A 56,608-nucleotide genomic window follows, 5' to 3' on the forward strand; every position below is an offset into this window, starting at 1 on the left:
CGGTGCTGCCGCACGTTAGTGCGCAAAGGTAAAACCTTTTACTTTTTCTCAAGTAGATTCCTGCCATCAGTCTCACAAGACTGGAGTAGTTTCTATGTCTATACACTACCACAGTCTTGTGGGAAAGTCAATACACGACTCTGGTAGTTTGAGTAAAAAATAGACTTTTGTAAAATCCACACAAAAATCCAAAGAAAACCTTGACAACTGAAAAAGGGGTGCTATAATGGGTGAAGATATGTGTCAAGACACCTATCAATCAAAAGAGTAACTTGTGTCAATTAAGGGAGGATTTTTTATGAGAAGCAGAACAAACACCTATCAGCTGGCATTGACCGGAATGTTGATTGCCATTGGAATTGTAATTCCGATGTTTTCTCCAATTAAGGTTGTAATCGAGCCAGCTTCCTTTACGCTTGCAAGCCATGTTGCGGTATTTATCGCAATGTTCATTTCTCCATCCATGGCGGTAGCAGTATCGCTTGGAACTACACTGGGCTTTTTCCTGGGTGGTTTCCCGCTGACTGTTGTACTGCGCGCACTGACCCACGTCGTCTTTGCACTGGTGGGAGCGCTTTACCTGCAAAAGAGAGATTATGCACCGATTGCTTCGGTCAAATCCTCCCTGCTGTTTTCGCTGTGTATCGGTATCCTGCACGCAGTATGTGAGGTGCTGATTGTGCTTCCATTCTATGTAAATGGTTCGATGCCGCAGGCAAACTATGACAAAGGATTTTTTGTGTCGATCTTCCTGCTGGTAGGTGTTGGCTCAGTCATCCACAGCATGGTGGATCTGTCCATTTCGATCTGGCTGTATAAGCCGATTCAGGCAATTTATGGCAGATTGGGAGCAGCACAGCACGCATAAAATGAGATACGGGATTTTATAAAAACAGGAGCGTTCGTCTTTGACGAACGCTCCTGTTTATTTTGTGATATAGAATTAGTCTGCTGTAATACACTGGCTGTGCGCCAAACCATATCCAGTTTCCAGCTGGCACTATAAGGTGTTCAAAACCTCCAGTGTCTTGGAGAATAGACTTGTTACACGCTGGGCAGCGGGAGAGTTTGGATAATCGACGATTGGTCGATTATGGTTGACTGCACGGATGACCAGCGGATCAAACGGAATTTCTTCCAGTACCATCAGCTCATGCTCGGCACAGTAACGATAAATGTCCTGTGTAAATTGAGGAGCGGTGTCCGAGCGGTTGATGCAGGCAACAGCGGGAACACGCAGCTGACGGACTGTTTTCAGGATGCGGGTAAGGTCGCTCAGCCCTGACAGGGAAGGCTCCAGGACCAAAAGCACCAGATCCACGCCGGCAACCGAAGAGATGATGGGGCAGCCAATACCGGGAGAGCCATCGATGACTGCAATTTCAGCATTTTCTCCGTAGGTGGAAAGATTCTGCTTAACCATATTGATGGTTTTTCCGGTTGCACCGGCACCTGGCTTTAAGGAAGCGGTGGAGAAGATTCCATATTCGGTGGCAGAAACACTGTAACTTCCTGTGCTGGTTTCTGCCAGATGAACCGCCTTTTCCGAGCCGGAACCAATCGGACAGACCAGTTCGCAAACACCGCAGCCTTCGCACAGATAAGGGTTGACTACACCGTTTTTCATCGCACCAAAGCGGCAGTGCTGTTCGCACAGCCCGCAATGGGTACACAGACTCTGGTTAATGACAGCACGTTTGCCAAAGCAGGTCTTTTGCGAAAGCATGGTTTGTCCTTCGGAAAAAATCAGATGCAGGTTTGGCACATCGACATCACAGTCGGCAAAACAGGCCTTTTGCTGTCCTTTAAGCAGGGAAATAAAGGAGGAGGCAATGGTGGTTTTACCGGTTCCGCCCTTGCCGCTTAAAATCAAAAGCTGTTTCATTAAAATACCTCCCTGTCCTGAACAGAATCTGGATGAGACTCCAAGCGGGGACCGAGCAGAGCCTGCGCATTTTTGAGGATTTTTTTGAAGATCCTGCTGTATTCTGCATCCTTTGCAGCGAGCTGACCGCTGGCATTAATGCGAGCAAGCTCGGGGGAAAGGGGAATCTCTGCCAGAACTTTGATGTTATGTTCTCGGCAGAAGGTTTTGATATAGTTGCGGGTATCCAGTGATTTGTTGATGACGATGCCGAAAGGCTTGTTATATGTATTGAGAAGGTCAATACAGATTCGCATATCATTGACACCGAATACAGTCGGTTCGGCAACCAGAATACACAAATCTGCCTCCACAATTCCCTGAACGACATGACAGGAATTGCCGGGAGAGCAGTCCATGACCAGGTTAGGCAGATGGCGGGTCTGGTCGATCATCCGGCGGATGATGGCACTGCCCTGCATCTGACCGGGATTGAGACTGCCCGAATAAACACGGACATGCTCAAAATTTCCGGAAGAGATGGAACCGATGTTGTAGGGAACCTCCTGAATGGCCTTGTTTGGACAAACCAGAGCACAGCCGCCGCAGTTGTGGCACAGATGGTCAAACAAAAGGACCTGTTTTCCGGTAAAGCTCAACGCATGAAAGGCGCAGAAGTTCATGCAGGCGCGGCATCTGGAGCATTTTTCATGCAGGATGGATGGAATAGGCATATCCACCGGCTCTACCACTGGATTTTCAATGGGAAGATAGAGGTGGCCGTTTGGGACCTCTACATCGCAGTCCAAATAGACTGCGTCTTGCTGAATATAGGAAAGGTTAACGCTGACAAAGGTTTTTCCGGTGCCGCCTTTGCCGCTGAGGATGGCTATTTTCATGTTTGGATGATTCCTTTTACAAATATTGTAATTTTTCACATGATACTGATTGGATAGATTTATTCTATCGACTGCTGAATAAAAAAGGCCTGCCGCTTGAGAAAACGGCAGGCCTTTTAAATGTTCTGCTGAAAATGCAGCAAATAGAAATCTAGAGCAGTGACAGTTTACCTGCAAAAAACAGCTCCAGATTTTCTGCCGCGCCGGATGCAGCAGCATGATAGACTGTGATGTTGCCGGCGGACAGCAGACGCATGGCGTTTTCACCGCATCGATTGCTGATCAAAACATCAACACCATGGTCAATCATCAGTTGGGCAGCCTGAATGCCTGCACTCTGCCCAAAAAGAAAGGTAGATTCCAAAAAAGAACCTTGATTGGTTTCAGAATCAAAAAGGTAAAAAAAGGGAGATCTTCCAAAGATGGAAGAAATGGGAGAATCGACGCGTGCCTGTTCGACAGGGATGACAACTTTCATCAGAAGACTCCACAGAAGAAAATTACTCTTCGAATTTGCGGTTTGGCAGTGCGATCAGCTGATCAGCAGCCTCGCTTAAATATTCTGTCGGCATCTGGTCGATCTTACCTTCATCGCACAGAGCAGCAAGGTTTGGATCGATCGGCATACGGCCCAGAATTGGCAGACCGGTTTCAGCAGCAACCTCTTCGAGTTTGCTCTTGCCGAAGATTTCGATCTTTTTGCCACAGTCCGGACATACCAGATAGCTCATGTTTTCCACGATACCAACGATCGGTACGTTCATCAGTTTTGCCATCTTGCAGGCTTTTTTCACGATCATCGATACCAGATCCTGAGGGGAGGTAACGATAACGATGCCATCTACCGGAATGGACTGGAATACAGTCAGCGGAACATCGCCTGTGCCTGGCGGCATATCGATGAACATATAGTCTACTTCGCCCCAGACAACATCGGTCCAGAACTGTTTTACAGTACCTGCGATAACAGGACCTCTCCATACAACTGGATCATCAGTATGTTCCAGAAGCAGGTTTACCGACATAACTTCCATGCCGTTGTTGGTGAGTCTTGGGTCGATACCAAGCTCGGTACCGCTTGCGCGGCCGGTAATGCCGAACATTTTTGGAATGGAAGGACCGGTGATATCCGCATCCAGAATAGCGGTGGCAAATCCACGGCGCTGCATCATAACTGCCAGGGAAGCGGTGACCATCGATTTGCCAACGCCGCCTTTACCGCTGACAACACCGATTACCTTTTTAATATGGCTGAGGTGGTTTTCCGGTTCGAGCAGGCTCTGAGGTTTGGAACAGGAGCCCTTGCTGTGACAGGAAGCACAGTTGCCGGAGCAGCCGGTTGATTCACTCATTTGATTCATCTCCTAAAAAAAATTACGGTACATAATAAAAACCGTTCATAAAGATGCAATATTGCCCTCAAAAAGAGCATATCCATACCTTTTTATTATAACCTTTTTTACAGCATTGTGCAAGGGAAAAGGTGGAGACTAAAACCCCATTCCCTGTAAAATTTCCTGTGCTTTGCAAAAATCCTGCCGCGGCACATAGATTTCCTCGCCCTCGCTTGAGTTTCCTCGCAGGAGATTTAACATCCCGGCGTTTCCAAGGTCACGCTTATGAACCGGAATATTATTTTCTTTCATGGCAGCAACGATTATCTCTGCCTGAAAATTATCCGGTACAGTACACAAGAGAACAAGATCCATTTAATACACTCCTTTTTGCCCAAAAGTAAAAAAAAGGCTGTCTAGTGACTTTATTCTAACAGAAAGTAATTGCCCGGGACAACCACTCTGCGTACAAAATTTTTCTTAAAAACAGGACTTGCCGGGACTAAGAAAATTGCCTATAATGAAACTAACAGAGAATCTTTTTGAAAAAGATAAAATTGGAAGGGAAGAAACGTTATGAAACACATTCTGCTTATTGCGACCGGTGGAACGATCGCGTCTGAAGACACCGAAAATGGTCTTGCTCCACAGATTTCCTCGGAAAAACTGTTGGACTATGTACCAGCAGCGCGCGAATTTTGTACCATCGACGCAGTTCAGATTCTCAACATTGACTCGACCAACATCCAGCCGGAGCACTGGCTTTTGATGGCCCGCACCGTTAAGGATAACTATGAAAAATATGATGGCTTTGTCATCTGCCACGGAACCGATACCATGGCATACACCTCTTCGGCACTGTCTTACCTGATTCAGAACTCGCCGAAGCCGATTATCATCACCGGTGCCCAGAAACCGATTTCCATGGAAATAACCGATGCAAAAACAAACCTGCTCGATTCACTGCGCTTTGCAGCCTGCCCGGATGCACATGGAGTATGCATCGTATTTAATGGCAAAGTAATTGCCGGAACCCGTGCAAAGAAACTGCAGTCCAAGAGCTTTAATGCATTTGACAGCATTAATTTCCCAGTACTTGCAACCATCCGCAACAACAAGATTGTCCACTATGTAAAAGAAAGCTGCCCATGCTCCTATCCAGCATTTTACATCGACATCAATCCAAGAGTCTTTCTGCTGAAACTGATTCCAGGTATGGACCCGGAATTTCTGTCCTGGATCGGTGAGCACTATGATGCAGTGATCATCGAAAGCTACGGCGTGGGCGGACTGCCAAGTGTTGAGCACAAGGATTTCCTCAAGGCAGTGGACAAGCTGATCGCAGACGGAAAGATCGTTGTCATGAGCACACAGGTTATGTACGAGGGAAGCGATATGGAGGTCTATGAGGTCGGACATGTTGCAAAAGAGCGTTATGGCCTGATCGAAGCGTACGATATGACACTGGAAGCAACTGTTACCAAGCTGATGTGGATTATGGCACAGACCAAAGATCCGCAGAAGATCAAAGCAATGTTCTATACTACCATCAATCACGACATTTTGTTCCAGTAATCAGGAGCAGAGGATCTGAACAAACCAGTTTGTTCAGATCAGTCAGTCCAGACAAAGGAGGGGAAAGCGATGACAATTCAGGGGCAGAGCCTGAAATCACAGAAGGAAGAAAAACGAATCAGGATGATACAGGCGGCATACGAACTGTTCTCGGAAAAAGGGGTATATAAGACAAGCATCGACGATATTGCAAAATCTGCCGGTGTTGCCAAAGGAACCTTTTATCTCTACTTTGCGGACAAGACCGAAATCTGGGAAGCGGTTGTGGTGGATATCAGCAACCGGATTCTCGCTCAGGCAAAAAAGGAACTGGAAAGGAAAAGTCTGCCTGACATGATCGAGCGCATCTTGTTTGTAGCGGATTTTATCATCGAGCATTTTAAGAAAAATCTGGATGATCTGAAAATTGTTCAGCGCAATTTTTCCTGGCCGCTGGTACTGCGCAAGATGAATGAGGCACAGGATAATACGCTGCTGCAGATGTTGGAACAGTGCTTTTGCAGCCCGTATCTTAGCCGCTATACCATCGAGGAAGCATATCGGATGATGTTTTTGATCGTGGAGATGGTCGGCTCCATCTGTTACACCTCGATCTTGCTGGAGCAGCCGGCACCCATCGATCAGATGAAGCCGGTGCTGTTTCATACGATACGGAAAATATTGATTTAACACAAGAAAGGTTCGGGTTAGATTCCCGAACCTTTCTTTTCAGAAGGGAGAAGAACATGGAACAATCACAGCATCTTTGCCGCCTTTGTCCCAGAAACTGCGGGGTGGACCGCAGCAGACAGACCGGATTTTGCAAGGCAGGCGACAAGGTAAAACTTGCGCGTGCGGCGCTGCACTTTTGGGAGGAGCCCTGCATCAGCGGGGAGGAAGGCTCGGGAACGGTATTCTTTTCGGGCTGTCCGCTGCAATGCGTGTTCTGCCAGAACCACCAGATCAGCGCTGAATGCTATGGAAAAGAAATCAGCATCAAGCGCCTTGCCGAGATTTTTCTGGAACTGCAGAATCAGGGAGCAAATAACATTAACCTTGTGACAGGCGGGCACTTTGTACCGCAGATTATTCAGGCATTGGATATGGTACGAAGAGATTTAAAGATCCCTGTCGTTTATAACAGCAGCGGCTATGAAACGGTGGAAACGCTGTGGATGCTCAAAGGTTATGTAGATATTTATCTTCCGGATATCAAATATTTTTCCCCGGAGCGCAGCAAACGCTATTCCCATGCACTGGATTATTTTGAGGTAGCCTCCAAAGCAGTGCAGGAGATGTTCTCGCAGGTGGGAGCGGTGGAATTTGACGAGAGAGGAATGCTCACAAAGGGCGTTATCGTGCGTCACATGGTCATGCCAAATGGTGTAGAGGACAGTATGGATATCCTTACTTGGATTGCGGAAAACCTGCCGCTGGATGACATTTTAGTCAGCGTTATGAGCCAATATACCCCATTTTATAAAAGCGCCGAGTTTCCGGAAATCAACCGCCGGCTGACACAGGAGGAGTATGACAGAGTGCTCGACTGGATGGAGTGTATGGGAATAGAGGATGGATTTGTGCAGGAATTAAGTTCGGCAAAAGAGGAATATACACCGGACTTTTCCCTTCAGGGAGTGTAGAGCACGTAGAGATTATCACGGTATAAAAGTTTGGTATTTTATTTGTGGGAAAGAAGGATTTGATATGATAACACAGGTGAAAAAATGGGTGACAGAGCATCCAATCTGGTTTGCCATTCTATTTTTTATCTTTTACTTTACCGGATTTTTTACATTAGAGCATCTTGTCACCGAGCCGGTATATCTGCTACATTGCGGCTTGGATGATTTGATTCCATTTAATGAGTGGTTTATTTTTCCGTATGCGTCCTGGTTTGGGCTGATCCCGTGGGCGCTGATCACCTTGCTTTTGTTTGACCGGAAAAACTATTTTTATCTGTGCGGCGTGATGTTTTCGGGAATGGCACTGTGTCTGCTGCTCTATCTGATTTTCCCAAATGGGGTGGATCTGCGTCCGCAGAGCATCGAATCGAGCAATATTGCAGCGACATTTGTGCGAATGATCTGGTCAGCGGACACCTCGACCAATGTCTGCCCATCCATTCATGTTGCCAGCACCTTCGCAATTTTTCTGGCGGTGCAGCGCAGCAGAATCTGGAAACACAGAAAGCTTGTAGTTGGAATCTGCGGTGTGCTCACCGTTATGATCTGCTTGTCCACCCTGTTCTTGAAACAGCATTCGGTGATTGATGTTGTGTGTGGAATTGCGCTGAGTACAGCGCTGCATTTTGTTTTTCGGCGCACAGGAGAAAGAGAACAGGCTGTTTTGTGCAGATTGGGCGAGAACGAAGGGTAACTGGAAAATAGAGATGGTGCATATCCTGATAAGAGAGGATTACAGCAAACTGTGATACAGAAAGGAGTCACCATCTTTATGAATTTTTGTTGTTGTAATAACTGCGGATGTTTTCCGGTGTATCCCTGTCCGGTGCCCGGCCCGACCGGAGCAAGAGGTCCTGCCGGTCAGGCTGCAACCATAACGGTTGGCACAGTGACGACGGGAGAACCGGGCACCGATGCCACTGTCGTAAATTCCGGAACACCGCAAAATGCCGTACTTAACTTTACTATTCCGCAGGGAAGCTCCGCGTCGCAAAACTTGGAGCGTTTTCTCACCACCGATACCCCAGCCCAGCCAATCAACTCCGGAGAGGCACTGACCTTCTTTAACAATCCTTTGTCATTGGGAGACTCTGTGACACATACTCCGGCGAGCAGCGATGTTGTGATTGAAAAACCGGGAATCTATCTGGTGTCCTTCCATGGGACAGTAGGACTTCCGAGCACTTCATCTGGACCGGTTCCAAGTTTAATCTATCTGACGCAGGACGGAAAAAACGTGGACGGCGCTTCGGTGCAGACCAGCTTGAATCAGGGAGGAAGCTACACAGCAGTGGCATTCAGCATCCCGATTGAAGTTACCAGTGTGCCATCTGTTTTACGGATTGTATCGGAACAGGGAGGATTGCTGTTTAGCAACATCTCATTTTCAGTGGTTCAGCTGGGAGATAATCCGGCATCCAATTAAAACAGAAGAGTCTGGATAAAACAAAAAGGAGTTCACAGCTTTATGCTGTGAACTCCTTTTTATTTGTTATGTAAAAGCCTATGAAATCCCACAGCTTTTTGGTCGGAGTAGCGGGACTTGATTCTCGCCGCGCTACGCGGCTCGGTCATTCGCGGCTTTCGACTACCGTTTTCAAGTCCCTAGACTTCAAAAGTATAAAAAAAGAAACCACAGTTTTTACTGTGGTTTCTTTTTTGGTCGGAGTAGCGGGACTTGAACCCACGGCCTCTTGGTCCCGAACCAAGCACGCTACCAAACTGCGCTATACCCCGAGATAGTACAAATCCCAATCTATAAAGATTGGGATTTGATGGCTGCCCGACTAGGATTTGAACCCAGACAAACAGAGTCAGAGTCTGTCGTGCTACCCTTACACAATCGGGCAATGTATTGTGTGTTATTAAGCTGTGTTGTCGTTGACAACGTATATTATTATACTCGCTTCTTTGAAAATGTCAATAGCCTTTTTGCAATTTTTTCAAATTTTTTCTCAAAAAATATTTTTCCTGTTTTCAAGCGATTTTTCCTGGAATATTTCTTAAAGAAATTGTAAAAATATTGGTAGAACCCCTTGTAATAATACCAAAATAGTGTATAATAAGGGCGTGAGGAGAATTAATCCGAAACAAAAATGTATAATCACCTTTTTAAGGAGGAAATGATATGGCAGTATTACATCTTAATCCAGAAAATTTTGAACAGACAGTATCCAATGGTAAGGTCATGGTAGATTTTTGGGCACCATGGTGTATGCCATGCCAGTCCCTTCTTCCGACCATTGATGCGCTGGGTGAGGAACTGGAAGGCAATGTAACCGTTGCAAAGGTCAACGTTGATGAAAATAAAGCTCTCGCAGTAAAATTCCGCGTTATGAGCATCCCAACTGTAATCTTCTTTGTGGATGGTGTGGAAAAAGAACGTCTGGTTGGAGCTTATCCAAAAGAAAAATATCTGGAGATCATCAATAATCTCTAATCAAAGAAATCAGTTATCCCCGCCTTTTTAGGCGGGGGTATTTTTTTCCAGAAAGCGGACAGAATAAAGATAAAAACAAAATCTCTTTGTAAAACGAGGTGAAGGTTTGATACCGATTATTCTGTTGGGGGAAAAGGATGACAGTGCTGTTTGTGATGCATTGTATCTTCAGTTAAACCAAAACTGCGCAAAGGTAAGCGAAAAGGATTTTTGCTGGAACCAGCATGCGGATTTTTTGCTGGTGGATTCCGTACAGACCAATTTTCTGGATGCAGGCGGCGGACTCGTTATATTAAAAGAAAGCTTTTGCAGACATCATGCACCCAGACATCTGCTGCACGCAACCTGTATCTTCTTGAGTCAATGCAGCCAGGCCGCTGAATTTGCTTTGGAGTGCGGACTTGCTTGTCTTGCCTGCGGCGGAAGTTTTGATGCGCTGAGCTTTTCGAGCATGAAGGAACAAATGGTGCTCAGTGTACAAAAGGAGATCCGGCGGCTGGATGGAACGCAGGCTGCAGCGGGAGACTTTCCGCTATCCTTAAAGGCAGGTCAAGAACAGGACAGCAATTCCCTGCTTCTCTGCGCAACAGCATTGCTGATGATTCACCGATTATAAAAGAGAAAAATTACCAGAAAAAACAACACATAATCATTTTGCTGGATGCCATACTATTACTGCAAACGCAAACAGCGGTTTTGAAAACAGGCAAAACCGCACAATGAAGAAAAAGAAAAATTTAAGGAGTGTATTTTCAAATGGCAAGTTACAACAAAAATTCCAGCAATAGATTGGTAGTTCCAGAGGCTCAGGAAGCAATGAACAAGTTCAAGATGGAAGCTGCAAACGAAGTTGGCGTTAACCTCAAGGAAGGTTACAACGGTCATCTGACCTCCCGTGAAGCTGGTTCCGTCGGCGGCCAGATGGTTAAAAAGATGATCGAAGCTTACGAAAACTCCATCAAATAAGCTCATAAACAGATCAATGCAGATAAAAAAGAGGAAGGCAACAGCCTTCCTCTTTTTGCTTAGTGGATATTTAATACCTTGTTGTAGTAGGTTTCTTTATATTGATTATAAAGATCGGAATAATATTCGCTCAGCCCCTGATGTAGGATTCGGCGATATTCGTGGCGGTCGATATTGTGGTTTTTAGCAGCCTCATTGATCAGGCACATACCGATATTGGCACAATGATCGGCGATTCGTTCATAGTTAGAAAGGGATTCGATGTAAGGGAAGGCAGCATCGACAGTGCATTTACCTTCTTTGAGGCGTTCGATGTGGCGTTCCTTGAGAGTCTCTTCCACGATGTCGACAACCTCTTCCAGCGGTTCGATGCTGTTGGCAATCGAAATGTCTTGTTCGGTAAAGGCATGGATTGCCTTGGTGATACATTCGCTGACCGCATCACTTAAGGTTTTGATTTCTTCCAAAGCGGAAGCAGAGAAGCTGCTGCCGGAACTGTAAAGTCGTTCTGCACATTCCTGAATGTTAATAGCATAGTCGCCCATACGTTCAAATTCGCTCTGAATCTGGAGCAGCATGGAAACCTGGCGGCTTTCCGTGTCGCTGAGCTGACCTTCGGAAAGGCGGATCAGATAGGTGCTGACACGATCTTCCAGATGGTCAATGGTGTTTTCCTTTTCGCGGATTTTTTCCACCAGTTTGGTGTCATAATCGGCAAAGAGAGAGGTGACACGCCAGAGATTGCGGGAAGCAAGCTCGCCCATCTTGACAACACAGCGGGATGCATGGTCGATAGCAAGACCAGGAGAGCGAAGAAAACGTTCATCCAAAGTTGCAGAGGACATATCCTGATCATCTGCGTCGGTTTCCTTGTCACCATGGATAAAGGTCAGAGCCAGTTTTTCCAGCAGTTCTGCAAATGGAATCAGCAGGATGGTAACGGTAATATTAAAGATGGAGTGGAAGTTTGCGATGTCGTTGCTGGTGATTGGATTGTTCCAGAAGGAGAATCCGATGGTGTACTGGAAGGCATAGACACCAAACAAAAACAGAAGTGTACCAATAATATTGAAGCTCAGGTGCACAAATGCGGAACGTTTTGCATTTTTAGAAGCGCCGATCGCTGCCATGATTGGGGTGATACAGGTGCCGATATTCTGACCCAGAATAATCGGAATCGCAGAAGCAAAGGTGATTTGTCCGGTAGAGGTAAGTGCCTGAAGGATACCGATGGATGCGGCAGAACTCTGGATAATAGCGGTGACGCCGGCACCGGCCAGAACACCGAGAACAGGATTGGAGAAGTTTTGAAACAGTGCGATAAATTCAGGAACTTCTTCCAGTGGAGCAACAGCGTCGCTCATCTGGAACATACCGAAGAACAGGATGCCAAATCCCAGCAGAATCTGTCCCAGATCTTTTTGGGAGGCTTTCTTTCCTGCCATAAAGAGGATGATACCGATGATCGAGACGATCGGTGCCCAGGAGGTTGGTTTTAAAAGGTTGATGATGAAGTTGTCGCTTTGAATGTCCATCATACTCAAGATGTGGGCGGTGATGGTGGTTCCGATGTTGGCACCCATGATGACACCAATTGCCTGTTTGAGCTTGATGATGTTTGCATTAACAAGACCGACGACGATGACGGTGGTGGCGGAAGAGCTCTGTACCGCTGCGGTGACCAGTGCACCAAAAAGCACCGCTTTGAAAATGTTGCTGCTCATTTTTTCCAGTGTACGTTCCAAACGACCGCCCGAAGCCTTTTCAAGACCGGTACCTAATAGGTGCATTCCATAGAGGAAGAATGCAAGGCCGCCTAAAACGGAAACGATGATACTGAAATAATCCGTACTGTACATGATTTGACCTACCTTTTTGTTTTTGTCAGGAAAGAGTTTTACGCATCCTTTACGCTTTATTTACTTAGATTTTACATTAAGGCGACAAAACCACCCAAAAGCAGAGTTGCAGCCCATACTTTTTTATTATACCATCAGGTCAGGAAGAATGTACAGTAGAAAAGCATCTATCAAAACGGAGATTTATCGAAGTGTGATGGAGAGAATTTTGTCAAAAGTTATCATTTTATGACGTGTTCCTGTAATTTTAATATCAAAAACAAAACAGGCAGAAAAAAGCGGGGAGAGGCAGAATGGGGAATTTGAGTGAAGATAGAGATTTTGTTGTCTATTTTGCCGAAAAATAATCGAATAAATTTTGAAGGTTGTCTCGAAAATATTTTGTTTTTGTTTAAGATATACAAAAAATGGTGAGGGTAAGCGTAGGAGAAGGCGGAGGAAGAGGAATCGAATCGCGGAGAAGAAAGCAGGAGAATCACAGCTGCACGATTCTTTGCAGTATAACAATATGGGGTGGGAAGGAGAAGGAAAAGGGGGTGTTTTGCCTCAAAAAAGCAAGCAAAAAAGCAGTATAAATGGCTTAAATAAAGGAAAAATGAATGAAAGCATGAGAGAAAGACTAACGCGGCGGCAATGTTTTTGGATTTTGTTGATTTTATTTTTGATAAACAGGCAGAACAGAGAGGGCATTGTGCAGGTTGCTGTTATTTTTTTATCATTTTGATAAAATGCACAAAAAAGGCTTTTTTAAAAATTTTGACAATTCATGAATTAAATATTAACATGGATGGGTAAGATAACATCCTGTTGCGGATGTTATAAAATGTTATATTTATGTTATAAAAGAAGGGAATGGAAACACATGGATTTAACAATCCTGGCTCCTATTGGAGCAGTGCTGGCTTTACTGTTTGCTATTTTCCAGGCAAAGAAAGTCATGAGTGAGGACGAGGGTACTGACCTGATGAAGTCCCTGTCCCAGAAAATCCGCACCGGTGCTGATGCTTACCTGAAAAGACAGTACAAGAGCGTAGCTATTGTATTCGTTGTTCTGGTAATCATCTTCGCTATCCTGGCTGCATTTGGTCAGGTAAACACTTTTGTTCCGGTTGCATTCGTAACAGGCGGTGTATTCTCCGCTCTGTCCGGCTACTGCGGCATGAAGATTGCTACTGCTGCTAACGCAAGAACTGCTAACGCAGCTCACCACAGCCTGAATAAAGGTCTGAAGGTAGCATTCTCCGCTGGTTCCGTAATGGGCTTTACCGTAGTTGGTCTGGGCCTGCTGGATACTTCCATCTGGTTCTACATTCTGAAAATGGTTTACGGTGACAACGCACAGGCAATTGCTTCCGCTCTGGTTACCTTTGGTATGGGTGCTTCCACCATGGCTCTGTTTGCTCGTGTAGGCGGCGGTATCTTCACCAAAGCTGCTGACGTTGGTGCTGACCTGGTTGGTAAAGTTGAAGCTGGTATCCCAGAAGACGACCCGAGAAACCCTGCAGTTATCGCTGACAACGTAGGCGACAACGTAGGTGACGTTGCTGGTATGGGTGCTGACCTGTATGAATCCTATGCAGGTGCAAGACTTTCCTCCATGGCTCTGGGCGTTTCCGCTGGCCTTGGCTTCCAGGGTATGATGATCCCAATGGCTCTGTGTGCTCTGGGTATCTTCGCTTCCATTATCGGTTCCTTCTTTGTTAAGACAGAAGAAGGCGCAGATCAGAAGAAACTGCTTGGTTCTCTGAGAAAAGGTACATATATCAGCTCTGTTCTGGTAATCATTGCTGCCTTTGCTCTGATTAAAGTTTCCGGTCTTAGCATCGGTCTCTTCTTCGCTATCATTTCCGGTTTGCTGGCAGGCGTACTGATCGGTTACTTCACCGAATACTACACCTCCGACTCTTACAAACCAACTCAGCATCTGGCTGAAACTTCCGAAACAGGTTCTGCTACCCTGATCATCGGTGGTCTGGGTCTTGGTATGAAATCCACTGCAATCCCAGCTGTTATTGTTGGTGTAGCAGTTCTGATCAGCTACTTTGTATCCGGTGGTGCAGAAAGCTTCAACATGGGTCTGTACGGAATCTCTCTGGCAGCTGTTGGTATGCTGTCCACTCTGGGTATCACTCTGGCTACCGACGCTTACGGCCCTGTTGCTGATAACGCTGGTGGTATCGCTGAAATGGCTGGTCTGGGCGAAGAAGTTCGTAACAGAACCGACGCTCTGGACTCCCTGGGTAACACAACCGCTGCTACCGGTAAAGGTTTTGCAATTGGTTCCGCAGCTCTGACCGCTCTGGCTCTGGTTGCTTCCTACATCGATCAGGTAAAACTGATTGCTCCAGATTATAACTTCGACCTGTCCGTTATGAACCCACCTGTACTGATCGGTCTTCTGATCGGTGCTATGCTCCCATTCGTATTCGCAGCTCTGACAATGGAATCCGTTGGCCGTGCTGCACAGAGCATCGTTGTTGAAGTTCGTAGACAGTTCAAATCCATCCCAGGTCTGATGGAAGGTACTGCTGAACCAGACTACAGAAGCTGTGTTGACCTGTGTACTAAATCCGCTCTGCACGAGATGGTTCTGCCAGCAGTTCTGGCTATCGTTGTTCCAGTTATCGTTGGTCTGATCATGGGCGTTGTTGGTGTAACTGGTATGCTGGCTGGTGCTACTGTTTCCGGTTTCGTTCTGGCAGTTATGATGTCCAACTCCGGTGGTGCTTGGGATAACGCTAAGAAATACATCGAAGCTGGCCACCACGGCGGCAAAGGTTCTGACAACCACAAAGCAGCTGTTGTTGGCGATACCGTTGGTGACCCATTCAAGGATACATCCGGTCCAGCTATCAACATTCTGATCAAACTGCTCTCCATGGTTTCCATCGTATTTGCAGCAGTTGTTGCTAACTTCTCTTTGATCAAATAAGTATCTTTTGATACTCCAAAAAACGGCATCCGTTTGGATGCCGTTTTTGTATATCAGGGAAAGGAGCAAATAAGATGATTTATCTGTTTTGTGCAATCGCTTCGAGTGCGGCAGTGTCAGCAGTGCTTCGGATTGGAGACAGAAAGTGCACAGGAAAATATTCCCGTTTTGCGATGAACTACCTTTCAGCGGCAGTGTTTGCGTTTTTGACTATGCAGTCCTGTGAGTTTGTACTGGATGGGTCCGGTATGTTTGCACTGGGACTGGGCGCAGTTCAGGGAATTTTATATCTGCTGAGTCTGGTAAGTCTGCAAAGCAGCATCCGGAAAAACGGCGTCATCCTTTCGGGAACTTTTGCGCGCTTAGGACTGATTATCCCGATGATTTTTGCAATTGTTGCCTTTGGGGAACTGCCGGGAGTATTGCAGACGATTGGTTTTCTGATTGCCTGCGCTGCAATCTGGATGATGCAGGTCAAAGAAGAAAAGAACAGCGATAAGAACTATTCGGGGCTGATTCTGCTTTTGGTAATCAGCGGCTTGACCGACAGCATGGCAAAAATCTTTGAGGAACTGGGTGACCGAAAGCTTGATTCCTGGTTTTTGCTCATCACCTTTATTGTAGCGTTTTTCCTCAGTGTCGGCATGATGATTTATCACAAGGAAAAGCTGGGAGTTTCGGAGATTGTGTACGGCTGTCTGGTCGGTATCCCGAACTATGGCTCGGTGTTTTTCCTGCTCAAGGCACTGACCTCTTTGCCAGCGGTTCTGGTCTATCCGACCTATAGTGCAGGAACGATTCTTGCCATCAGCCTGATTGGCGTTGCAGCATTTGGGGAACGTCCAAGAAAACGGCAGTGGGCTGCACTGGGAATGATTCTGGTGGCTCTTGTGCTCTTAAATTTATAAAAAAAGGTCTGCATTTTGCAGACCTTTTTTAGCTTCTTGATTTTATCAGATACAGGGAATATACTGATAAAAGAGGTGGTATTCCTTGAAACGATGTATTGTAATATCTGGAATAGTAGAGGACAAAAAATCATAGCAGGAGGATTTTTCATGACTATTCCAGAGAAAAAAATTTATCCGCGTACCCAAGATACGCAGACCGTTTACCTCAAAAACGTTATTACGAACCCCAATATTATAGTGGGAGAATACACCATGTACAATGACTTTGTACATGACCCACGAATGTTTGAACAAAACAACGTGCTTTACCACTATCCGATTAACCATGACAAGCTTATAATTGGCAAGTTCTGTTCGATTGCCTGCGGAGCAAAATTTCTTTTTAACAGTGCAAATCATACGCTTTCTTCGCTATCGACCTATCCGTTTCCTCTGTTTTTTGAGGAATGGGGGTTGGAAAAAAAGAATGTCGCAGACAGTTGGGACAACAAGGGAGATATTGTTGTTGGCAATGACGTGTGGATTGGGTATGAAGCGGTTATCCTTTCAGGTGTTACAATTGGAGATGGTGCAGTGATTGGAGCCCGTGCCGTTGTAACAAAGGATGTTCCTCCTTATACCATTGTGGGTGGAGTTCCTGCAAAACCAATCAAAAAGCGTTTTTCTGACGAGAGCATCAAGAAACTTCAGTCTATTCGTTGGTGGGATTGGTCGAAGGAAAAAATTGCCGAGAACATAACGGCAATTCAGTCCGGAAATATAGAGCAATTAAAATGATAAAAAGATGCTGCCATTATGGCAGCATCTTTTTTCTTCATTGAAGGGAAATTTATTTTTAACTCTATCACAGGACAAAATAGAAAAATCAGATACAGGTTAAGCTAATCCAAAGCGTGCGATATGCAGCGAATTTGAGCTGTTCAGAGATTCCTCGATGCGCAGGAGCTGATTGTATTTTGCGGTGCGTTCGCCGCGGCAGGGAGCACCGGTTTTAATCTGTCCGGCACCGCAGGCAACTGCAATGTCTGCAATACAGCAGTCCTCGGTCTCACCGGAACGGTGGGAGAGGATGGTTTTCCATCCTGCCCTCTGGGCGATCTGCACCGCTTCCAGTGTCTGGCTGAGCGTTCCGATCTGGTTTGGTTTAATCAAAACAGCGTTTGCTGCCTTCATGCCGATTCCCTCGCGAATCCGCTCTGGGTTGGTGACAAACAGGTCATCCCCCACAATCTGGATGCGGCTTCTCAGTCGATGGGTGATCTGGACAAAGGACTGCCAGTCGTTTTCTCCCAGCGGGTCCTCGATGGAGCGGATGGGATACTTGGCACACAGACCTTCCCAATGGGCAATCAGTTCCTCGGCAGTGTAGGAAAGGTTGGATTTTGGCAGGGTATAGGGTTTGTCCGGCATGGATTCGTCGGGAGACTGGGGAATTGGATTTGCCCACTCGGAAGCGGCAGCGTCAATTCCCAACACAAAATCCTCCTCCGGCATAAATCCTGCGCGGTCGATTGCCTGCATCAGCAGTCCAAATGCCTCATCTTCCGAACCGAGGTTTGGAGCAAATCCACCTTCATCGCCCACCGCGGTGCAAAGACCCTTTTCTTTTAGAATCTCCTTTAAACGATGGTAGACACGGCAGCACTGTTCCAGTGCCTGGGAAAAACTTTCTGCCTTGTGGGGAATGATCATCAGCTCCTGAATGTCCAGATTGTTGGAAGCATGCGCTCCGCCGTTGAGGATATTCATCATTGGAACGGGAAGAATATTGGCGTTGCTTCCTCCAAGATAGCGATAGAGCGGGAGACGATAGGAAATGGCGGCAGCTTTTGCACAGGCAAGCGATACTCCAAGCATCGCGTTGGAGCCGAGTTTTCTTCCCTGATCGTCAGCAAGTGCTGTCAAAATCTGATCGATTTCCTGCTGGGCAGAAATATTTTTCCCCTTGAGAGCAGGTAAAATGGTTTGTGTTACCTGTCCCACAGCCTGAGTCACACCTTTTCCAAGATAGAGTGAAGGGTCGTTGTCACGCAGTTCGGCAAGTTCATGTTCCCCGGTGGAAGCACCGGATGGGACAGCTGCTCTTCCAATGCTGCCATCGTTTAACACAACTACCGCTTCCAGTGTCGGATTGCCGCGGGAATCCAGAATCTGACGGGCTTTTATCGATTCAATCTGTCGTTTGTTCATAATGGGTCTCATCCTTTCGGAAAAATCTGAATTTTTTATCAAAAATAGTCTGCCCAAAGGATTGCTTTTTATGACAACAGTCTTTTATAATGAGGATATAAGAAGAGCGAATGATTGACCGGACTTTAGCACAAAATAAGGGAGATGTCAGATAGAAAAGAAAGGTGTGGTAATCAGATGAAAAAAATGATTTCGATGATATTGACAGCTGCTTTGCTGCTGACCGCCTTTACCGGCTGCAGCAGGGAGGCAGAACCACAGAATACACAGCCTGAGCCACCGGTTGAACAGTCGGCGCCGGAAGTATCGGAGGAAGAACAGCCAGAGATACAGCCTGATGAGCAAGGGGAATCTCAGGAGCGAAACGACAGCCTGTCCGGTGAAAAACAAGACGAAACTGAGGATGAGCTGAGCATGGAAAAACCTTCCGAGCAGGAAGAAGCAGAAGAAACAAATCAATCGGAAGAGCAGCAGGAAGAGGAATCGACAGAACAGTCTGCCCAGACCCAAAGTGAGGTTGTGACCGAGCAGACCTCAGTACAGGGACTGGACACCACAAAACTTGGATGGGGTCCGGGCGGACCGGTCGATGAGGACAACCGCCCCAGCGGTGCGACCTCCTATCAGGAAAAATATGGTCAGTATGGTGCGGATTTTATCCGAGAAAATGAGAAAAAGATCTATCTTACCTTTGACGAAGGGTACGAGAACGGCTATACCGGCGCAATTCTGGATGTGCTGTTGGAAAAACAGGTGCCGGCAGTCTTTTTTGTCACCATGCCTTATGTTAAGTCTGAGCCTGAGCTGATTCAAAGGATGATTGACGAGGGACACATCGTCGGCAATCACAGCGTCAACCATCCATCCTTCCCGGAAATCTCTACCGAGGAATGTAAGTCAGAGGTCATGGAGCTACATGACTATATGAAAGAAAATTACGGCTATGAGATGAGCCTGTTCCGGTTCCCGATGGGCGAGTTTTCCGAAGCGGACTTAAGTGTCCTGCAGCAGCTGGGCTATAAGAGCGTGTTCTGGAGCTTTGCATACCGTGACTGGCTGGTGGACGATCAGCCTGACCCGCAGGAATCCATCCAGACCATCGAGTCCAAGTGCCACCCTGGTGCAATCTACCTGCTGCACGCAGTGTCCAAGACAAATACTGAGATTCTCGGTCAGGTTATCGATGATCTGCGCGCGCAGGGATACACCTTCTGTGCCTATGAATAAATAAGAATCCAGAAAAAGCACCCTTGGAAGGGGTGCTTTTTTTGTGCTGCTGAGCCTTGTAAATCTGAGTCAATCTGGTAAAATGAGCGTAAAGAAAATTGACCGGACAGTCAAAGCAAAGGAGGAAAAGGATGGAGACAAAGCAAAAGGGCAGTCCTTTTTCCCAGCTGCCAAAGGAGAAGAAAAAGAGGATTTTGCAGGCAGCGATCGAAGTGTTTGCCCAAAACGACTACAAGCACGCTTCCACCGATGAGATCGCGTCCAGAGCAGGAATTTCCAAGGGGCTGTTGTTCTATTATTTTCATGACAAAAAGACGCTTTATTTTTATCTGGGAGAGTATCTGAAAAGGATGATCGAAAATCACCTCAAAAAAGAGGTGCTGATGGGGATTGATGACTTCTTTGACCTTCTCGATTATGGAATTGAAGGGAAGCTGAAGCTGTTTGAAAAGATGCCATGGGTGCTGGAGTTTTCGGTTCGGATGTACTATAACACCGAGAAGGACATCAGCCCGGTGACAAAAAAATACATTGTCAGCATGACAAATCAGATGTACGACCTTTACTTTTCCCACGTTGACACCAGCCGGTTTCGGGAGGGGGTAAGCCCCAAAGAGGTTTTGCAGACGCTGATCTTTCTCACCGACGGTTACCTGCACTGGCAGCTGATGAGCGGCGGGAAGATAGAATTAAAACCCCTGATGCAGGAGTATGCGCGCTGGAAACAGATGATGATAGGTTATGCTTATAAGGAGGAATATCAAAGATGAGCAAGACAATGATCGAGGTAAAGGATCTGACCTGTGACTATGGGCACGGGCGGGGCGTTTTTCATTTGAGCTTTGCAATCGAAGAGGGAGAAGTCTTTGGGTTCCTTGGCCCCAACGGAGCGGGAAAGACAACAACCATCCGCCAGCTGATGGGCTTTGTTCGTCCGGACAGCGGAACAGTCCGGATTCTGGGAATGGACTGTTTTGCAGATGCCAGTAAAACCCAGAAGGAAGTGGGCTACCTGCCGGGAGAGCTTGCACTGATGGAAGATATGAGCGGGATTGGATTTTTAAGGATGATGGCAGGAATCCGCAACATGAAGGATACTACCAGAATGGAAGAACTGATCCAGCTGTTTTCGCTGGATGCAGGTCAGAAGATCCGCCGCATGAGCAAGGGAACCAAACAGAAGGTTGGGCTTGTCTGTGCTTTGATGCATAGTCCGAAGATACTGCTTCTGGATGAACCAACCAGCGGCTTGGACCCATTGATGCAGAACCGCTTTGCACAGGTAATCTTGAAGGAGAAGGAAAAAGGAACAACGGTGCTGCTTTCCAGCCACCTGTTTGAGGAGACAGAACGTGTCTGTGAGCGGGTGGCAATATTGAGAGCGGGCAGACTGGTTGCGACCGAACCAATGCAGAAGCTGCACCGGAGGGTATATCAGCTGACCTTTTCCAGTGAGCAGCAGGCTGTTTTGGCAAGGGATTGCTGGCAGGATGGAGAGGTTAGCCATAATGTGTGGACGGTGAGCCTTAAAAAGGAGCAGAGTCTGCAAAAGCTGCTGCAAACAGCGCTTGCATACGGGGTGTGCGACCTGAGAGAAAAGCAGGAAACACTGGAAGAAATGTTCCTGCATTTTTATGGGGAGGAGCAGAAAAATGGTTAAGACCTTGTTTGTTCGCAATCTCAAGACGATCTATAAACCGTGGATTATTTTCAGCGCTATTCTGACTATGTACATTACGGTCATCATTGGAATGTTTGACCCTGCGTTGGGGGAAAGCTTAAATCAGATGATGGAATCGATGCCGCAGCTTTTTTCCGCATTTGGAATGAATGCGCCGGGCAGCACCTTGCTTGACTTTATGGCAAACTATCTGTATGGATTTTTGCTTATTTGCCTGCCGCTGATTCTGGAGCTAATTGCGGTCAACATCCTGATGGTTCGATATGTCGACCGGGGCTCGATGGCGTGGCTGCTGTCCAGCCCAAACAGCAGGACCAAAATCTGCCTGACCCAGGCGCTTACACTGGTGGTATCGGTTGTGCTGCAGATGGGTTATGTAGTGGCAATCTCGATGCTTTATGCACAGATTCAGTTCCTTGATAAGCTGGATGGCGGAAAGTTTTTGATTTTGAATCTGGGACTTTTGGGGCTGCATCTGTTTTTGTCCGGACTTTGTTTCTTGGGAAGTTGTTTGTTTAGCGAAGCAAGATACGCGCTGGGATTTGGCGGCGGATTGAGCATTTTGTTTATTTTGATCCAGATGCTTTCGCAGGTAGGGGAGGACATGGAGTTCTTAAAATACCTGACACCGATGACCTTGTTTGACCCCAAAGCGATTGCGGCGGGCAATGGGGAATTATGGATGACAGCAGTGCTCTACCTGGGCGGCATTTTGCTGTATGGACTGGGAATCATGATTTTTAGCAAGAAGGATTTGAGCTTATAAGAAGTTTAGTTTTCTCTTGCACGTCGGACCAGAAAGCCGATACAGCCGCACACAAAGTCCCGCAGTTGGGAAAGGGTAGCGGCCATGCCGGGCGTAACGGTGGTAAAATTGCGGACGATCAGCAGTAAAATCATCGAAAAAAGTCCGACCAAGGCGACAACGATCACCGAAAGATTTGGCCTGGTACGACTATCCACAGCAGGCTTTTCCGAAAAAGCTGGAGGAGAGGGAACCTCATCCAAAGAGGAGGAAGGCATCGGAGCAGAAAAACCGATCTGACCGGAAGGAATGTTCTCCGATGGCAAAGCGGAAGAAAGAGATATCGGAGCAGGAGTGCTTTTTGCTTGAGTAGAAGGTGTTTCGACCTTGTCCTGACCGCTTAAAAAGCTGCCGAAAATTAAAGCAGCAGAAGTACGAACCACCACATCGATGGCGTTTGTGTCCGCAGTAAAGGTCTGGTCAAACAGCAGATTGAAGGCGGACTGAATCAGGAGCAAAAGCAGAAAAAGGATTAAAAAGCCATCGACTGGATTGATGAAAGGTTTTCGTTTTGGTGCCATGAGACCACTCCTCAGAATAGACTGTGTCATTCTATTCTGAAAAAGGGAAAAATGTGAGAAAGAGAAAAAGGTCAGTCCGAAAAATGGACTGACCTTTTTTAAAACAAACGGAAGGGGTAATTGTGCGGATGAATCCCTTGCCTTGACTACCATAACATACTTCTGGTGCTGATTCTATCCCCAGTGCAGAAGATACAGTTTTTTTGCAGAAAAGAAGGAAGAAAAAGTTAGTTGCAATTTTCACTTCGGGTAAAAACATAGTAGTCGGTATCAAAGCCGCCCCAACGGTAGTCGCCGCTCTTCCACTCGATGATGAGATAGTCGATACCGTCGATGGTTCGGATTTCATAGGCGCAGGCGCAATGGTTAAATTTGCGCAGCAGATAGCCTTTGGTCCAGGTCTGTTTGTCGTCGCCGGAAATTCCACCTTCCCGATAGATGCTGGTGCAGCTTCCATTTGGGAAGAAGGTCACTTCAGACCAGTATGGATTGCAGGTGCGCTGCTCTGGGTCAAACGCTTCTTTGGTTTTGCAGAAACTGTGCGCTCTCCAGCTGCCGACTAACCGTTCGTCCGGTACAAATGGAAGATTGAGGTCATCCTTTCGCGAAAGTTCCTCGGCAGAGTAGCGGTTGTGGTCGACATTTTTGAGCACCAGAACGGTCGGATTGCCGCCATGACAGTAGTCATAGGACTTGAAGGTGACAAACAGGTATTCCTCTCCGTTGTGCTGTTCCAGAACATAGGGGTTTTGTGTGGTGGAAACGCCGTCGTCAATCAGCAGCATTCCCTTGGTCCAGCCGTAGCACCAGTAACGCTCACCGTTTGGAAGGAAGTAGATTTCCCGGGTAAGAGTGTCATCATTTTGTAGGGGAAGGATATTTTGCAGAAAATCTTCTTTGGTTGCAAACTCTCCGACTGTTTCCCATTTTCCGATGACGGATGGGTCATTCTCAAAAGGAAGGTCGATTGCTTCGTGTGGGGTAACAGCAGAAGTGGTTTTCTTTAATACCTCACAGGAAACCATGTTGTCCGTTATTTCAAAGAAGGAGATGCGCTGATAGTTTTGTGCGGAAAGCTCCTGATCGAGGGTTCGATACAGCAGGGAAAGGTCATCTGTATGCTGTCTTGGCAGGAATGCGGTATCCTTGCCGTTTTTGCTGACAAACTGAATGGTTGGCATGAAATTACCTCCTGACATCATTTGCTGCGCCAGCTCAAGATCGTGCAGAGAGCGGAGAAGTGCTTCTCTTTTTTGCGTAAATAGCTGCAGGATCTCAGTATCGCTTTTTTGCGCAGCAATCATTTTTTTGATTTCGTTTAGCTCAAATCCTGCCTGCTTGAGGCTGCGGATTCGGAAAAAAACGGGAATCTGTTCGCTGGTATAGTAGCGGTAACCGGTAAACGGGTCGACATAATCGGGGAGCAGCAGACCAGTTTTCTGGTAATAGTGCAGCAGCGAAATATTGGTGTGACACAACTGGGCGAATTCACCGATTTTCATAAAAAACCTCCGATATCATATTGCTTTGGTACCTTGCAACGTCAGTATAAACCTGAAGTTTGGTTGAGAGTCAAGAGGGAAAAAGAAATTTTAAGAGAAAATTTCGTGTGTTGGAATTGGTTTTGATTTTTGATAAAATAAAAATATTAAAAAGAGGAAAGGCGGATTTGTCATGCTTAAAATCATCAACACATCCGGACAGATCGACGACCTGTTTGATAAGGGAGCTTTTTCCCGCGACAAATGGAGAAAGTATATCAATTTAATCTATGAAGATTCGTCTCATCTGTTTGAGGATGAGGTAGAAGAATATATTGCAAGCGGAGAGTACACCTTTGAGAAGGACTTTTTGCCGGTCATTCAGGCAGTTTTTCAAAATCCGAAGCGGGATATCTTGCAGCAGTCCTTTCTGGCAGTGACTGACCATCTCAACGAGCGCATCATCCAAACCTTCCACAGGGAGATAGACGCTGATCTTGTTTTGTATCTGGGACTGTGCAATGCTGCCGGATGGGTGACCAGCATCCATGGAAGAGATGTGATTTTGCTTGGAATCGAAAAGATTCTGGAACTTGGGTGGTATTCCCGTCAGGCAATGTACGGGCTGATCTATCACGAGTTGGGACACCTTTATCATAAGCAGCACGGCCAGCTGGAACAGGAGTCGGAGCAAAGCGAGAAAAATTTTGTCTGGCAGCTTTTTACAGAAGGAATTGCCATGTGTTTTGAACAGGTTCTGGTGGGAGATGACAGCTACTACCATCAGGACGAAAATGGGTGGAAAAGCTGGTGTGACCGTAATTTTGTGCAGATTCTGGACGATTTTCACCATGACCTCCCGACCATGAGCCGATATAATCAACGTTACTTTGGTGACTGGTGTAACTATCATGGACACGGAGATGTTGGGTATTATCTGGGAACGAGATTTGTCCGCACGCTGCTGGGTAGCGTTTCCTTTGATACGTTAATCGGGTTTGATATCGACTTTGTTTATGAGCAGTATCTAAAGTTTTATCAGAGCGTTGTTACAAAAGAAAATCATCACTGATACATAAAAAAGCCATTCCCATTTTATGGGGATGGTTTTTTGCAATCCAATCGATTATCTTGTGAGTGCAGTTTTGAGGTTTTCCAGATCCTGCTGGTCAGGATGAGAAACTGCCTGATCGAAGTTTTGCAGCATGGCAGTGCGGCGAGGGCTTTCTTCCATTACTTCATAGCGGTCGCGGACTGCCTGCGGCATCTTGCCCTGACACATATAGCTGCCAACAAGCTGGGTGTTTTCTCCCAGATTTTCCGAAACACGCTTGAGAATCTGTTCAAAGTATTCCGGAGAGCCGCCAAATCCAGCGGTACCAAACAAAAATACCTTCTGATTGGTGAGGGTTTTTAAGAACTGGGCGATGCTTTCATCGCAGCTTCCTTTATCGGTCCAGAAACCGACATAGACAGTTTCAGCTTCGAGTGCTTTGGGGTCCGGGGTACCAAAATAGAGGTAGTCACCCGGCAGGGTGTCCCGGATGGTCTGAGCCAGAAGAGCGGTGTTGCCTGTGTGGCTGCTGAAAACAATAGCGTAACTCATAATCATTTCTTCCTTTCATAGATACAGTGAACGCCTCAGTGAGCCATCATGCCACCCAGGCACTCTTTGTTGCATCGGATACAGTGGTGAATCGATTTTGCATCACCGTTTTGAACCTTGTTGGGCCACTCGGAATCTGCAATCAGCTGGCGGCTCATTGCGGCGCAGTCGATTCGTCCGCTCTTAAGCTGTTCTTCCACAAAATCAGGGTCAGTCAGTCCACCCACTCCACAGACAGGGAGGTTAGTCAGCGCCTTGACCTGATCGCAGAACTTTAGGAAACATCCCTCAGAAGAAAATACCGGATGTTTTGCGGGCGGGATGGTGTCGGAAAGTTCCCCATGGTTTGCTAAAGTTACATGGAAGCTGGTGACGCCTGCCTGTTCCAGAAGCGGAACAAAGACAGAAAGTTCAGATTCCAGAACGCCGGCGTTTCCGTAGTGCGGGTTTTCCTGACGGACTGCAAGCTTAAAATCAATGGGCAGATCTGGCAGAACACGGCGGATGGCAGTGACAGCTTCCACAGCAAACCGCGCACGATTTTCAGGACTTCCGCCATAGCAGTCGGTGCGTTGATTGAACAGGGAGGAAGCAAAACTTCCGCACATCCGGTCCCCATGAACCTGGACCATATCAAAACCAGCCTGCACTGCAAGTTTTGCAGCGGTGCCAAAAGCGGAGGTGATGCTTTGAACCTTTTTGACGGGCATGTTAGTGATATAGGGGCTTACCTGCTGATTGAGCAGGGGACGCAGTTCTTCCATGGAAATGCGTTTGGTGAGCACACCGGGGATATATCGGATCATTCCCTTAAGGTTGGAATCGGACTGATGCAGCTGCGCACAGACTTTACATCCCTGCGCATGAATCATATCGGTCAGGGTTCGGTAATAATCAAATCCCTTTTTGGTGTAGAGGGAAGGGCCGAAGTGGGAAGGAAGCACCGGAACATCCCCGATGATAATCATGGCACATCCTCCACAGGCGATCTTTTTGAGAAGCTCCAGCTGTTCTGTCTGGGGAAGTCCCAGCGAGGTAGGAGCAAAGATGATGCGGTTTTTTAAGGGTAGTCCACCGTAGTTTATTGGGCTGTTGATGGTTTCGTACATATAGAATCTACTTCTTTCTGGGCTGCTTTTGCCAAGAGAGTGAATAACTGTTCCCGCTCCTGTAAACTGAGTGCCGATAAAACCTGTTCATCCCAGTCAAAAAAGACCTGATGGCTGACCTCAAACGCCTGCTGACCTTTATCACTCAGATTCAGATGATAGCAGCGGCCGGATTTTTCTCTTGTTAAAAATCCTTCCTCCACCAGTTTGGTGACGCTGCGCTGGGAATATCCCCAGTCCAGATTCAGGTCGGAGGTCAGTTGTGTCTGGGTGCAGCCGGGATGTTTTCCCACATAGATGACCAGAAACAGGGAGCCAAAGTTAAGCCCCAGTGTCTGCAGTTTGGCGGTGGTGTAGTTTACAAAGCTGCGATGAAATGCGGTGGCATAATATGCCAGGGTCTGAAACATGATCATTCAACTCCTATTCTTGACTAGGTCAAGTATAAATGATTTACTTGATAAAGTCAAGTGAATAAATGAAAAAATACCGGAATAAATTATTTTATTCCGGTATGAGCAGGCGACAGAGAAAAACGAAAATTTATTGTAAGCAGGTGCGTTCAATAAGATTTGTCAGTTTATTGGTCTGTTTGGTAATCAGACCGACAAACAGGGCAGCAGCAATGGTACCTTCCCGTACACCGTCGAGATGTCCAAGGAAGAGAAAGGACAAGATGACAGCGATACAGACCAGAGTCGCATCGAAGATAACCTTCATATTGCCAAAGCGGATGGGAACCTTTTGACAGATTGCAAGGACGATGCCCTCTCCCGCGGTGGTAACCAGATGTGCCATTACCTCAACGCTGACACCAAAGGCAATCAGAAAGATGCCGACAGCGCAAAGAATCCATTGCTCAAAATAGTTGGAGGCGGTGATGCCCTGAATACAGATTTTTGCCACGTCAATCATAACACCAAACAGGATTGCTGCGGGAAGCTGCAAAAGCTGAAACCAATCATACTCTCTGCGCAGAATAGCAATCTGGATCAGAATGAAGATGAAATTCATTATGATCGTGGTGGTGCCCACAGACAGCCCGGAAATAGCAGAAGTTACATAAGGAACGCTGGAGATAGGGGATGTTCCAAGAGCAGCCTGGATGGAGAACGCTACGCCAAATGCCATGATAATCAGACCAAGGCAGAGAAAAAGAAAGCGTTTGAAAGGGTGGTTGACAGAATGTTTTGTTTGCGACATGATGATAATACCTTCTTGTCTTTTAACTGGGATTGGATGATATGGATATGAGCAGCACGGGAAAGCTGACCCTCAGGCGCTTGAGGATAAAAGAAAAGCACCCCTGTCCTAGAAAGAGGTACTGCCTTTTATGATGCGTGATAACGAAACGAAAACAAAGCTTTGGTTTACGGAGGGTATTCAGCGACGGATAACAGGAACTTGAAAAGGTTCAACTCCTGACCACTCCAAATAAAAGAAAAGCACCCCTGTCTTCGACAGAGGCACTTTTCTTTTATGGTGCGTGATAACGAAACGAAAACAAAGCTTTGGTTTACGGAGGGTATTCAGCAACGGATAACAGGAACTTGAAAAGGTTCAACTCCTGACCACTCCAAATAAAAGAAAAGCACCCCTGTCTTCGACAGAGGCACTTTTCTTTTATGGTGCGGATAACAGGACTTGAACCTGCACGGGGGTACCCACTAGAGCCTAAATCTAGCGCGTCTGCCAATTCCGCCATATCCGCACATTTCGTACCCTCTGTTTGATGTGGGGAGGGTTCCCGGGATATGCTGAATCCGTATCATGTGCAGCTTTACTGCGCTATCTATTATATCAGCAGAAAAGCAGAAAGGTCAAGTCTTTCCCGTACAAAAGTTTTCGTCGTATTTCTAGCGGTCGTTTTGCTGGCACTCGCGGCGGGCTTCATCCAGCAGGGCGCGGTCAAAGCCGACATCCTGATAGCCTTCCAGAACAGTATTCCAGTAGCGGTCAGAAGGAAGGCGCGGCTGTCCATCATTCATGATATACCAAAAGCCGGAAAGCATGCCATGACCGGTGACTTCGGTGGAAACAGCTTCGATGCGGTAGAGATTGTTTTCGACATCCTCATAATCGTCCAGAGCCTTGACGTCCGAAGGTTCGACCGAGAAAGCAGCAACCGGAACAAAGCTTCCCTGTTTTGGCTCTACTGTGAGGAAGGTATCCTCTTGACAGGGACCGCGAAACAGCAGGGTGTAGTTTTCGATTCTGCCGGTTCCCAGAAGTTTTGCAGTAGGGCAGCGCTGTTTCATCTGTTCCAAGTGCAGGTTGCTGCCATAAGCAAAATAAATTTTCATATTGATCGGATTATTTTCCATTTCTTTTTTGACCTCCATAAATGAAAGGATATTGTTACTATTCCCGTAAACAATTCTATCATAACAATTCACCGGAAAGTTTTCAATTTTTGTTTGTAAATTTTCTGTCGAAGAAATTTTCTCTTCGAGAAAGGGGAAAGGGCACGACCAAAACGGTCGTGCCCTTTCTTTATGGATGAATTATAAAAGGAGAAATCAAGGTTTACCAGTGATAGCTTTCAACTCCGTCATAGGTGCTGTACTGACCATCAGGAGAGATAAAGGCGGTACGTTCCATAGCATCGAGCTGTTCTGGTGTTTTACCTGTGAACCAGTCCAGATTGTTCTGACGTGCAAACTCGGCAACACTCAGGTAGGTGCTGGTATCCACAAAATCTCCTGAAGAGAGGGTTCCAGTTGAGTATTCCGAATCACTCTTTTTGTGTATCTTAAAAAATTGATCAAGTTCTTCGGCGTTGAGCAGATATGAAATTTCCTGACTGTCCTTTACAATCGAGAGCAATACAGAATTTTCAATATACATCTTGCGGCAGGAGTTTCCGTTTTTCTCCGAATCACTCTGAATATAGATTGGATTGCAGGAAGAAGAAGTTGGGAACGGAGTGCACGCAGCAACCAGAGCTTCCATTTGCTGAGGATCGGTAATATCCCAGAAGACGGTGTCTCCGTGTTCACTTGGCATGATGTCGCGATAGTTCTTTTCTCCCAATCCAAACGATCTGTAGTCAATGGTGGAGCGCAGGTTGATGTTCATATCATAGGAATCCGGCATGAACACGCTGACAGTGTGAATTCCGTCCAGATAGGTGTTTTGCGGCTGCATACCCCATGATTTTAACAGACTGAGGGTGTTCTGATAGGAGGAACGAATCACCAGTGCGGAGTTGCCGAATGTGACCTGATCGCCATTTTCTATGATGAAGCTTCCCTCTCCTGGAGTGATAACGGTTGGTTTGAGCACCCATTCCAGATAGCCGACGACAGGGTCTTTTTCATAGTCGTTTAAAAGCTCCGGAGTAAGATTTAACAGGTCGGTCTGTACAGCAGTCAGCAGCTGCTGATATTTTTCAGCGTCGATCTCATCACAGTAAGTGCCGAGCTTGTCATAGCAGGAAACTGACTGGAGTATCTGTGGTGTGTAGGAAAAGACCGCTTGGCTCTGTTCCACAAATTCCGGCTGGCAGAACAGTTCCTGAATGAGCGGAAGGTCGGAAAGAGCGAAGGAATAGCCTCGGTTCATCTCGGAGTGTGGGAGTGTGTAGCATATAGACAGGCTGTTTCCACGAAGTCCGGAATAATCTTTTCCTTCTTCAATGGCTCTTTGGTGAAGTTCGCGGACAATTTCCTTGGAACGTTCTGAGGAGAGGGTGATGTACAGATAATTGCGTGTTGAGGAGGTTCCAGGATTATTCCAGTCCAGAATCTCATAAGTAGCATCCTGACTTCTGATAGTCAGTTCGATTTTCTCAATGTCCTGAAGGTCAGGAATACGGGATACGATGCCGAATCCGTTAAAGAACAGAAAGACAGGACAGGTCAGGCAGACCAGAACGGTGAGGGCGATGTATTTGAGATTTTTGCCCAGATTGCCAAAACCTTTTCCAGTGATTCCTTCCACCAGCAAAAATCCCAGAGGTCCTCCAACGAGTGCACCAATCAGACAGCTTTGTACTTGATCTTCAAAGATAGGGTTAAACAGAGACACAAAGAGGATAAACGAAGTGAGGAAGCCAGCCAGCAATTTCATCAGCTGGGAAAAGGCGCTCTGTCTGCCCCACTGCTGTGCCCATTCACTGTGAAAACGATGATAGAGATGAAGAGAAACAAATACACCGGCAATAGCGAGCAGTGCCCAGATACTGCACCATATCATCATATAGTTAGGAATTGTTTGAGCGTATGACATACTTTGATAGCAACTGATCATGCCATATGGAGAGAGAAAAGAAAAGCTCATATTCAGCTCAACACCATAGAGCATGTTGGCAAGGCTAAAAAAGATGTACACGATTCCGGTTAGGCAGCCGTTGATGGCGATGGAATAGATAATGCTTTCTGCCGCGTTGGAGGAGGTAACCGCAATCATGCAGGAAAAGGTAAAGACAGTCAGATGCAGGATAATCCAGATCAGTAGATCCATCAGCAGGTAGCTAGCAATCTTGACAACAGACATTAATCCATTGAATGCAAAGCACTGCATCACGATGCAGATCAGGCGGCAGACTGTAATTGGTACGACCAAAAATACGATACCGGCAAAGTAGCGGGAGAGAAAAAGCTTGTTGCGAGAAACCGGCATCGAGTGGTAAAAATCAACCGAAAGTCTGTTGTGCAGATAATGAAATAGAATCGCAGCGAGCAGTACCGGAACGATAATGCCTGTTGCGGCATAAAAGAAGGAACTGGTGAACAGTTCGACATCTTGTGTGTTAGTGGGAGTGTATTGGCGGAGATCATAAAAGGTAGGCAGTACCGTAATCAGCACCAGTCCCACTGTATACATCGCCATCAGGATGCCGTTTTGGCGCAGACAGCCTGCCATCATACTGAAAAGCTTACGGTCAAACAGTTTTTCGGATGATTTATTAGAAGATAACGTTGTTGTAGTCATAGCCGACTGCCTCCATTTCTGTAATGAAGATTTCTTCGAGGGTGAGTGGAACGCTCTCGCAGAGCAGAGGATTGAGTGCGGAAAGCTTATGCTCTACCTCATGCGGATTTCCGTGTGCTACAATCTCGGCAACGTTGCCGCTTGCATGGAAGGAGATCACGTCAACCAGCTGTTCAAAGGCGGCTTTGTCCGGCAGCGGTTTTGCAGCAAACTGAATCTTTGCAAAATCCTGCTGAAGTTCTGCAAGTTCCTTTTGGAACAGAATCTTGCCGCCGTGCAAGAGTCCCACCTGATCGCACAGGTCTTCCAGCTCCCGCAGGTTATGGGAAGCAATCAGTACGGTAGTTCCGCGGTCAAGGATATCGTCAGCGATGATTTTGCGCACCGCCACACGGATGACCGGGTCCAGTCCGTCAAAGGCTTCGTCCAGCAGCAGATATTTTGGCATACAGCTCAGTCCCAGAATAATCGCAATCTGGCGGCGCATTCCTTTGGAGCAGGCGGAAAGTTTGCGTTCCGGCGGAATCGGGAAGCGTTTTACCAGCTCAGCGTAGCGGGATGCCGACCAGTTTGGATAGATCGAAGAATAGATCTTTGCCAGCGAATCCATCGAAGCCCCCGGCATCTGATAGATCTCATCCGGAATGAAGAAAAGTTCGGATTTGAGCGCCGGATTTTCGTAGACATCCTCACCGTTAATCATGATGCGGCCTTCGGTCGGGCGGTAGACTCCGGCAAGCAGCCGCAGAAAGGTGGATTTTCCGGCACCGTTTGAGCCGACCAGTCCATAGATTTTGCCGTCCTCGATACTGGTGGTGAGAGAATCGAGCGCCAATGTATTGTTAAATCGTTTGGTCAAGTTTTCGGATTGAATCATTTGTTTCCCTCCTGACTGTTTGTCGAATTGTCCGGCAGCGATTGCAGATGCTCCCGAATGGAATCGAGCAGCTGCTCTTTAGAAAGACCGCGGGAAAGCGCCTTATCCACCGCAGCAAACACTTCCTCAAGGGCAGCCTTACGAGGCTGTTCGAGAGACAGCACATCCGGTGAAACGAAACTTCCCTTGCCGGTGACGGTGTAGATGATGCCCTGACGCTCCAGCTCCTGATAGGCTTTGGCGACAGTGTTGGGGTTAACACCGACATCTCGCGCCAGTGCCCGTACCGAAGGAAGCTGTTCATGCTCATCCAGCACCCCCAGCAGGGAAAGGCGGATAATCTGTTCCTCCAGCTGTTCATAAAGAGGTATCCTGCTTTGCAGGTCAAGTTTTATCATAAAATTACCTCCGTTTTTGATGTGTATTAAGTGTATTAGTCTAAATAGTACACTTAAAATATAGCAGCAAATCCGATGGTTGTCAATAGTCATGGAAAAAGAAAGTTTGTTTAAAGAAAAGGGGAAAGCTGTTGAATGGCTGTGGAATACCGCAGATAGGGAAAAAATTTTCAAAAAAGGGCGAATTTCCTTTGAAAAATCGCTTGCAAAATTGATTTTTCTATGGTACTATGTATTTTGTTATCCTATGTAATTTCAGAAAGAGGTGACTAGCTAAGATGAAACAGGGAATCCATCCACAGTATGAGCCAACCGTTATCAAATGTGCATGTGGTGCAGAATTTGAAACTCGTTCTACAAAAAAGGATCTGCGCGTTGAAATTTGTTCAAAGTGTCATCCTTTCTTCACAGGCAGACAGAAACTGGTTGATACCGGCGGTCGTGTAGATCGTTTCAACAAACGTTTCGGTCTTACCAAATAAGGTTCAGACTACCAAAGGCAATGCGTCAGAGCAGAAAAACTGGTGCATTGCCTTTTTGCTATGCAAAAATGTTTACGGAGAGAAGCTTCGCGCCAAAGGTGAACAGAAGTTTTTGATCGAGCTTTTTACAAAAAGCTCGCGGTTTCCAAAGGCAGAGCCTTTGGGCGCTCACCGCAGTGAGCGAAACATCTTATCCGTGGAAGCGCATTTTTGAAAGTGTGAAAACTTTTTGCAAGAGAAAAAGTTTTCACAAGCTGCCGAATTATACAGACTATTCTCAAAAATTATCCGGTGGATGATTTTTGACGGCTGAGTCTGGAACTTGTTCACCTATGGTGTAAAGACGAATCGTTTTATTTTATCTGTTCCGGCTTGCGCCGGCGCACTGACGTGCGGCAGCACCGAAACAGCATTCAGCCTCTATCGATTTTTTTATTTTTATATTGATTTGGGGTGTTTCGCACTCTGCGGAGTGCGTCAAAGGGCTTTGCCCTTTTGAAACCCACCACCTTTTGATAAAAGGAGGGCAAATCTAAAAGATATGCCCGACGAAAACTTTTGTTTTCACATTAACCGAGTTTGCGGGAGGGAGAATCATGCAGGAATATACCACCATCTATGACAGGGCAGAGGACAGCTTCATCGAGCGCAAGTCCGAGTTTATCGGCCACATCGCACCGGTGGAGACTGAAGAACAGGCCCTCGCTTTTATTGCTGAAATCAAAAAGAAACATCACGACGCCACCCACAATACCCATGCCTATATCCTGCGCAATGGAGTAAAACGCTACTCCGATGACGGTGAACCGCAGGGAACTGCCGGTGTTCCGATGCTCGACTGCATCGAAAAAGAGGGACTGGTCGATGTTGCGGTGGTCGTGACACGCTATTTTGGCGGCATCCTGCTGGGAGCAGGGGGCTTAGTCCGCGCTTATTCCCACGGGGCAAAGATTGCAGTGGATGCAGCAAAGCGCAAGCTGATGACTACCTGCACCTTGCTTAGCCTGGAGATGGATTATTCCTTCTACGGCAAGATCAACTATATCCTCCCGCAGTATACCTGCCGCGTAGAGGACACCGACTTTGGCGCGGTGGTGACCATGAAGGTGCTATTCAAGCAGGATCAGGTCGAGAAATTTGTCAAGGAAGTCACCGAACTCAGTGCCGCTCTGGTGGTTCCGCAGGTGCTGGAAGAGCGCTTTGACCACTTTGCAGCCCAGTAAAGACCCCCTTTTCATATATTTACAAACGTCTTAACAAAAAGTTTTTGTTTTTATGCAGGAAAAAAGGATTTTTTGCAGTATATAATATATGAAAGAGTTTTTAGCCTTTTTGACAGAAAACGGGGTGATGTGCGATGAATGTACGGGAACAGACCCAGAAGTTTGAATCGATGATGCTTTCTCCTTTTGCGTGTCTTTCGGCAGATACTGCCGGCAGGGCACGCCCGGAGCAGGAATGTCCCATCCGCACCCCGTTTCAGCGTGACCGCGACCGGATCGTTCACTGCAAATCATACCGCAGGCTGATGCACAAGACGCAGGTATTTTTCTATCCGGTGGGTGATCATTACCGCACAAGGCTCACCCACACCATCGAGGTTAGCCAGATTGCCCGCACTATTGCCAGAGCATTGCGCCTCAACGAAGACTTGACCGAAGCAATTGCGCAGGGTCACGATTTGGGGCACACGCCATTTGCTCATGCAGGTGAGACGGCTTTGCGCAATATCATGGGAAGCTTTAACCACAACGAACAGAGCCTTCGGGTGGTGGAACGACTGGAAAAAGGTGGTCAGGGACTGAATCTGTGCGCGGAAGTGCGTGATGGTATTTTGTGCCATCGAAGCCACCTGAAAGCAAAAACGCTTGAAGGTGTGGTGGTTCGGTATGCTGACAAGATTGCATACCTTAACCATGATATCGAGGATGCTATGCGGGCGGGGCTGCTGCCGAATGAGCAGGCAATCCCGCTTTCGGTGCGGGAAGTTCTGGGAGAGAATAGCTCCTCCCGTTTTACAGTGCTGGTATCCGATCTGGTGGAGCAGTCGCAGGAAAAAGCGGAGATCAGCATGTCCGAGCCGGTGCTCAAGGCGTACAACGAGCTTCGCGATTTTATGTTTGCGGCGGTCTATCGCTCCAAAGCAAAGGACGAAGAACAGAAGGTCATGTATATTCTGGAGGGGCTGTACCGATATTATGAAAAGAATCCCGACAGCCTGCCGGAGGAATACCGCATGATTGCCGATGAAGAAGGCAAAGAACGGGCAGTATGCGACTACATTTCCGGCATGAGTGACCGATTTGCAGTCAGAAGCTTTGAAGAGCTTTTTGTCCCAAAGAGTTGGTCAGTAGGTTAAGTATAGGTAATAAGAGAGCAAAAATAAAAGTTTTTGGTCGAGCTTTTTACAAAAAGCTCGCGGTTTCCAAAGGCAGAGCCTTTGTCCGCCTTCCTCAGAAGGCGGAAAGCCTTATCGTTCAAGAGCATTTAGGAAAGTGTGAAAACCCTTTGCGATAAAAAGGGTTTTCACAATCTACCGAATTGAACAAGCCATCCTCAAAAATTATCCAGTGGATGATTTTTGAACGGGTTCAACCCGCGCACTGACGTGCGGCAGCCCCGAAACAGCTTTACAACCCCGAACGATTGGATTTTTATTGTTGGGTGCCACAGGGGCGCTGCCCCCGTACCCCCGCAAACTTTTGTGTACAAAAGTTTGACAAAAAACTTTATTTTTTAGCTTTCAGGTATGAAAGGAGGGGAAAAGATGCTTCCAGATTTGTTTATTCAACAGCTTAAACAATACAGCGATATTGAACGGGTCGTTTCCGGATATGTGCAGCTAAAAAAGAAAGGCCGCTATCTGGTAGGTCTCTGCCCCTTCCATTCGGAAAAGTCAGGATCGTTCTTCATCTATCCGCAGACGCAGTCCTTTTACTGCTTTGGCTGCGGCGCGGGAGGAGATGTCATCACCTTTATCCGCCGCATCGAGAATTTGGAATATATGGAAGCGGTAAAATTTCTGGCAGATAAGTGCGGACTGGAAGTGCCGGAAAATGGTGAGACTGATTCCAGAACCCTGCTTAAAAAGAAGGTGCTGGAGATCAACCGCGAGTCCGCCCGGTTTTTCCATAATTGCCTGATGAGCGATCAGGGAAAAGGCGCCTATCAGTATCTGATTGAGCGCGGACGTGACCGCAAGACCATCCGTCACTTTGGCCTGGGTTATGCGCCGGATGACTGGTATGCTCTGGTCAACCACCTCAAGTCCAAAGGCTACACCGAGCAGGAAATGATCGAAGCAAACGTTGCGGTGAAAGGCAAAAAGGGAAACGCTTTCGACCGGTTCCGCAACCGCGTGATGTTCCCGATCATTGACCTTCGGGGCAACGTGGTTGCGTTTGGCGGAAGGGCACTGGACGATAAGGGTGCAAAATACCTAAACTCCAGCGATACGCCGGTCTTTAAAAAGAGTAAGAATCTGTTTGCGTTAAACTTTGCAAAGACCTCCAAATATCCGGGGCTGATTCTGGCAGAAGGATATATGGATGTCATCGCCATCCATCAGGCAGGCTTTGACAATGCCGTCGCCACGCTGGGAACCTCACTTACCGATGAACAGGCAAGGCTCATCTCCCAGTACACCGACAAGGTGATTCTGGCATACGACTCGGACGGGCCGGGACAGGCAGCGACCAAGCGAGCCATCAATATGTTTGATGAGGTGGGGGTTAAGGTCACCGTGCTTTCGATGACGGGGGCAAAGGACCCGGACGAATTTATCAAGAAATATGGGCGAGAGCGCTTTGCGATGCTTTTGGAAGGCAGCAGGAACGCGGTCGAATTTGAGCTTGCCAAAATCCGGTCGGCATACGATGTCGGCACACCGGACGGTAAGGTTGGATTCTTAAAGGAAGCGTGCAAGCTGTTTGCCGGCATCAAAAATCCGCTTGAGCGCGAGGTATATATTACCCAGACAGCAAATGAGCTGGAAATCTCCCCGCAGGCAATCCTGGCGCAGATCAAAAATCTGGACAAGCGGGAATACTACCGGGAGAGGAACAAACAAAAGTCAGACATGAACCTTTATATCGGCAGTATGGCGGCGGCAAAGGACGATTTGCAGCGTCAGCAGAAGCTGCGCTACGCCATGGCGGAGGAAGGAATCTTGTATTGTCTGATGAAAAATCCCGATTTTTACAGGACACTCGAAACAAAGATCGGGGAACAGGATTTTGTAACGGATATTAACAGGGAGCTGTATCATACCTTTGTGACGCGCCTGCAGGAAGGGCAGGGAATCGAGATGCTCGATCTTTCCTCCCAGCTTTCCGAACAGGCGATGGCAAGGGTGTCGGCAATTCTGGCGACCGCGCCTTCCCAAAGGTGCGATGAGGCAGCGCTTGAGGATTATATCAGAATCTTAATTGAGCACAGAAATGTAAAAACAGACAGGGAAGTTGCGCAGATGGATGATGCAGACCTGGGGGAATACATCAAAAATCTGGCAGCGAAAAAAAACAGGAGGAGTTAGTTTGGCAGTTAAAGACAAAAAGGCGGTCATCCGCAGCCTGATCGAAAGCGGAAAAGCCAACGGCAAACTGACCACAAGAGAAATCAACGATGCTCTCGAGCAGCTTGATTTTGACGTGGAAAAGGTAGACAAGCTGTATGATACGCTGGAATCACTCAACATCGACATTGTCGATGACATTGATCTGTCCGATCTGGATGGAAAAGATCTGGACGGGGACAAGGATGACGATGCGCTGCTGTCGGTAGACGGTATCAGCATCGATGACCCGGTCAAAGTTTACCTCAAGGAGATCGGCCGTGTTCCGCTGCTGACTCCAGAGGAAGAAATCGAACTGGCTGAAAGAATGGCACAGGGCGACCCTTATGCAAGAAAACGTCTGTCCGAAGCAAACCTGCGACTGGTTGTCAGCATCGCAAAACGTTATGTTGGCCGCGGCATGCAGTTCTTGGATCTGATTCAGGAAGGAAACCTGGGTCTGATCAAAGCAGTTGAGAAGTTTGACCACACCAAGGGCTTCAAGTTCTCGACCTATGCAACATGGTGGATTCGTCAGGCAATCACTCGTGCAATCGCAGACCAGGCAAGAACCATCCGTATTCCAGTACACATGGTAGAGACCATCAACAAGGTAAAGAAGGTTTCCAGCCAGCTGCTGCACAAAAACGGACACGATCCGACAGCAGAAGAGATTGCTGCAGAACTGGATATGCCAATTGACAAGGTACGCGAGATCATGCGTGTGGCACAGGAGCCAGTTTCTCTGGAAACTCCAATTGGTGAGGAAGAAGACAGCCACTTAGGCGACTTTATCGAGGACTCGGATGCACCTGCTCCGGCAGATGCTGCATCTCACACCCTGCTCAAAGAGCAGCTGGAGGATGTTCTCTCCACCCTGACACCAAGAGAAAAGAAGGTTCTGGAGCTGCGTTTTGGTCTGGAGGACGGCAGAAACCGCACTCTGGAAGAAGTTGGCAAGGAATTTAACGTTACCCGTGAACGTATCCGTCAGATCGAAGCTAAGGCTCTGAGAAAACTCAGACATCCAAGCAGAAGCAAGAGACTTAAAGACTTTTTAGATTAACCAGCTTGAAGCTGGACACTGTTTCGCGCTCTGGTTTAGTGCGAAATTGTAGTTTCAGCACGCGGTGTTCGCTCGCGTTAACACACTCGCTCTTTTGAGCAAACGAACCGTCTTTGTGCCGAAGGCAAACAGGAGTTTTTTGTCAAACTTTTGTACACAAAAGTTTGTGGGTGAAACCCCTGTGACACAGACACTTCAAGTAAAAACAAAAAGATGCAGGCATTTTGCCTGCATCTTTTTTTGTAGTAATTTTCATTTTCAGCAAGAGATGACAGCTGGATTAAGACTGCTTGCTTTTGTCTTCTTTCAGCAAAGAAAACAACACGTTATCATAGATTACGCCGTTGTCTTTGATTGCCCGACGCAGATATCCTTCCTGCACAAAGCCCAGTTTGCTCAGCAGTGCGCGGGAAGCAGTGTTCGGTGCAAGTGCCTGCGCAGTGATGGCGTCATACTTTCTTTCCTCAAACAGATAGTCGATGAAAGCGGAAAGTGCCTCGGTCATATATCCCTTGCGGGTATATTCTTCACCCAGCCAGTAGGCAAGGTCGACGGAGTTGACATCATATCGCAGGTGGTCTTCGTCAATATGAATCTTGCCAATGAGTTCATCGGTGTCTTTCAAGGCAACCGCAAAATCCTTTTGCTTTTCGATCATCTGCTGAAGATATTGTCTGGAGCCCTCGCGGTCCATCTTGTACATACACAGATATTTTAAGACAAAATCCGAGTTTGCAAGCGGGTCGAAGCGATCCAGATCGGACATTTTCAATTCACGGATGATAAGACGTTCGGTAACAAGGTTCATGGGAGTATCTCCTGATGTGTTATTTGGGAAAAAACAGAAGTTTTTTGTCAAACTTTTGTACACAAAAGTTTGTGGGGGTACGGGGGCAACGCCCCTGTGACACTTCACAATAAAATAAAAATCGATAGGGGCAGTATGCCGTTTCGATGCTGACGCACGTCAGTGCGCATCTGCACATATTGTGCAGGTGTAAACTGGAAGCAGTTTCTACCGTCAAAAATCATCCACTGGATAATTTTTGAGCTCACTTTCTGATTACAATCGATTTTCGAGAACTTTTTCTCTTGCAAAAAGTTCTCGAGCTCTCAAAAATGCGCCTGACGATAAGGTTTCCGCACTCTGCGGAGTGCGTCAAAGGGCTTTGCCCTTTTGAAACCCACCACCTTTTGTAAAAGGTGGACGAAAACTTCTATTTTTGTGTTTTGCGGCAGCCTGCTATTTTGCCAGTGAGCCCATTGGGTCCCATGGTTCCAGCATGATTGGCTCGGATTCGTAAACGTCCAGAACCTCTTTTGGCAGGTACTTTTTGTTTACTACGATCTGGTAGGTGTACTCGTCAAACCAGCGATCGCTCATAACATAGTAACCATCTTTGCCAGCATCTTCGCCCCAGCTGTTTTCCACTCTCCAGCGGTTTGGATTGCCGTTTTCATCCAGATTAACCCCCTGGAATACCATTGCATGGGTCATCAGGCTCTGACCGTAGTCCAGACGTTCACCCTTGGTCATGCCGAAGGTGGTGTCAAACAGGTGGTCAAGGTCATAAAGCTCGGTGTCCATGATGCCGCCGTCACGGGAGGAACGTTTGCCGACATCACAGCCAAACCATACCGGTTCGCCATCCTTCATCTGAGCGATTGCAGCTTTTTTGAGCTCCTCGATTGGCAGGTTTACATATTTAACCGGTCTGCCTTCGATGACGTTGCCCAGATAGCTGACGCTGTAGCTTCTGTAGAATGGTTTATCCTCTGTAGGAGCGTTGATCAGGCTGATATAATCGTTGACATTGACACCGATATATTTTTCATAGAATGCTTTTGGAGTCAGGTCGCAGTCGCGATGGAAGTTGCCGTCTTTGTCGCGGTACTCAAAGGTAAAGGTCTTTGGTGGTTTGCCAAGGCTGATGCACAGCATGTTGTAGATGGTCTGCATCATTTCTTCCTTGCGGGCACGCAGCTGTTCCATGCTTTCGCCGTCTTTGTGTGCGCGTCTTAAGATGCAGGCAAACTCACGCAGTTTTTCGGTCATGTAAGAGCACATTTCCGAAGTAGCCGAGGAGCTGTAGCTTTCCGGCATTGCGGATTTTGGAACCAGACCATATTTGTTGACCAAGCTGCAAAGCATATCCCACTGGCCGCCGTCACCGAGTGGAGAGGACAGCAGGTGTGCAATCAGGCGGCTGCTGGTCTTTTCGTCGAGGGTGTTGAGGATGCTTTCGAGGAAGTAGTTGGATTTTTCCAGCTTATCGTAAAACAGAGTGTAGCTCTGGGAAAGCTCAAAGGTTTCGAGGTTGCATTTTTTCATCAGGGCAAAGCGCAGGCAGTTGAGTGCTGCGAACATCCAGCAGCGGCCGCTCTTTTTCTGATTGGTGATCTTGCCCTGGGTCAGGCTGATGGAGTAATCGTGTGTAATCTCGCGGTCAACCGGATAGTTTCTGGCGCAGGCATTAATTCCGTTTGTATATACAGCGTTCATCGCAACGGTATGTACCGGATTCTGGTCAAATTTCTGCTCAAGACTGCAGAGTGCTTCTGGGGAAATGGTGGTATTCATATTCAATCACTCCTTTAAAAATTTAGGCAGAAAGCTTTTAAAGCTTGCTCCCTGTTTTTTCATTCTAGCACTCTTTTCGGTGATTGAATATATATTTTTGTAAAGAAAGGGCGAACTTTGTCAAATCAGGATAACAAAGAGGGAAAAAATCTTTCATTGTGACCAAAAAGGGGGATGGCACAGGTCCACACTGGCAGTTCCTTCCTTGACCTCCAACACTCCTATGCAGAGAATCAAGATCAAAATAGGAAAAAGTTTATGCTTGACAAGCGATAAAGGGTATTATATACTAAAAAGGTAAGGTATAAAGGGGAGAAAACCCCAGGGAAAAAGCAGAACGGCTTTAGAAGCGAGAGGTGAATGAAATGCATATTACACTAGAGGCCGATTATGCAGTGCGGATTGTTCATGCACTGGCACAGAGTGGGAAAAGGTTGGATGCAAAGACCATTTCTGAAATGACAGGGGTGACGCTGCGTTTTTCACTGAAGATTCTTCGCAAGCTGGTTGCTGCGGGGATTGTCAAATCCTTTAAAGGAACCCAGGGCGGTTATGAAATCGGCAAACCAGCGGAAGAAATCTCGCTGGGTGAAGTGATCGAAACCATCGAGGGAAGATATACCCTCAACCGCTGTGTGACAGGGGAATATGCCTGCACACGCCACAAAAACAAATGCTGTGAGTTCCAGAAAATCTTCCGCGAGATCTCGGAGGATGTGCGCAAGCGTTTGTATTCCTACCACTTTTCTGACTTTATGGAAAAATAACAATAGCAAAAAGAAAAACGGCTTTTCGATACAGGAAATAATCGAAAAGCCGTTTTTGCTTTGAAATTAACTTGATGATGACATCATTATAACGATTTTTCCCCGGCAAATCAAGAGCTTTTCCCCAAAAAAATGCCGTTTTTCCCCATGATTTCACGCTTTTTTCTACAGAAATGTCGAATTGAGAAGATTTTTGTCGATGAGAAACACTGTCTTGTGTAAAATAGTTGAAAATTGAGTTTAAACAGGTTAAAAGTTTTATGGGGAATTTGGGTTAAGCCACTAGGATTTTTACTTTTGAAGTGGTATAATAAAGAAGCCGAAGATTCCAGGAAAGAAGGAAGTTTATGTACGGAATAACCGCATTCTGGTCAATATCCTCGATCGTTCAACTTGCAGTCTATATCGTTTCTGCGCTTGCCTTTTTTAAGCTGGCAAAGCTGCGCTGTATGCCGTATCCGTGGCTTGCGTTTATCCCGCTGTTTAACCTCTATGTAATCGGATATATCGGCGATACGCTCAAGTATAATACCGCTCCATTCAACCGCTATCTCAGCGATGTGCCGCTTGCATATGCGCTGCCGATCCTTTCCATCGTTTCTTCGATGGCATGGGCAGTTCCATTTTTGGGTGGACTGATTTCGGGTATCTTGGGTCTGGTGGTTTATCTGGCACAGGTCATGATCTACCTGTTTGTCTTCCAGCAATACGAACCACGAAACAAATTCCTGTTTACCCTGCTTTCCCTGATTCCGGTGGTAGGACCGGCACTGATCCTCTATTCGATTCGGGAATATCGCTAAACAGATCAAGAAGCAACAATCTTAAACTGAACACCATATAAAACCCAAGGAAAAGGACTCGCCAATTGACGAGTCCTTTTCTGATGTTATGTATTCTGTTGTTCTTTGCGTTCCTTGCTCAGAAAATAGAGAATGAAGATCGGTCCGCAAATCAAGGTTGCAAGAATCGTGTAGGTAAGCCTTTTCTGCGGTACATAGCGGGAGAAGAACAGATAGTACAGAAGAAAGGCGATTGCAAGACTAAACGGAGTGTAAAAGATGCTCCAGAGGTTTTCCAGCTGGGGAACAAACAGGGTTATGATCATGTCGATTGCATATCCGCCGAGCGTCAGCAGGCAGAAGGAAATGTGCGAAAAACGCTGATAGAGCGGGGGAACATCCGGCAGCATGGCATTGATGAATCTTCCTGTCTGATAGACATTCAGAATCGGGACAAAGGACATCCACGGGGAGGGAACGCCGTAGCGTACCGCCAGATTATAAAAGGCGATGGCGTTGATCAGATAGATGACCAGGACTAACAGCAGCAAAAACAGAAACAGGGCGGTCAGCTCACTGGGAAGCATGGATGACAGGTAACCTTGCAACATAAAAACACTTCCTTTCGCAGGATATTCTGAATATGACAATTGTATCATAAATGCAGAATAAATTCTATTTCCTGTGAGGAGAAGTTTTTCTGTTTCTTTTATGGATTTTAGAGAAAAGCAAAAATGGCTCTAACCGAAAAAGGTCAGAGCCGTTATGTTTTTATAGAGCGGGGGACGGAGCAGCAGCGGCAGTCCAACCCGGTTTGAGCAGAAGGTTTGCAGCCGGTGCATCCGGAGAGTCAGAAAGCAGAATCGGGATGCTTGGTTCACTGCGGCGCGCCACCTGAAGGGTGAAGTCGCGATCTTCCACAAAGCCTGCCTGAGACAAAGCCTGATGTGCTGCCTGATGGGCAAGCAGCTCCATGTTGTTGTTTTTGCTCAGGTGTCCCAGTACAAAGTGACGGGTTCCCTGCGCGGCAAGTCCGGTTAAAGCAGTAGCACAATCACCGTTAGAAAGGTGACCGTTCTGAGACTGGATGCGGCGCTTGAGGTAATAAGGATAATCGGAAACGCGGATCATGCCCTCATCGTAGTTAGACTCCAGCATGACCACCTGACAGCCGCAGAGTCCCTGCTGTACCTGTGGGGTATAGACACCAAGGTCGGTTGCGACACCGACCGAGATCTCGTCGTTGTGTTTGTCCAGAAAGGTGAAGCGGTAGCCGAGGCTTCCCACACTGTCATGAGAGGTTGGGAAGGGGCTGACCTGCATCTGGTCGACATAAAATCCGTCCGGGTTTGCCTCATACAGAGGGAGATCTTCGGGAAGCTTTACATTCTCTCGGATGAAATCCAGCACCTCACGGGAGGCAAAAAGCGGGACGGGATATTTTTTTAAAAAGACCGCAAGGCCTTTGATATGATCGGAATGTTCGTGGGTAATGAGGATGGCGGAGAGATCTTTTGGATCGACGTCAAGGGAAGAAAGGGCAGTGACAGCTGCGCGGCAGCTGACGCCTAGGTCGATGAGGACCTTTGTTTTTCCCGAGTCTAGATAGACACAATTTCCGCTGCTTCCGCTGTAAAGCGGGCAAAACAGTGCCATGGAAAGCTCCTTTCTTATGGTGGGGGTAAGTTTTATCTGCAAAGAATTTTATCACAGGATGGGGGGATTGGCAAGGGGGCAGGACAATGTTGCAGTTTGAGCAGGAATGCATATACACTCTGCCTCAAACCAGAGTTTCAGCAAGTCTTCTACTTTGTAGAGCTACGCGCTCCACACCACGCCTACTTTCTTTGTAAAAGAAAAGTTAAACTTCGTTTAACTACCAAAGGTACACCAAAAACCTCCTGGTTTTTGGATTTCCAGCAGAAGGGGGAGTTCCCCCTTCGATCCCCCCGGTGAGTTATGAAACTTTTGTGATAGATAAGGGGGAGCGTGACCGCTTTGCGGTTACTGCAGGAAGGGATGGTTTTAGTTAGGAAAGCAAACTGGTTTTGCTTTCCATCCCTCGGAAAATCGAATGAAATTCGATTTTCATGGTGACGGCGCATCATTCTGATTTGCGCCGCCTGCTTTAACCGTCACCTGCCCCAGGGGATATCTAAGGGGAATCCCTTAGATACGCTTTTGGTTCCTTTTCTCGTAAAAGAAAAGGAACCGCGGGAGTGGGCTGCGTAAGCCCACATAGAAAATAGTTCACAGCTTCAAGCTGGCGCTACTTGTGGTATTTGGAGTTGTTGTTGATGCTGCATGCACGGTAGATCTGCTCCAACAGCATAACCCGCGCCAGCTGATGTGGAAAGGTCATCCGCGACATGGATAACTTAAAATCAGCCCGCTGCTTTACCTCATCGGATAATCCCCAGGAGCCGCCGATGATAAAGCTTAACTGGCTCATTCCGCGGTTTTGCACCTGCGTGAAGGTCTCGGCAAGATCCTCGGAGGAAAGCATTTTGCCTTCGATGCACATCGCCACCACATAGCTCTGCGGTGCGATTTTGGCTAGGATGCTCTGTCCTTCCTGCTGGATGCAGTTTGCAATGTGCGCATCCGAAGGGTTTTGCGGCATCTTGTATTCAGGCAATTCGAAAATTTGCAGTTTGCAGTAGGAACCAAGCCGCTTTGCATATTCTTCGCAGGCGCGGCGCAGATAGTCCTCTTTGAGCTTTCCAACGGTAATCAGGTCAATTTTGAGCATAGTGTGATTCCTTTCCAAAAAGAGTTAAAGCGAGTAGTCCTCGTACCAGTATTTCTGGTCGAGCGTGCGGTAGGCGAGTGCCTCGGCAATCTGCGGTTTGTCGATCACTTGCTGATGGGCAAGGTCGGCGATGGTGCGCGATACCTTGAGGATGCGGTCATAGGCGCGGGCGCTCATCCCCATCGAGTCAAAGGCGCGGCGCAGAAACTGCTGTGCCTGTTCGGTGGTCGGGCAGTAAGTCCCAAGACTTCCGGCAGGGATGCGGGCGTTGCAGGTGATGGAGGTGCCCGAAAAGCGTTCGTGCTGAATCTTTCGGGCAGCTTCGACCCTTGCGCGGACCTGTGCGGAGCTTTCCTCGTGGCTTTCTCCGGTAAGGGAGGAAAACTCGAGCGGCGCTACCTCGACATGAAGGTCAATGCGGTCCAGAAGCGGACCGGAGATGCGGGAGATGTATTTTTGTACTGCATGGGGCGAGCAGGTGCAGGCGATTTTGGGGTGCCCCCGATAGCCGCAGGGACAGGGATTCATCGCAGCCACAAACATCATCGAGCAGGGATAGGTTACGCGGGAGGTGGCGCGGGAGATGGTAACCTGGTTGTCCTCGATGGGCTGGCGCAGAACCTCCAGTGCCTGCCGCTGGAATTCGGGCAGCTCATCCAGAAAGAGCACACCGTTGTGTGCAAGGGAGATCTCTCCGGGAACGGGACTGGAGCCGCCGCCGGTCAGTCCTGCGGGGGAAACGGTGTGGTGCGGGGAACGAAACGGTCGGGTGGACAGAATAGGATGGTCAGGGGAGAGCATCCCAGCCACCGAGTAGATACGGGTGGTTTCGATTGCTTCCCGGAAGCTGAGCTTTGGCAGGATGGAGGGCAGGCGCTTTGCCAGCATACTTTTGCCGGTTCCGGGCGGGCCGATGAGCAGCAGGTTATGTCCGCCGGCAGCAGCGATTTCCAGAGCGCGCTTTGCAAAGTGCTGACCGCGCACATCGGCAAGGTCGTTTTCAAATTGATTTGCACCTGAAAGGATGAGCAGCGGATCAAACTCCACCGGTGTGATGGGGGGGCTTCCATTGAGGTGGGCAAGCAGTGCGGTAATGTCAGAGACCGGATAGACAGTAAGCCCCTCGACGATGGAGGCTTCCTTTGCGTTTTCTTCCGGCACAAAAAAGGCAGGGATGCCGTCAGCTTTTGCCCGCAGCGCCATCGAGAGCACGCCGTTGACTGGACGAATCTGTCCGGAAAGGCTTAGTTCCCCCACAAAGGCGGCATCCTCCGGCAGGGAGGAAAGCTGATTGGTGGCGGCAAGCACCGCAAGAAAGATGGGAAGGTCAAATGCAGGGCCAAATTTTCGCTGGCTTGCAGGGGCAAGGTTTACTGTGATTCTGCCCGCCGGAAGCTCGTAGCCGCAAAGTCGGATGGAGGACTGCACCCGCAGACGGGATTCCTTGATGGCAGCATCGGGCAATCCGACAATGTCAAATCCCGGCATGGCACGCCCGAAGGTCGCCTCCACTGTGACCGGAAAAGCGTCGATTCCGTCGATGCCGTAACTTTTCAGACAGCTGTACATAAAACAGTCCTCCCCCACAAAAAACTGACTTTATTATAGCATTTTATGCAGGAAAGGAGTAGTCTCAAAGAGCAAAAGAGGGAAAATATGGAAAATTTATTTTTGCATGCAACAAAAAAAGAAAAAAGCAAACACTTTAAAAGGAGCCGATAGTTAAAAATTGCACAAAATCTGCGCCGGACGGGCAGGCGATTTCTTTGTTTTGAAGGGCGAAGTTGGCCGGTTTTGGCTTGCAATCAGGCTGGTTTATGATATAATAAGACTGTTATGGAGATTTTTTAAAAGAGAATAACTTAAAGAGGTGAGTATTTTGAACCCTGACCCGTTAGGTTGTTGGTCATTTAGCAGAAAAACAAGATTCGGGACAGGATTCAAGACCGTTCTGTCCTGAAGTTGGGAGGAAGCCGGCCGTGCTCAATTTTTATAAAACGATTGATAACCGTGTTCGACCTATTTCGGTTGTCGAGGACGGCTGCTGGGTGTGCGCGATCTGTCCGACCGAGCAGGAAGTCCGTTATCTGGTCGATATTCTGGGACTGGAACAGGACTTTGTGCGCGCCGCACTGGACGAGGAGGAGAGTTCTCGTGTCGAGTCGGAGGAAGACCAGACGCTGGTCATCGTGGACGTGCCAACAGCGGAAAAACAAGATGAAGAAAAAACCATTGTTTATTCGACAATGCCAATGGCGATTATTACGAACAATCGCTTTATCACCACTGTGTGTCTGAGAGAGAACGCAGTGATTACCGAAATCAGCCAGGGACTGGTGAAGAATATCCAGACCCACTTGCGGACACAATTTTTATTGAGTATTTTGCTGCGGATCGCGACAAGGTTCCTGCAGTACTTAAAACAGATAGATAAGATTTCTTACACAACCGAAAACCTGCTGCACAAAACCATGAGGAACAAGGAGCTGGTGCAGATCCTTGGACTGGAAAAATCCCTGGTTTATTTTTCTACGTCACTCAAATCCAACGAGGTCACGCTGGAAAAGATTCTGCGCGGCCGCATCATCAAGCTGTATGATGAGGATGAAGAGCTTCTGGAAGATGTTATTATCGAGGTCAAGCAGGCAATCGAGATGTGTTCGATCTATGCAAACGTCCTTTCCAACACGATGGACGCCTTTGCATCGATCATTTCCAACAACCTGAACATCGTGATGAAGGTGCTGACCGCACTGACCATCGTGATGGCTCTGCCGAATATGGTATTCGGTCTTTATGGAATGAATGTGGATGGTCTGCCTTATCCGCATTTTTGGTTTACGCTTGCACTGGCAGGGGCATTGGTGCTGCTGTGCACGCTGATTCTTTGGAAGAAAGATATGTTTAAGTAAGTTGGATTCAGTTGGATTTAGGGCAGAGGGGCCATTCCTGTGTGGTGGCGCAAAAACGAAATTTAAGGGGAGTCAGCCTTGGAAAAATATGTAATTAACGGCGGAAACGCCCTTCATGGTGAAGTGGAAATCAGCGGAGCAAAGAACGCAGCGGTTGCAATCATCCCTGCAACTGTTCTGGCACAGGATATCTGTGTCATCGAAAATGTACCAAATATCAGTGATGTCAGCATCCTGTTTCAGATACTCAGAGATCTTGGCGCAAACGTGCGCTATTTAGCGAAAAACACCGTCGAGATCGACACCAGAAATATCCGCGAGCCAGTTGTTCCTTACGAATCGGCCCGCCATCTTCGTGCGTCCTACTATTTCCTCGGTGCTTTCCTGGGACGTTTTGGCGAAGCACATGTTTCCCCTCCGGGCGGCTGCAACTTCGGTGTGCGCCCAATCGACCAGCACATCAAGGGCTTTGAGGCACTGGGAGCAACCGTTACCACCGATTATGGCTTTATCAACGCACAGAGCGACGAAATGTTCGGCGCACACATCTATCTGGATGTTGTGTCGGTTGGTGCTACCGTTAATATTATGCTGGCAGCAGTCCGTGCAAAGGGTCTGACCATTCTGGAAAATGCTGCAAAAGAGCCGCACATCGTTGACCTTGCAAACTTCTTAAACTCGATGGGCGCTGATATCCGTGGTGCAGGTACCGACGTGATCAAGATTCACGGCGTAGACATTATGCACGGCACAAACTATCCGATTATCCCGGACCAGATTGAGGCTGGAACCTATATGACCATCGCTGCTGCTACCGGTGGAGATGTACTGATTAAAAATGTTATTCCAAAGCATCTGGAAGCTATCACTGACAAGCTGATTCAGGCTGGCTGCGAGATCGAGGAATATGATGATTCGATTCGTGTGCGCCGCACCGGCGTGCTCAACAAAACAAACGTTAAGACTCTGCCGCATCCGGGCTTCCCGACCGACATGCAGCCGCAGATGACCACCCTGCTTTCAATTGCACAGGGTACCAGCATCGTGACGGAGGGCGTGTGGGACAACCGCTTTAAGTATGTGGACGAGCTGCACCGTATGGGCGCAAAGATTCAGGTAGACGGCAAGGTAGCCGTTGTAGAGGGCGTAGAGCAGCTTTCGGGTGCACAGGTCAAAGCTTTGGACCTGCGTGCAGGAGTAGCTCTTGTACAGGCTGCACTGAGCGCAAAAGGCACTTCTGAGATTGAGGATATCCACTGGGTGGAACGCGGATACGAGGATCTGATCGGCAAATTGCAGAAGATCGGCGCGGACATCAAAAAGGTGACCATTCCAGACGGAGCCTTTGCAAAGAACGCATAATCAATGAAAAAGAAAAAGGGTATGGGAAGAAATTCCCATACCCTTTTGTGCTGTATGCCAAAATGATAGATGTGTGCCAAGACAGAGTGCAGGCTCAGTTTGAGGAATGCCAGGAAAGGGTAAATTCAGTGTATGACAATCACCCAAACCACCACGCTGACGCATTTGGAAGAACTGCTGAGATCTGCCAGTTTACTATGTGGGCTTACGCAGCCCACCCCTGCGCCAGCTTGAAGCTGGACACTGTTCGCCTACGGCGCAAAGATGGGTAGTTCGGACAATGACGCAAAACTTTATTTTTCCACAATTTATAACATTATCCTGTCTCCACAGTCACTCCGTGACGTTCCCCCTCGTTTACCACGAAAGTTTCATGCATCATTGGGGGGATCGAAGGGGGCAGGGCAATGTTTTAGTTTTAGCAGAAATAACCTTAGCAGTCATTGCCCCTGAGAATCTCGCAAAGCTCGATTCTCCGCTGGGGGTGTCGAGAGGGGGCAGCGCCCCCTTCTGTTGGAGGTCAAGGAACCAAGAGGTTCCTTGTGAATCTTTGGTAGTTAAACGAAGTTTAACTTTTCTTTTACAAAGAAAGTATCCCCGGGGTGCAGGGGCGGGGAGCCACCCTGCAAAAGAAACAGGTTTACTGAAAGTAAATTAAGGACAAATAACATTTGGGATTATACTCCAAACGGCAGCTTGTAAAAACGAAAGTTTCCCTGTGTGCTGAAGCTGAAATCCTGCAGTATACCAGAGTGCGAAATAGTGACCAGCTTCAAGCTGGTTACATCAATGGTGCAAAGGCGCGCAGCAAAGAGCGTAAAATTCGGATTGGTGCTTTGACAGCACGCTCTTTCTCCAGCGTGATCTCCTCACAGATGTTCTGGGTGCGCAGAAAATCTTCCTTGACCTTGGAAACCATCGGAGATAGATAAAATGCAACACCGCACTCGAAGTGCAGATAAAAACTGCGGAAATCGACGTTGGTCGTGCCGACAATAGCGGTGCTGTCATCGCTGACAAACATCTTGGCATGGATAAATCCCGGCGTGTATTCAAAAATGCGGATGCCTGCACGCAGAAGCTGGGAATAATGGGAGCGGGTGACCATGTGGACATACCACTTGTCCGGTACGTGCGGGGTGATGATGCGCACATCAATGCCACTTTGTGCAGCAAGGCAGAGGGCGTTGATCATCTCGTTGTCCAAAATCAGATACGGCGTGGTAATGTAGACATAGTTCTTTGCGTGGTTTAGGATCTGCATGTAGACGTTTTCGGCAAGATTGAAGTTGTCCAGCGGGCTGTCACCGTAAGGTTGGACAAAGCCGGCACAGCTGTGCGAGCGGGTTGGAAGAAAGTCGGACAGGCTCAAACTTTCGTGACAGGTAAACTGCCACAGTTCCAAAAACATCTCGGTCAGACTCTGCACCGCTTCCCCACGAAGCAGAACGGCGGTATCTTTCCAGTGACCGTATTTTTCCTTCTGGTTGATGTATTCGTCAGCAAGGTTGATGCCGCCGGTGAAGCCGACATTTCCGTCGATGACACAGATTTTGCGGTGATCGCGGTAGTTTGTGGCAGCGTTGAGCCTTGGACGGAAGGGGTTGAAGACACCGACCTGAAATCCCTTCTGCCGCAGATAGTCGGCGTAGAGGGCAGGCAGGGTGGCAACACAGCCGACATCATCGTAAAGGATGCGTACCTCTACCCCGTGGGCACGCTTGTTTTCCAGAATTTTTAGGATAGAGTCCCACATCTTTCCATGCTGTACGATGAAATATTCCAACAGGATAAATTTCTGTGCGCCGCGAAGCTCCTCCAGCAGCCGTGCAAAGAACTGTTCCCCGCTGGGGAAGTATTCCGCTTCGGTGTTCTGGTAAAGCTCAAATCCTGACACGTTGTAGATGTAGTCTGCCTGTCGGGCAAGGGTGTAATGATTTTCCCGCAGCCGTTCCAGAGTTTGACAGTTTCCGCTGCACTGGGGCAGGGAACCGTGGTCCTTATGCAGCAGGGCATCGGTATAGCTTTCGATCTGGCGCGCCATCCGGCGTCCATGCATCTTGCGTCCGAAGATGAGATAGAACACGCCGCCGATGAGCGGAACAGCCATAATGACAATGATCCAGGAAATTTTAAAGGAGGGGTTATCCTCCCGGGTGAGGATGTACAGCACCATCAGAATGCTGACGACATTAAAGACAATGCTGATCCAATAGCGCATGGTACCGACCTTGACCAGAAGAAACAGCAATAGAAAAAGCTGGACAAGAATCAGCACGCCGACGATGAACAGTCGGCTGGTGAGAATCTTGAGCAGCCGCTTTTTATGGGAACGGCGGGTCGGGACCTGGTTTGGCTGGATATGGGCTTTCAGGAAAAACACCTTCTTTTTGAGTATGGATTTCTGATTATAATAACGAGATACAGGGGAAATATTCTTCTCCGAAGAAGTCGAGGCTTGTGTAATAAATGAGGGGGAGCGTCACGGAGTGACTGTGGGGGAGACTTCCCCCCGAGGAGATATCAAAGAGGATACTTCCTCTTTGATACGCTTTTGGATACTTTTCTCGTAAAAGAAAAGTATCCGCAGGGGTGGGCTGCGTAAGCCCACAGAGAAACTTTTGATTTTTACAAGCTATCGTTTGAAGCAGAAGCCAAAATATTATCTTTACACTCTGATTCAAACTAAAGTTTCAGCAAGACTTTTCCTTTGTGGAGCTGCGCGCTCCACACCGCGCCTACTTTCTTATGTAAAGAAAGTAGGCAAAGATACACCAAAAACCTCCTGGTTTTTGGATTTCCAGCAGAAGGGGGAACTCCCCCTTCGATCCCCCAGCGATGCTCGAAAGTTTCATGGTAAATGAGGGGGAACGTCGCGGAGTGACTGTGGGGGAGACTTCCCCCCGAGGAGATATCAAAGAGGATACTTCCTCTTTGATACGCTTTTGGATACTTTTCTCGTAAAAGAAAAGTATCCGCGGGAGTGGGCTACGTAAGCCCACATAATCCCCCGCCTTTTCTGTGATAGACATAAGGCTGACTGAGGTTTACTCAGTCAGCCTTTTTTCGTTTGATTTGTGCAACGGATGATAACGATTTGTTATTCCAGTCCGTTTGGATTTTTGGAAATGAAGTTCCAGCCGGTGCGGCACATGTCCTCAATAGTGCGGGTAGCTTCCCAGTCAAGCATTTCTTTTGCTTTGGAAGCGTCAGCATAGCAGGAGGCGATGTCGCCTGCACGACGTGGTGCGATTTTGTAGTTGATGCTGTGTCCGCATGCTTTTTCGAATGCGTGGAGAATCTGGAGAACGCTGGTACCGTTGCCGGTTCCGAGGTTGATGGCTTCCACGCCGGTGTGGGACAGGCTGTAGTCAATTGCTTTGAGGTGACCCAGTGCGAGGTCTACAACATGGATGTAGTCGCGGACGCCGGTTCCGTCTACGGTGTCGTAGTCATCGCCGAATACGCTCAGACATGGCAGCTTGCCGATTGCAACCTGTGCGATGTATGGCAGAAGGTTGTTTGGAATGCCGTTTGGATCTTCGCCGATGAGGCCGCTTTCATGAGCACCGATTGGGTTGAAGTAACGCAGCAGGATGACGCTCCATTCCTTGTCAGCAACATACAGGTCGGAAAGGATCTGCTCGATCATAACTTTGGTGTAGCCGTAAGGATTGGTTGCGGAGGTTGGCATGCCTTCTTTGAAAGGAACTGGATTGTTCATGCCGTATACGGTTGCGGAGGAGGAGAAAACGATCTTCTTGCAGCCGTGTTCACGCATGCTCTGGCAGAGCATCAGGGTGCCGGTGATGTTGTTGTGGTAGTATTCCAGCGGCTTCTGAACAGATTCACCAACTGCCTTGAATCCTGCAAAGTGGATAACAGCTTCGATGTTCTGTTCTTCAAAGATTTTATCGATTGCCGGTTTGTCCAAAAGGTCTGCCTGATAAAGGATTGGACGGATTCCGGTGATTTTTTCAATGCGGTTTAAAACTTCCGGTTTGGAATTGGAAAAGTTATCGACAATAACGACCTCTTTTCCTGCCTGGATCAGTTCAACGACGGTATGGCTGCCGATAAATCCGGCGCCTCCGGTAACCAGAATAGCCATGGTGACACGCTCCTTTTTATTTGACATAAATGTGACGATCCTTCTTCTTACAGTATACCCCCAGTGAGATAGCGTGTCAATTTGAAATTCGAAAACTTTTTTCAGGGCAAGGAGGGATTGTTGCATTTTGGAATGCAACTGCGCCGCCTTTTTTGAGTATAGGTGAAAGGAAGTGGCAAACTATGCTTGAAAACGGATTTATTATGCTGCCAAGAAGCATCACCAACTGGCAGTGGTACGATGAACCAAACACCATGCGGATCTTTTTGCATCTGCTGCTCACCGCAAACTATACCGACCGCAGCTGGCACGGAATCCCGGTGCTGCGGGGACAGCGCATCTGCACCTATGGAGTGCTTGCCGGAGAGCTGGGAATGAGCATCCAGCAGGTGCGCACCGCATTAAGTCATCTGGAATGTTCGGGGGAAGTAAGCCGCCAGACATTAGCGCGGGCAAGCCTGATTACCGTCAACAACTATGACAGCCTGCTTGCGGGTGTGGAAAAAGTGGATGTTCCTGTACCTTTTTCATGGATGGTGCACAACCAAAGCACAGCCTTTTAACAGCATGCTAACAACCGGTGAACAGTCGGGCAGCATCCAATCCACAACAATGGAAAAAAGAAATAAAACAAAAAAGCAAAAAGGGGAGAAGGAAAAAAGGAAAGAACGGTCTCCTTTCCACACCTTCCTTTATCGGGAAAGTTAAAGATACTTTGTAAAAAAGGCAGCGTTTGCTCTGTCTTTGTTTTAAAATCCTTCCGAGAAAAGAAAAAGTCCTGGGGAAAAGCCCCCAAGACTTTATTTTCCGTATGCTTGCGGATATGCGGCGCGAGCCATTTTGGCAAGTTCTTCGATCATCGGCAGTCCGCGCAGCCGCATCGCGGAAAAATCAACTGCCACCAGCTGGTCGGATGTAACCGCTGGACAATCTTTATAAACTTCGCTCTGTTTGATCTGTTCCGGATCGATGGTGCTGTCATAAAACAGAATATCCGGTGTCAGCTCATCTTTTTCAATTTCGGGATAATTCCAACGGGAGCCAAGATCACCGATATTTTTCAGTCCCATCGAATCGAGCATCTGTCCTTCGAAAGTTTCGCCGGTTGCCATGGTGTAATCAAGCTGTGCAAGGTAGACAGCCTTTTTCTCACCGGAAACCCGGGTGTATTCCATCGCAGGGCCAATGGCGTCATTGAGTTTTTGGTCATAGTCGGTAAGGAACTGTTCTGCGCGGGTGGTGCCTTCCAGTCCATAGCACAGGGTGAACAGCTGGCGGTAACGTTCCTTGATTTGGTCAATGGAATCCGGATGTGTAAAGGTGATAACTTCAATTCCCTGCTGGGAGAGCTCTTCCTTCTGACTTTGGCGCATCGGAGAGGAAACCAGCACCCAATCCGGTTTGGAAGCAGCGATCTGGGAAAGGTCCGGGTCCAGCACCGTTCCGCATGCCTTAGCACCCGATACCGAAATATTGGCCGGTGCATCGTTGCTTACGGCACAAACAAGGCTTGCTGCACCGATATCCTCCAACGCCTGAATCAGGTCGGCGGACAAAACAGCGAGCCTTCGGGGTTTGGACTGGATGATGTGGTTTTCTTCCCCAATTTCCAGGCGAACAGGGAACGATTCGGTCTGCGTTTGCTCGGAAAGATATTCTGTTGAGGTATCCTGACTGCTGTTTGATGAGGTACAGCCGCTTAACAGCCCTCCCACAAGGCACAGGCACAAAAGCGGTGTCAGCAGAGATTTTAGTACTGTGTTCATCCCGATAAATCCTTTCGATGAATTCTTTATATTTATTGTAACTTTTACTCGCTGTAATGTCAATCGTCTTGGCAAAGTAAAAAGTTAGAATCGGATACTTTGATTTCTGCCTGATTTTGTCGGCAGATTTTTCCTGTTCCTATCAGGTGGATTTTTCCATGAAGGGGGGCGCCAAACCTACAGAAAAACTTTTGCTTTTTT

Annotated in this window: 55 protein-coding genes and 3 tRNA genes; 29 read left to right on the forward strand and 29 right to left on the reverse strand. The window is 47.6% G+C overall.

The genetic code is table 11. From position 1 onward, the window contains the following. The first annotated feature begins 298 nt into the window (after positions 1–298). Entirely contained in the window at positions 299–868 is a 570-nt protein-coding gene (locus BQ5375_RS03750; protein WP_076917423.1) for a hypothetical protein, read from the forward strand. Positions 869–1,000: 132 nt separating this feature from the next. On the opposite strand, the gene BQ5375_RS03755 is transcribed toward BQ5375_RS03750, so the two are convergent. From BQ5375_RS03755 to BQ5375_RS03775, 5 genes are all read right to left on the reverse strand, one after another. Next, positions 1,001–1,885, reverse strand: a complete 885-nt coding sequence (locus tag BQ5375_RS03755) for a nucleotide-binding protein (RefSeq protein WP_076917424.1) — start codon at positions 1,883–1,885, stop codon at positions 1,001–1,003. Continuing rightward, a complete protein-coding gene (locus BQ5375_RS03760) occupies positions 1,885–2,763 on the reverse strand; it encodes a nucleotide-binding protein (RefSeq protein ID WP_076917425.1) in 879 nt (292 codons plus the stop codon). The genes BQ5375_RS03755 and BQ5375_RS03760 overlap by 1 nt, the downstream gene beginning before the upstream one ends. Positions 2,764–2,914: 151 nt before the next feature. Further along, positions 2,915–3,241: a NifB/NifX family molybdenum-iron cluster-binding protein gene (locus tag BQ5375_RS03765; RefSeq protein ID WP_022132377.1), complete on the reverse strand. Its 327-nt coding sequence runs from the start codon at positions 3,239–3,241 to the stop codon at positions 2,915–2,917. Between the two features lie 22 nt (positions 3,242–3,263). Beyond that, the gene (locus tag BQ5375_RS03770; protein ID WP_022132378.1) at positions 3,264–4,115 is read right to left on the reverse strand and encodes an Mrp/NBP35 family ATP-binding protein; all 852 of its coding nucleotides are present in this window, start codon (positions 4,113–4,115) and stop codon (positions 3,264–3,266) included. A 138-nt stretch (positions 4,116–4,253) separates the two neighbouring features. After that, entirely contained in the window at positions 4,254–4,472 is a 219-nt protein-coding gene (locus tag BQ5375_RS03775) for a putative signal transducing protein (protein WP_022132379.1), read from the reverse strand. A 201-nt stretch (positions 4,473–4,673) separates the two neighbouring features. Here BQ5375_RS03775 and BQ5375_RS03780 point away from each other — a divergent pair, with 201 nt between their 5' ends. From BQ5375_RS03780 to BQ5375_RS03800, 5 genes are all read left to right on the forward strand, one after another. Continuing rightward, positions 4,674–5,672 carry an asparaginase gene (locus tag BQ5375_RS03780; RefSeq protein WP_022132380.1) on the forward strand — a complete coding sequence of 333 codons (999 nt, stop codon included), beginning with the start codon at positions 4,674–4,676 and terminating at the stop codon, positions 5,670–5,672. Positions 5,673–5,741: 69 nt separating this feature from the next. Then, positions 5,742–6,341: a TetR/AcrR family transcriptional regulator gene (locus BQ5375_RS03785; protein WP_022132381.1), complete on the forward strand. Its 600-nt coding sequence runs from the start codon at positions 5,742–5,744 to the stop codon at positions 6,339–6,341. A 56-nt stretch (positions 6,342–6,397) separates the two neighbouring features. Next, positions 6,398–7,294, forward strand: a complete 897-nt coding sequence (locus tag BQ5375_RS03790; RefSeq protein WP_076917426.1) for a radical SAM protein — start codon at positions 6,398–6,400, stop codon at positions 7,292–7,294. A 64-nt stretch (positions 7,295–7,358) separates the two neighbouring features. Next, positions 7,359–8,030, forward strand: a complete 672-nt coding sequence (locus BQ5375_RS03795; RefSeq protein ID WP_076917427.1) for a phosphatase PAP2 family protein — start codon at positions 7,359–7,361, stop codon at positions 8,028–8,030. Positions 8,031–8,108: 78 nt separating this feature from the next. Further along, a complete protein-coding gene (locus BQ5375_RS03800) occupies positions 8,109–8,762 on the forward strand; it encodes a hypothetical protein (protein WP_076917428.1) in 654 nt (217 codons plus the stop codon). A 234-nt stretch (positions 8,763–8,996) separates the two neighbouring features. Here BQ5375_RS03800 and BQ5375_RS03805 read toward each other — a convergent pair. Both BQ5375_RS03805 and BQ5375_RS03810 read right to left on the reverse strand, forming a co-directional pair. Further along, positions 8,997–9,073: transfer RNA gene (locus tag BQ5375_RS03805), tRNA-Pro, on the reverse strand. A gap of 39 nt (positions 9,074–9,112) precedes the next feature. Beyond that, a tRNA-Gln gene (locus tag BQ5375_RS03810) sits at positions 9,113–9,186 on the reverse strand. A gap of 278 nt (positions 9,187–9,464) precedes the next feature. Here BQ5375_RS03810 and trxA point away from each other — a divergent pair. The 3 genes from trxA (at position 9,465) to BQ5375_RS03825 (ending at position 10,742) form a co-directional block, all read left to right on the forward strand. Continuing rightward, on the forward strand, positions 9,465–9,776 hold the full coding sequence (gene trxA, locus BQ5375_RS03815) for a thioredoxin (RefSeq protein ID WP_022132385.1): 312 nt from the start codon (positions 9,465–9,467) through the stop codon (positions 9,774–9,776). A 106-nt stretch (positions 9,777–9,882) separates the two neighbouring features. Next, positions 9,883–10,392: a hypothetical protein gene (locus BQ5375_RS03820; RefSeq protein WP_076917429.1), complete on the forward strand. Its 510-nt coding sequence runs from the start codon at positions 9,883–9,885 to the stop codon at positions 10,390–10,392. Between the two features lie 140 nt (positions 10,393–10,532). Further along, positions 10,533–10,742, forward strand: coding sequence for an alpha/beta-type small acid-soluble spore protein (locus BQ5375_RS03825; protein WP_022132387.1), 210 nt, complete (start codon positions 10,533–10,535; stop codon positions 10,740–10,742). Positions 10,743–10,801: 59 nt separating this feature from the next. On the opposite strand, the gene BQ5375_RS03830 is transcribed toward BQ5375_RS03825, so the two are convergent. Then, positions 10,802–12,601 carry a Na/Pi cotransporter family protein gene (locus BQ5375_RS03830; RefSeq protein ID WP_076917430.1) on the reverse strand — a complete coding sequence of 600 codons (1,800 nt, stop codon included), beginning with the start codon at positions 12,599–12,601 and terminating at the stop codon, positions 10,802–10,804. A 508-nt stretch (positions 12,602–13,109) separates the two neighbouring features. Here BQ5375_RS03830 and BQ5375_RS03835 point away from each other — a divergent pair. From BQ5375_RS03835 to BQ5375_RS03850, 4 genes are all read left to right on the forward strand, one after another. After that, positions 13,110–13,325 carry a hypothetical protein gene (locus BQ5375_RS03835; protein WP_076917431.1) on the forward strand — a complete coding sequence of 72 codons (216 nt, stop codon included), beginning with the start codon at positions 13,110–13,112 and terminating at the stop codon, positions 13,323–13,325. A 138-nt stretch (positions 13,326–13,463) separates the two neighbouring features. Continuing rightward, complete coding sequence (locus BQ5375_RS03840; protein ID WP_076917432.1) at positions 13,464–15,533, forward strand: sodium-translocating pyrophosphatase; 2,070 nt, start codon at positions 13,464–13,466, stop codon at positions 15,531–15,533. Between the two features lie 74 nt (positions 15,534–15,607). Next, on the forward strand, positions 15,608–16,441 hold the full coding sequence (locus tag BQ5375_RS03845) for an EamA family transporter (protein ID WP_076917433.1): 834 nt from the start codon (positions 15,608–15,610) through the stop codon (positions 16,439–16,441). A gap of 150 nt (positions 16,442–16,591) precedes the next feature. After that, entirely contained in the window at positions 16,592–17,221 is a 630-nt protein-coding gene (locus BQ5375_RS03850; protein WP_076917434.1) for a CatB-related O-acetyltransferase, read from the forward strand. Positions 17,222–17,320: 99 nt separating this feature from the next. On the opposite strand, the gene eno is transcribed toward BQ5375_RS03850, so the two are convergent. Beyond that, positions 17,321–18,634: a phosphopyruvate hydratase gene (gene eno, locus BQ5375_RS03855; RefSeq protein WP_076917435.1), complete on the reverse strand. Its 1,314-nt coding sequence runs from the start codon at positions 18,632–18,634 to the stop codon at positions 17,321–17,323. A 177-nt stretch (positions 18,635–18,811) separates the two neighbouring features. On the opposite strand from eno, the gene BQ5375_RS03860 reads away from it, so the two are divergent. The 4 genes from BQ5375_RS03860 to BQ5375_RS03875 all read left to right on the forward strand — a co-directional run bounded on the left by BQ5375_RS03860 (position 18,812) and on the right by BQ5375_RS03875 (position 22,308). Next, entirely contained in the window at positions 18,812–19,861 is a 1,050-nt protein-coding gene (locus BQ5375_RS03860; RefSeq protein ID WP_235849974.1) for a delta-lactam-biosynthetic de-N-acetylase, read from the forward strand. A gap of 131 nt (positions 19,862–19,992) precedes the next feature. Further along, the gene (locus tag BQ5375_RS03865) at positions 19,993–20,631 is read left to right on the forward strand and encodes a TetR/AcrR family transcriptional regulator (protein ID WP_022132394.1); all 639 of its coding nucleotides are present in this window, start codon (positions 19,993–19,995) and stop codon (positions 20,629–20,631) included. Continuing rightward, positions 20,628–21,521 (forward strand): ABC transporter ATP-binding protein, encoded by an 894-nt coding sequence (locus BQ5375_RS03870; RefSeq protein ID WP_022132395.1) that lies wholly within the window; start codon positions 20,628–20,630, stop codon positions 21,519–21,521. Before BQ5375_RS03865 ends, BQ5375_RS03870 begins: the two co-directional genes overlap by 4 nt. Next, positions 21,514–22,308, forward strand: a complete 795-nt coding sequence (locus BQ5375_RS03875; protein ID WP_022132396.1) for an ABC transporter permease subunit — start codon at positions 21,514–21,516, stop codon at positions 22,306–22,308. Before BQ5375_RS03870 ends, BQ5375_RS03875 begins: the two co-directional genes overlap by 8 nt. 5 nt (positions 22,309–22,313) lie before the next feature. Here the strand turns inward: BQ5375_RS03875 and BQ5375_RS03880 are convergent, their stop codons facing one another. Both BQ5375_RS03880 and BQ5375_RS03885 read right to left on the reverse strand, forming a co-directional pair. Beyond that, positions 22,314–22,868, reverse strand: a complete 555-nt coding sequence (locus BQ5375_RS03880; protein WP_022132397.1) for a hypothetical protein — start codon at positions 22,866–22,868, stop codon at positions 22,314–22,316. Positions 22,869–23,095: 227 nt separating this feature from the next. Then, on the reverse strand, positions 23,096–24,370 hold the full coding sequence (locus BQ5375_RS03885) for a MerR family transcriptional regulator (protein ID WP_022132398.1): 1,275 nt from the start codon (positions 24,368–24,370) through the stop codon (positions 23,096–23,098). Positions 24,371–24,542: 172 nt separating this feature from the next. On the opposite strand from BQ5375_RS03885, the gene BQ5375_RS03890 reads away from it, so the two are divergent. Beyond that, entirely contained in the window at positions 24,543–25,421 is an 879-nt protein-coding gene (locus tag BQ5375_RS03890; protein WP_022132399.1) for a hypothetical protein, read from the forward strand. A gap of 54 nt (positions 25,422–25,475) precedes the next feature. Here BQ5375_RS03890 and bilS read toward each other — a convergent pair whose 3' ends face one another. From bilS to BQ5375_RS03935, 9 genes are all read right to left on the reverse strand, one after another. After that, the gene (gene bilS, locus BQ5375_RS03895) at positions 25,476–25,955 is read right to left on the reverse strand and encodes a flavodoxin family protein BilS (protein WP_022132400.1); all 480 of its coding nucleotides are present in this window, start codon (positions 25,953–25,955) and stop codon (positions 25,476–25,478) included. Positions 25,956–25,990: 35 nt separating this feature from the next. Continuing rightward, positions 25,991–27,064, reverse strand: coding sequence for a bilirubin reductase (bilR, locus tag BQ5375_RS03900; protein ID WP_022132401.1), 1,074 nt, complete (start codon positions 27,062–27,064; stop codon positions 25,991–25,993). After that, positions 27,037–27,474, reverse strand: coding sequence for a bilirubin utilization transcriptional regulator BilQ (gene bilQ / locus BQ5375_RS03905; protein WP_022132402.1), 438 nt, complete (start codon positions 27,472–27,474; stop codon positions 27,037–27,039). Before bilQ ends, bilR begins: the two co-directional genes overlap by 28 nt. Before the next feature lie 133 nt (positions 27,475–27,607). After that, positions 27,608–28,267 carry a YczE/YyaS/YitT family protein gene (locus BQ5375_RS03910; protein WP_022132403.1) on the reverse strand — a complete coding sequence of 220 codons (660 nt, stop codon included), beginning with the start codon at positions 28,265–28,267 and terminating at the stop codon, positions 27,608–27,610. Positions 28,268–28,690: 423 nt separating this feature from the next. After that, a tRNA-Leu gene (locus BQ5375_RS03915) sits at positions 28,691–28,775 on the reverse strand. Positions 28,776–28,920: 145 nt separating this feature from the next. Further along, entirely contained in the window at positions 28,921–29,388 is a 468-nt protein-coding gene (locus BQ5375_RS03920) for a gamma-glutamylcyclotransferase family protein (RefSeq protein WP_022131360.1), read from the reverse strand. Between the two features lie 202 nt (positions 29,389–29,590). After that, positions 29,591–31,999 carry an ABC transporter permease gene (locus tag BQ5375_RS03925; RefSeq protein ID WP_076917436.1) on the reverse strand — a complete coding sequence of 803 codons (2,409 nt, stop codon included), beginning with the start codon at positions 31,997–31,999 and terminating at the stop codon, positions 29,591–29,593. Further along, a complete protein-coding gene (locus BQ5375_RS03930) occupies positions 31,974–32,876 on the reverse strand; it encodes an ABC transporter ATP-binding protein (protein WP_022131398.1) in 903 nt (300 codons plus the stop codon). Before BQ5375_RS03930 ends, BQ5375_RS03925 begins: the two co-directional genes overlap by 26 nt. Then, complete coding sequence (locus BQ5375_RS03935; protein ID WP_022131399.1) at positions 32,873–33,274, reverse strand: GntR family transcriptional regulator; 402 nt, start codon at positions 33,272–33,274, stop codon at positions 32,873–32,875. Before BQ5375_RS03935 ends, BQ5375_RS03930 begins: the two co-directional genes overlap by 4 nt. 91 nt (positions 33,275–33,365) lie before the next feature. Between BQ5375_RS03935 and BQ5375_RS14325 the strand changes: the two genes are divergently transcribed. From BQ5375_RS14325 to rpoD, 6 genes are all read left to right on the forward strand, one after another. After that, positions 33,366–33,527 (forward strand): hypothetical protein, encoded by a 162-nt coding sequence (locus BQ5375_RS14325; RefSeq protein ID WP_159438017.1) that lies wholly within the window; start codon positions 33,366–33,368, stop codon positions 33,525–33,527. 25 nt (positions 33,528–33,552) lie between these two features. Then, positions 33,553–33,756 (forward strand): 50S ribosomal protein L31, encoded by a 204-nt coding sequence (gene rpmE / locus BQ5375_RS03940; protein WP_022131400.1) that lies wholly within the window; start codon positions 33,553–33,555, stop codon positions 33,754–33,756. 596 nt (positions 33,757–34,352) lie between these two features. Beyond that, positions 34,353–34,979, forward strand: coding sequence for a YigZ family protein (locus BQ5375_RS03945; RefSeq protein WP_022131704.1), 627 nt, complete (start codon positions 34,353–34,355; stop codon positions 34,977–34,979). Between the two features lie 134 nt (positions 34,980–35,113). Next, complete coding sequence (locus tag BQ5375_RS03950; RefSeq protein WP_022131703.1) at positions 35,114–36,115, forward strand: deoxyguanosinetriphosphate triphosphohydrolase; 1,002 nt, start codon at positions 35,114–35,116, stop codon at positions 36,113–36,115. A 408-nt stretch (positions 36,116–36,523) separates the two neighbouring features. Further along, complete coding sequence (dnaG, locus tag BQ5375_RS03955) at positions 36,524–38,290, forward strand: DNA primase (protein WP_022132659.1); 1,767 nt, start codon at positions 36,524–36,526, stop codon at positions 38,288–38,290. Beyond that, on the forward strand, positions 38,232–39,374 hold the full coding sequence (gene rpoD / locus BQ5375_RS03960) for an RNA polymerase sigma factor RpoD (protein ID WP_143529430.1): 1,143 nt from the start codon (positions 38,232–38,234) through the stop codon (positions 39,372–39,374). Before dnaG ends, rpoD begins: the two co-directional genes overlap by 59 nt. Positions 39,375–39,654: 280 nt before the next feature. Here rpoD and BQ5375_RS03965 read toward each other — a convergent pair whose 3' ends face one another. Together BQ5375_RS03965 and BQ5375_RS03970 are read right to left on the reverse strand one after the other, a co-directional pair. Next, on the reverse strand, positions 39,655–40,182 hold the full coding sequence (locus BQ5375_RS03965; RefSeq protein ID WP_022132661.1) for a GNAT family N-acetyltransferase: 528 nt from the start codon (positions 40,180–40,182) through the stop codon (positions 39,655–39,657). A 435-nt stretch (positions 40,183–40,617) separates the two neighbouring features. Further along, on the reverse strand, positions 40,618–41,955 hold the full coding sequence (locus tag BQ5375_RS03970; protein ID WP_076917437.1) for a C1 family peptidase: 1,338 nt from the start codon (positions 41,953–41,955) through the stop codon (positions 40,618–40,620). A gap of 365 nt (positions 41,956–42,320) precedes the next feature. Here BQ5375_RS03970 and BQ5375_RS03975 point away from each other — a divergent pair, with 365 nt between their 5' ends. Both BQ5375_RS03975 and BQ5375_RS03980 read left to right on the forward strand, forming a co-directional pair. Then, entirely contained in the window at positions 42,321–42,722 is a 402-nt protein-coding gene (locus tag BQ5375_RS03975) for an RrF2 family transcriptional regulator (protein ID WP_022132663.1), read from the forward strand. 347 nt (positions 42,723–43,069) lie between these two features. After that, a complete protein-coding gene (locus BQ5375_RS03980) occupies positions 43,070–43,525 on the forward strand; it encodes a hypothetical protein (protein WP_022132664.1) in 456 nt (151 codons plus the stop codon). An 86-nt stretch (positions 43,526–43,611) separates the two neighbouring features. Here BQ5375_RS03980 and BQ5375_RS03985 read toward each other — a convergent pair whose 3' ends face one another. From BQ5375_RS03985 to BQ5375_RS04000, 4 genes are all read right to left on the reverse strand, one after another. Then, positions 43,612–44,115: a hypothetical protein gene (locus tag BQ5375_RS03985; protein WP_022132665.1), complete on the reverse strand. Its 504-nt coding sequence runs from the start codon at positions 44,113–44,115 to the stop codon at positions 43,612–43,614. Positions 44,116–44,275: 160 nt separating this feature from the next. Beyond that, on the reverse strand, positions 44,276–45,160 hold the full coding sequence (locus BQ5375_RS03990; protein WP_022132666.1) for an MBL fold metallo-hydrolase: 885 nt from the start codon (positions 45,158–45,160) through the stop codon (positions 44,276–44,278). Between the two features lie 613 nt (positions 45,161–45,773). Continuing rightward, positions 45,774–46,256, reverse strand: coding sequence for a 23S rRNA (pseudouridine(1915)-N(3))-methyltransferase RlmH (gene rlmH, locus BQ5375_RS03995; protein WP_022132667.1), 483 nt, complete (start codon positions 46,254–46,256; stop codon positions 45,774–45,776). 24 nt (positions 46,257–46,280) lie between these two features. After that, positions 46,281–47,825, reverse strand: coding sequence for a YifB family Mg chelatase-like AAA ATPase (locus BQ5375_RS04000; RefSeq protein ID WP_076917438.1), 1,545 nt, complete (start codon positions 47,823–47,825; stop codon positions 46,281–46,283). Positions 47,826–48,235: 410 nt separating this feature from the next. Between BQ5375_RS04000 and BQ5375_RS04005 the strand changes: the two genes are divergently transcribed. Both BQ5375_RS04005 and BQ5375_RS04010 read left to right on the forward strand, forming a co-directional pair. Next, positions 48,236–49,168 (forward strand): magnesium transporter CorA family protein, encoded by a 933-nt coding sequence (locus tag BQ5375_RS04005; RefSeq protein WP_022132669.1) that lies wholly within the window; start codon positions 48,236–48,238, stop codon positions 49,166–49,168. Between the two features lie 78 nt (positions 49,169–49,246). Further along, positions 49,247–50,530, forward strand: a complete 1,284-nt coding sequence (locus BQ5375_RS04010) for a UDP-N-acetylglucosamine 1-carboxyvinyltransferase (protein ID WP_022132670.1) — start codon at positions 49,247–49,249, stop codon at positions 50,528–50,530. Positions 50,531–51,311: 781 nt separating this feature from the next. Here the strand turns inward: BQ5375_RS04010 and cls are convergent. Beyond that, positions 51,312–52,913: a cardiolipin synthase gene (gene cls / locus BQ5375_RS04020; RefSeq protein WP_235849975.1), complete on the reverse strand. Its 1,602-nt coding sequence runs from the start codon at positions 52,911–52,913 to the stop codon at positions 51,312–51,314. Positions 52,914–53,630: 717 nt separating this feature from the next. Continuing rightward, positions 53,631–54,641 carry a UDP-glucose 4-epimerase GalE gene (gene galE / locus BQ5375_RS04025; protein ID WP_076917582.1) on the reverse strand — a complete coding sequence of 337 codons (1,011 nt, stop codon included), beginning with the start codon at positions 54,639–54,641 and terminating at the stop codon, positions 53,631–53,633. A 182-nt stretch (positions 54,642–54,823) separates the two neighbouring features. On the opposite strand from galE, the gene BQ5375_RS04030 reads away from it, so the two are divergent. After that, entirely contained in the window at positions 54,824–55,204 is a 381-nt protein-coding gene (locus BQ5375_RS04030) for a hypothetical protein (protein WP_022133409.1), read from the forward strand. Positions 55,205–55,441: 237 nt separating this feature from the next. On the opposite strand, the gene BQ5375_RS04035 is transcribed toward BQ5375_RS04030, so the two are convergent. Continuing rightward, positions 55,442–56,407: an ABC transporter substrate-binding protein gene (locus BQ5375_RS04035; protein WP_022133410.1), complete on the reverse strand. Its 966-nt coding sequence runs from the start codon at positions 56,405–56,407 to the stop codon at positions 55,442–55,444. Positions 56,408–56,608: the final 201 nt, after the last annotated feature.

It is taken from the genome of Negativibacillus massiliensis (genome assembly GCF_900148495.1).
Classification (GTDB): domain Bacteria; phylum Bacillota; class Clostridia; order Oscillospirales; family Ruminococcaceae; genus Negativibacillus; species Negativibacillus massiliensis.

Excerpts from the sequence above, each read along its gene's own strand:
- BQ5375_RS03750 (WP_076917423.1), top strand. The coding sequence starts at position 299 with ATGAGAAGCAGAACAAACACCTATCAGCTGGCATTGACCGGAATGTTG.
- BQ5375_RS03755 (WP_076917424.1), bottom strand. The coding sequence starts at position 1,885 with ATGAAACAGCTTTTGATTTTAAGCGGCAAGGGCGGAACCGGTAAAACC.
- BQ5375_RS03760 (WP_076917425.1), bottom strand. The coding sequence starts at position 2,763 with ATGAAAATAGCCATCCTCAGCGGCAAAGGCGGCACCGGAAAAACCTTT.
- BQ5375_RS03765 (WP_022132377.1), bottom strand. The coding sequence starts at position 3,241 with ATGAAAGTTGTCATCCCTGTCGAACAGGCACGCGTCGATTCTCCCATT.
- BQ5375_RS03770 (WP_022132378.1), bottom strand. The coding sequence starts at position 4,115 with ATGAGTGAATCAACCGGCTGCTCCGGCAACTGTGCTTCCTGTCACAGC.
- BQ5375_RS03775 (WP_022132379.1), bottom strand. The coding sequence starts at position 4,472 with ATGGATCTTGTTCTCTTGTGTACTGTACCGGATAATTTTCAGGCAGAG.
- BQ5375_RS03780 (WP_022132380.1), top strand. The coding sequence starts at position 4,674 with ATGAAACACATTCTGCTTATTGCGACCGGTGGAACGATCGCGTCTGAA.
- BQ5375_RS03785 (WP_022132381.1), top strand. The coding sequence starts at position 5,742 with ATGACAATTCAGGGGCAGAGCCTGAAATCACAGAAGGAAGAAAAACGA.
- BQ5375_RS03790 (WP_076917426.1), top strand. The coding sequence starts at position 6,398 with ATGGAACAATCACAGCATCTTTGCCGCCTTTGTCCCAGAAACTGCGGG.
- BQ5375_RS03795 (WP_076917427.1), top strand. The coding sequence starts at position 7,359 with ATGATAACACAGGTGAAAAAATGGGTGACAGAGCATCCAATCTGGTTT.
- BQ5375_RS03800 (WP_076917428.1), top strand. The coding sequence starts at position 8,109 with ATGAATTTTTGTTGTTGTAATAACTGCGGATGTTTTCCGGTGTATCCC.
- trxA (WP_022132385.1), top strand. The coding sequence starts at position 9,465 with ATGGCAGTATTACATCTTAATCCAGAAAATTTTGAACAGACAGTATCC.
- BQ5375_RS03825 (WP_022132387.1), top strand. The coding sequence starts at position 10,533 with ATGGCAAGTTACAACAAAAATTCCAGCAATAGATTGGTAGTTCCAGAG.
- BQ5375_RS03830 (WP_076917430.1), bottom strand. The coding sequence starts at position 12,601 with ATGTACAGTACGGATTATTTCAGTATCATCGTTTCCGTTTTAGGCGGC.
- BQ5375_RS03835 (WP_076917431.1), top strand. The coding sequence starts at position 13,110 with ATGGGGTGGGAAGGAGAAGGAAAAGGGGGTGTTTTGCCTCAAAAAAGC.
- BQ5375_RS03840 (WP_076917432.1), top strand. The coding sequence starts at position 13,464 with ATGGATTTAACAATCCTGGCTCCTATTGGAGCAGTGCTGGCTTTACTG.
- BQ5375_RS03845 (WP_076917433.1), top strand. The coding sequence starts at position 15,608 with ATGATTTATCTGTTTTGTGCAATCGCTTCGAGTGCGGCAGTGTCAGCA.
- BQ5375_RS03850 (WP_076917434.1), top strand. The coding sequence starts at position 16,592 with ATGACTATTCCAGAGAAAAAAATTTATCCGCGTACCCAAGATACGCAG.
- eno (WP_076917435.1), bottom strand. The coding sequence starts at position 18,634 with ATGAACAAACGACAGATTGAATCGATAAAAGCCCGTCAGATTCTGGAT.
- BQ5375_RS03860 (WP_235849974.1), top strand. The coding sequence starts at position 18,812 with ATGAAAAAAATGATTTCGATGATATTGACAGCTGCTTTGCTGCTGACC.
- BQ5375_RS03865 (WP_022132394.1), top strand. The coding sequence starts at position 19,993 with ATGGAGACAAAGCAAAAGGGCAGTCCTTTTTCCCAGCTGCCAAAGGAG.
- BQ5375_RS03870 (WP_022132395.1), top strand. The coding sequence starts at position 20,628 with ATGAGCAAGACAATGATCGAGGTAAAGGATCTGACCTGTGACTATGGG.
- BQ5375_RS03875 (WP_022132396.1), top strand. The coding sequence starts at position 21,514 with ATGGTTAAGACCTTGTTTGTTCGCAATCTCAAGACGATCTATAAACCG.
- BQ5375_RS03880 (WP_022132397.1), bottom strand. The coding sequence starts at position 22,868 with ATGGCACCAAAACGAAAACCTTTCATCAATCCAGTCGATGGCTTTTTA.
- BQ5375_RS03885 (WP_022132398.1), bottom strand. The coding sequence starts at position 24,370 with ATGAAAATCGGTGAATTCGCCCAGTTGTGTCACACCAATATTTCGCTG.
- BQ5375_RS03890 (WP_022132399.1), top strand. The coding sequence starts at position 24,543 with ATGCTTAAAATCATCAACACATCCGGACAGATCGACGACCTGTTTGAT.
- bilS (WP_022132400.1), bottom strand. The coding sequence starts at position 25,955 with ATGAGTTACGCTATTGTTTTCAGCAGCCACACAGGCAACACCGCTCTT.
- bilR (WP_022132401.1), bottom strand. The coding sequence starts at position 27,064 with ATGTACGAAACCATCAACAGCCCAATAAACTACGGTGGACTACCCTTA.
- bilQ (WP_022132402.1), bottom strand. The coding sequence starts at position 27,474 with ATGTTTCAGACCCTGGCATATTATGCCACCGCATTTCATCGCAGCTTT.
- BQ5375_RS03910 (WP_022132403.1), bottom strand. The coding sequence starts at position 28,267 with ATGTCGCAAACAAAACATTCTGTCAACCACCCTTTCAAACGCTTTCTT.
- BQ5375_RS03920 (WP_022131360.1), bottom strand. The coding sequence starts at position 29,388 with ATGGAAAATAATCCGATCAATATGAAAATTTATTTTGCTTATGGCAGC.
- BQ5375_RS03925 (WP_076917436.1), bottom strand. The coding sequence starts at position 31,999 with ATGACTACAACAACGTTATCTTCTAATAAATCATCCGAAAAACTGTTT.
- BQ5375_RS03930 (WP_022131398.1), bottom strand. The coding sequence starts at position 32,876 with ATGATTCAATCCGAAAACTTGACCAAACGATTTAACAATACATTGGCG.
- BQ5375_RS03935 (WP_022131399.1), bottom strand. The coding sequence starts at position 33,274 with ATGATAAAACTTGACCTGCAAAGCAGGATACCTCTTTATGAACAGCTG.
- BQ5375_RS14325 (WP_159438017.1), top strand. The coding sequence starts at position 33,366 with ATGGAAAAAGAAAGTTTGTTTAAAGAAAAGGGGAAAGCTGTTGAATGG.
- rpmE (WP_022131400.1), top strand. The coding sequence starts at position 33,553 with ATGAAACAGGGAATCCATCCACAGTATGAGCCAACCGTTATCAAATGT.
- BQ5375_RS03945 (WP_022131704.1), top strand. The coding sequence starts at position 34,353 with ATGCAGGAATATACCACCATCTATGACAGGGCAGAGGACAGCTTCATC.
- BQ5375_RS03950 (WP_022131703.1), top strand. The coding sequence starts at position 35,114 with ATGAATGTACGGGAACAGACCCAGAAGTTTGAATCGATGATGCTTTCT.
- dnaG (WP_022132659.1), top strand. The coding sequence starts at position 36,524 with ATGCTTCCAGATTTGTTTATTCAACAGCTTAAACAATACAGCGATATT.
- rpoD (WP_143529430.1), top strand. The coding sequence starts at position 38,232 with ATGCAGACCTGGGGGAATACATCAAAAATCTGGCAGCGAAAAAAAACA.
- BQ5375_RS03965 (WP_022132661.1), bottom strand. The coding sequence starts at position 40,182 with ATGAACCTTGTTACCGAACGTCTTATCATCCGTGAATTGAAAATGTCC.
- BQ5375_RS03970 (WP_076917437.1), bottom strand. The coding sequence starts at position 41,955 with ATGAATACCACCATTTCCCCAGAAGCACTCTGCAGTCTTGAGCAGAAA.
- BQ5375_RS03975 (WP_022132663.1), top strand. The coding sequence starts at position 42,321 with ATGCATATTACACTAGAGGCCGATTATGCAGTGCGGATTGTTCATGCA.
- BQ5375_RS03980 (WP_022132664.1), top strand. The coding sequence starts at position 43,070 with ATGTACGGAATAACCGCATTCTGGTCAATATCCTCGATCGTTCAACTT.
- BQ5375_RS03985 (WP_022132665.1), bottom strand. The coding sequence starts at position 44,115 with ATGTTGCAAGGTTACCTGTCATCCATGCTTCCCAGTGAGCTGACCGCC.
- BQ5375_RS03990 (WP_022132666.1), bottom strand. The coding sequence starts at position 45,160 with ATGGCACTGTTTTGCCCGCTTTACAGCGGAAGCAGCGGAAATTGTGTC.
- rlmH (WP_022132667.1), bottom strand. The coding sequence starts at position 46,256 with ATGCTCAAAATTGACCTGATTACCGTTGGAAAGCTCAAAGAGGACTAT.
- BQ5375_RS04000 (WP_076917438.1), bottom strand. The coding sequence starts at position 47,825 with ATGTACAGCTGTCTGAAAAGTTACGGCATCGACGGAATCGACGCTTTT.
- galE (WP_076917582.1), bottom strand. The coding sequence starts at position 54,641 with ATGGCTATTCTGGTTACCGGAGGCGCCGGATTTATCGGCAGCCATACC.
- BQ5375_RS04030 (WP_022133409.1), top strand. The coding sequence starts at position 54,824 with ATGCTTGAAAACGGATTTATTATGCTGCCAAGAAGCATCACCAACTGG.
- BQ5375_RS04035 (WP_022133410.1), bottom strand. The coding sequence starts at position 56,407 with ATGAACACAGTACTAAAATCTCTGCTGACACCGCTTTTGTGCCTGTGC.